We start from the raw sequence: 56,410 nt of genomic DNA, 5'->3' as shown, positions 1-56,410 counted from the left end.
TGACGTACAACAAACATTGTACGACACGAACTTTTACCTATTTTTTCACAATATCAAATGGAACAAGAAGAGCCAACCGCTCCTTTTGTTCCATTTTTCATATCTCGCTTTTCAATTATTGGCGGTAAGCGCGCAAATTATTCTGCCGGCATCGTCTGTTCATATCGGGAGCCGGGCGCCAGTTTTCTCTCTTTCACCAACAGGGTAACCCCGAGAGCCGCAAACAGGACGACCGCTACCGCCAACAAGCTGTCCTGCAGGGCGTGTATAGAGGCGTATTTTTTCACCAGCTGACCGACCATTTGTACAGCCAAAATAGCGGCATCCTGTGCCGACAAGCCCTGGCTCACAAACAGCTGCTCCCATTGATGGATGACTTCCGTATGGATCGGCCCTGTGGCTGTGACACTCTCCGCCAAATGGGCCGCATGCTGGACGCTGCGATGGGCAAACAGGCTGATCAGGGCTGCGATTCCCACCGAGGTAGCCACCTGCCGGCAGACATTGGTTATGACCGAGGCGGCGGGAACCCGATTCTGATCGGGAATGCATATCAGCGGTATTTGCATTGACGTCATCAGGCAAAGCCCCAGGCCGATCCCCCGCAATGCGAGCAGCCACTGCAAATGTGTATAGCCGGTATCAAGATCGACAGCGGCAATCCACAGACCGGAGATGGCGCAGAGGAGAATCCCTGTGAATACGAACGGCTTCAGTCCGGTTTTGAACGCGAGGAAGCCGCACAAAGGCGTGATCACTCCGGAAGCAATCGCCTGCGGGAGAAGCAAAAGACCTGTATCCATCGCGGAGTGGCCCAGCATGTTCTCTGAGTAGATCGGCAGCAGGTAGATCAAGCCAAAGTTCCCTGCCATCAGCAGGCTGTTGACCAGCAGGCCCAAAGAAAAGTCGCGAATGAGAAATAAACGGACGTCGACCAGCGGATGCTCTGTGGAAAGCTCCCGCACGACAAACAGGACCAAGGCCGCAAGCGCCGTCAAAAACAGCGAGACGATGCAGAACGAATCCCAGCCCCATTCTTCTCCTTTGGTGCAAGCCAGCAGCAGGGCTACCAGCATGACTGCGGAAAAGAGAAAGCCGGGCAGATCAAACGGATGGTTCTTTTTCGGCTCGCTCTCCTGCAAAAAGCGCCAAACCAGCAGCATCGCCAGCAGCCCAAACGGAATATTCACCGTGAAAATCAACCGCCAATCCAGATACTGTACGAAATAGCCGCTTAGGACAGGGCCGATCGCCGGGGCGACAAAAACGGAGATGCCGAACACGCCCATGGCTGGACCGATTTTTTCCCGCGGTACGACATACTGAATCATCGACTGGCCGATCGTCATCATCAACCCGCCGCCGACGGCTTGAATGATCCGGGACGCCACCATGGTGCCGCTGCTCCAGGCGAATCCGCAGAAGCACGATCCCAGCGTGAACAGGAAGAGGCTGGCGAGGTAGCTCTTTTTTAGCCCGAAACGCGTGCTGGCGTACCCGGAGAGCGGAATAATCGCTGCCATCGCCAGGGTATACGCAGTGATCACCCACTGAATCTCGTCGGCAGAAACCCCGAATACGCTCATCATCTCCGGAATCGCCACATTGACGATGCTCGTATCGAGGACGGCCATGAACGTGCCGAGGACAATCGCAAAGACGCCGGGCCAAAAATTTTTCTGCGGGTTCATCTGCTCACCCCCTCATCTCACGTGAATGGCAACGGCGGCATTGATTCCGGGACGAAGATCAACCGTTTCGTCAAAAAAACCGATCTTCACCGGAATTCGCTGTGTCACCTTGGTAAAGTTGCCTCCGGCATTGACGGGCGGCAAGAGCGAAAAAGCAGATTGGGCGGCCTCCCCGAGCTTGATTACCTTGCCTTGAAACCTCCTGCCCGGATACATGTCGAGGGTGATATCGACCAGCTGCCCCTCCTTGACCAGCCGGGCCTCTGTCTCTTCCACATTTGCCTGCACGTACAATTGGGTTTTGTCAACGACCAGCGCCACCGTGCTGCCGGCGCCGACCACTTCTCCCGCTTTTGCTGTCCGCTGCAGGATGACGCCGCTGATCGGAGAACGGATCAGCAGATGCTCCAGCACTCCCCCGGCAGCCGGCGTCGACTCTTCTTGTTCGGCGACGACCTGGTTTGCTTGCACCTGGCTGCCTTCGTCAAACAATAGCCGTTTGATCTTGCCGGCGACTTTCGGGGCAATCTTGTAAATATCCCCTGTAACAATGGCGTCTTCCGTCTTTACGTAATAGTAATTCTGGTAGCCGTAATAACCAGCTGTACCGGCAAACACCAGTATGATGACCATAACGAGAAGGAGAAGCTTCCCCCGGTTTTTATCCATCCTGCAATACCATCCTTTCTTTTTCCAAACCGACCGTCGGTATAGATATGGATAATAAGTAAGGAGCGACCCGGTCTTGCTACGCTCCCGTTTTGCTGCCTTTTTGTTTGAGGTAGTATTGACGGCCGAGGAAACGAACCAAAAAAGTAACGGCAAAGCCGAGAATGTTCCAGGTATGAACCAGCATAATCCCGATTTCTCCCGGGATGACATTCAGCGTATACAGCACGGCGAAGGCAAATGACAGGCCAAACGAAAGCGCCCATGCCGCCGTAAGCCAATAGTTGGTGGAAACGAATAGCGGTTGATCATGAAACTGTGGGGCGACCGTCTTTTTGGCGTACTGCAAGGTAAACGGCTTTTTGACAAGCAAGGAAAGGATCGTCGTCAAGGTTAAGATGCCGTAAACGAACAATTGGGTAAAGTCAAACAAACGGACGTCCGGAAAGAGGATGGCGATGGCCAGGCTGCAGAAAAAATACCAGGTCTTCACTTTAATGATCGTATTTACCTCGCCAAATCGCCTTTTTTGGAACAAGCGGATCGCTAAAGTAAGCAGCAGTCCGACGGAAAAGCCGACAACCGGCGGGTGTAGTTGAAAGGCGACAAAAAACGGAATCAAATCAAGGACAATCCAAAACAACATGTTCATAGACGGCCCACTCCTTGGTAAGATATAAGATACAAATCAAAAAAATCGATTAATCGCGCAGAATGCGCATCAAGATTTGCAGGATGTCTTCCTCGTCGAGAGGTCTTTCGCCCTGCTGGATGATTCCGAGGATTCCCGAGCCAAACATGTGGGCTACCAGATACTGCGCGGTTTTTCGTGCGTCTAACGCCTTGGAGATCGCACCGCCCTCCTGTCCGGTCTCAATCCACTTCGTCTGCAATGTCACGCTAAACTCGTAAAAGCGGCGAAGAATCTCGGCAATCTCCGGTTTTTCTTTCTGGCTGAGCAGGTAGACAAAAATCTGCAGTGCTACGTTGCCCTCCGCTCTCATCATCTGAGAAAAACCCTTGATGATCGCTCGCAGCGGAGTTTGCAGATCTCCTCTCGCGCTCTTGCTAACTTGCAGGGCAAAATTTTCGTTCACCTGTTCCAGCTTGGATTGCAAGACCAGGGCAAACAGTTCATCCTTGCTCTGCACGTAGTGGTAAATCGCGCCCTTGGAGAGCCCGGTCCGCTTGATAATCTCCTGCAGTGTAGTCTGACTGCAGCCCCGTTCGCGAATAATTTCTTCTGTCGTCGCCAGCAGCAGTTGAAAACTGGGATTGGTATGGAAAGATTGAGTCATATCGCTTCTCCTTTGCTTGTTGACTTGTCATGAAAATAGTTTACAAACCGGCGGTCGGTTTGTAAAGAAAAAAATAAAAGAATCGCCGCTGCGGGCAAGCCTAGCGACGATTCTTTTTCCTTCACTGCACCTTATGTCTTTCCGCCGGAATCAGCAAATTGAGCAGCACCGCGCCCAAGGCGCCAACGGTAATGCCCGAGGACAAAATGTAGCTGGCGAAGTCAGGCAGACCCTGCAGCACGTCTTTCGGAAGCACCGTTACCGCGATGGTAAGCAGCACCGGGATACCGATCACCATCATGTTTCGCTCGTCAATCGCGATCGGTTGGATCACCTTCATGCCGTTCGTAATGATCGCTACGCAGACGATTCCAAAGATCCCGTTGATCACCGGTTCGGGGATGCACGTAATCGCGGCAGACAGTTTGGGAACCAGTCCGAGTGCGACCAGAATGCCGCCCGCTGTCATAATCGCCATGCGGCTCCCGACACCGGTCACGGCAATCAGTCCGGCGTTTGAGGAATAGCCTGTCATCGGTGTCCCGCCGAAGAGAGCGGCGAAAAAGCAGCCGATGCCCTCGCCCGCTGCAGCGCGGTTCAGACGTTGTTCAGACAATTCGCTGCCCGTGACACTGGAGACGACGAACCAGGTCCCAGTCGTCTCGATCAAGATGATCAGGTAGACAAACGCCATCGTCAGCACCGCACTCCAATCGAACACTGGTGCACCGTACGGCAACAGCTTTGGCAGAGACAGCCACGCCGCCTCCTGCACCCGCGAAAAATCCACCGTGCCGAAAAACGATGCGGTAACCGTTCCGGCAACGATGGCGATGATCACGGAGATGAGCCGGAAAAAGGTGCCGGCACCCTGCGCTTTTTTTCCGAGCAAGATGCAGATGACGAGTACGGCCGCCGAAACCGCCGCAACCAGGCAGTTCACGCCGATGCTGCCGGGAGCGTTGTAGATGTTGCCCATGCCAATCGGCATTAAGGCGATGCCGACGATGATGATCACCGTACCGCCGACCAGTGGAGGAATGATCTTTCGCACCGCCTTGGCAAACAGCCTGAGCGGATAGCCGAGCAGGGCGATGAGCAGTGCGCCGGGAATCAACGCCCCGGTGACCGCGCCCAGCCCCAGTTTTCCGCCAATCGCGGCGATCGCCCCGATCGGCACGTAGGATGGACCCTGCACCACCGGCAGCCGCATGCCGAAACCCGATTGGATCAGGGTAGCGATGCCGGTGCCCAGGAAGCACATTTGGATGAAGAATGACGTATTCCCCTTGTCGAGGGCTAAAAGTCCCGCAATAATGATAGGCGCGATGTACAAATCCATCGCCAGTACATGTTGAAGGCCAAGCAAGAACGCCTTCCCGAATCCGATTTTGTCGTCGACGCCGACGACCAGACGAACGCCCTGACGCGTCTGTTCCACTGGTTTCTTCCTCCCCTGTTTTGTTTTCACGGATAGTTGATAGGAACCTATTTTTCCGTTAATGATTTGGATAGGCATCATTATAGTCGATAAATGTCGAATTGCCTAGTGAATTCACGTACATTTTTTATATAAAAAAAGAAAATGTTCGTATTTTATTGACTCCCCTCCGCAGTCTTGCTTACAATAGTAGCGACATCACTAAGAGAAGAAGGGAATGCCCGATATGAACACGCTCGATGCCGTGCTTAGCCGCGATTGGATCGTCGCCTGCCGCTCCATTGACGTAGCGGACAAACCGCTGCAGGTAACCATCATGGGAGAGAGGATTGTCTTGTACAGAAGCACTGACGGAATCCGTGCATTCAAGGACCTGTGCATCCACCGCGGTGCCGCGCTGTCGCTCGGGTGCGTTCGCGACGGCCACCTCGTCTGCCCGTATCACGGCTGGGAATACGACGCTTCCGGCAGCTGCGTAAAAATCCCGCAGCTCCCGGCTGATCAAGCCATTCCGGCCAAAGCGCGGGCCATCTCCTACAGCTGCATGGAACAGTACGGTTTTATCTGGGTAAACCTCGCCAGCAACGAGCCCGAGCTGCTGCCATACCCGGAATTCTTCCAGCCCGGTTACCGCAATGTCGTCTGGGGCCCGCAGGAGGTCAACGCCAATCCGCCGCGCATTGTGGAGAACTTCCTCGACGTCGGTCACCTCGCCGTTGTCCACGAAGGCTACCTCGGGACTTCCACGCATCAGGAAATCGGCGATTACCGCGTCCACCTGGACGAATCAGGCATCCGTTCCGATGAAATCGCCATTTTCCAACCTGACCCCGACGGTTCGGGCCAGGCCAAGTACGTCTACTACACCTATGAAATCTTGCGGCCGCTGACGGTCCGCTTTACCAAGCGGGATCGGGAAACCGACCAGCGGATGTCGATTCTGCTGACCGTCCGCCCGGTGGAAGAGGGGCATTCTGTCGCCTACGGCATCCTCTCATTCAACTACGACACGGGAACGACCGACGAGGAAATCATTCAATTCCAGGACATGATCTTCGCGCAGGACAAGCCGATCGTGGAAAACCAGAAGCCGGAACACCTGCCGCTCGATCTGCAAGCAGAACTGTCGCTGAAAATCGACCGCGTCAGCATCGCCTACCGCAAGTACCTGGCTGAACTGGGTGTCAAGCTGGGCACCGCATGACGCCAAAAAACCCTCGAACCGCGGCATTTCGCCTGATTCGAGGGTTTTTCAAGTCGTCCAGTCAATATCCGGATGAATCGGCTGTCTTGGCTCCAGTCACGATCGCCACGCTGGCACTGGCTCCGATCCGGTTGGCCCCGGCGCCAATCATGGCGGCGCAATCTTCGTAGCTGCGAATGCCGCCCGACGCCTTTACGCCGACGTCCGTGCCTACCGTCTCGCGCATGATCCGGACGTGCTCTGCCGTGGCACCAGCCGTGCCGAAACCGGTCGATGTCTTTACAAAATCGAGACCAGTCTCCTTCGCCAGTTTGCAAACCTCCACAATCTGCGTCTCGTTCAGATAGCATGTCTCCAAAATGATCTTGATCACCAGCGGCTTCCCGACCTCTGAGCGCAACTGAACGAGTCGTTCCATCTCTCGTCTCACCAGATCGTATCTGCCGCAGAGCACGTCACTCAGGTTGACCACGTAATCGAGCTCATCTGCTCCATTGGCGACGGCGTCTTTTGCTTCAAAAAGCTTTGCCTCCGTCGTGGACGCTCCCAGCGGGAAGCCGATTACGGTACAAACCTTGACATCTGTGCCCTGCAAGGCCCGGGCTGCCAGCGGAACGAAGCAGGGATTGATGCAGACGGATGCAAAGCGGTATTCCTTTGCCTCGGTACAAAGCTGCAGGATTTGTGGATCGGTTGCGTTTGGTTTGAGCAGGGTGTGGTCGATGATATTTGCAAATGATGTTTGCACAGGTTTTTCTCTCCTCTCGAAAGCATTAGCGCTGCTGGAGAAAACGGGTTACTTCCGCTTTGGTCGGCATCGACGGGGCTGTTCCCGGTTTGGTGACGGACAGTGCTGCCACCGCATTGGCGCAGCGTATCGCCTCGCTGATGCTCTGGCCTTCTGCCAACGCATGGGCCAGCCCGCCGTTAAATGCGTCGCCGGCGCCGGTCGTATCGACCGCGTCCACTTGGAAACCGGGGTAGAGCGTTCCTGTGTTTCTGCCATTGTAGTAGTAACAGCCTTTTTTCCCGAGCGTGATGATGACTTGCGGCACTCCCCACTGATACAGTACTTTGGCTGCCAGGCAGGCGGATTCCTCATCCGTTACTTCGATTCCCGTCAAGAGAGAGGCTTCCGTCTCGTTGGGCGTAAGATAGGTCACTTTTTGCAGCAGCTCCTTGGAGATCTTCTGGTAAGGGGCCGGATTCAGAATAACGGGCACGCCGTGTTTCTGGGCGAGCTCCAGCGTCTTCTTTACCGCCTCAAGGCTGGTCTCCAGCTGGACGAGCACCACGGCAGAGTTGCGAATCGTCTCTTCCGCCTGTTCCACATCTGCGGATGTCAGTCTGCCGCATGCGCCCAAGGCGACGACAATCATGTTCTCGCTCTGATCGTCCACGGCGATCAGCGCAACCCCGGTCGCCTCCTCGCGATCAATAAACACGTAAGAAGTATCGATCCGTTCACGGGTAAAATTCTGCAGCGCATCCTTGCCGAATTGATCTTCGCCTACTTTTGTGACCATAAAGACCTGTGAGCCTTGTCTGGATGCAGCGACCGCCTGGTTCCCGCCCTTTCCTCCGGGACCCATGCGGAATGGGCCGCCCAGGACGGTTTCACCCGGCTTCGGCATATGCGGGGTGCGGCTCATCAGATCCACGACGTAACTCCCCACGACGGTAATGTGTCCCTGACTCACTTTACTTCCCTCCAAGCTATCTCGTTTTGACCTGGTCGATGTTTTCCTTGGTTACCAATGTGGAGTCCAGAATGACCGACTTCTCTACTGTCTCTCCTTTGGAAATTTTTTCTGCCGTTTTGATCGCTTCTTTTCCCAGGAAGTACGGAGGCTCTGCGATCGTCGCCTCCATTTTGCCGGAACGGATGGCATCGAGCGCAGGGTCGACGGCGTCGCAGCCGATCAGCGTGATCTTATCCAGCCGTCCGGCCGCTTCGATCGCAGCCAGTGCGCCAAGGGCCATCTCATCGTTGGCAGCGTAGACAGCGTCGATTTCCGGATTGGCCTGCAGGATGTTCTCCATCACGCTCATCGCTTTTCCGCGGTCAAAATCGGCTGCCTGCTGGGCGACGATTTTGATGTCGGGGTGCTTGGCGATCGCTTCATTAAATCCTTTGCTGCGGTCACGGGCTACGTTGGTCCCCATGATGCCTTGAATCTCCACCACTTTTCCCTTGCCGTTCAGCGCCTCGGCGATGAAATCACCAGCGATGTTGCCCGACTTGATCGCGTCAAACCCGATATGGGTGATGACTTCTCCGCCGTTCGATTGGCGATCGATCGTAAACACCGGGATGTTCTCGTCATTCGCTTTCTTCACCGCTTCCGCGATGGCGTCGCTGTCCGCCGGGTCGACGATTAAGATGTCCAGCTTTTGCTGCAGCAGGTTTTCCACATCGGCCAACTGCTGGCCGGGGTTGTTCTGCGCATCCGTCACGACCAGTTCGTAGCCCAAGTCCTTCGCCTGGGCTTCCGCCCCCTCTTTTACCGCCACGAAGAACGGATTATTCAGCGTGTTCATCGACAAGCCCACTTTCAGCTTCTTCTCAACTGGCGGCTGAGCAGACTCTCCCCCCTTCTGCTGGGCATCGCCGCTGCCATTGCCGCTGCCTCCGCACCCGGCCAGGAAAAGCGTTGCCGACAAAACGATGGTGATTGCCGAAAACAAACCTTTTTTCATGATGAATCCTCCTCCTTATCTTTCTATCTTGTTTTTATTTTGGAAAACTTGCTGTCGACCAGTACGGCCAGCAAGATGACCAAACCCTTGGCGATGCTCTGGTAAAACGGCGAAACGTTCATGAGATTCAGAACATTGTCGAGAATCCCCATGATTAACGCCCCGAACAGCGTGCCGACAATTCCGCCTCTGCCGCCGGCCAGGCTTGTCCCTCCGATGATCACGGCAGCGATTGCATCTAGTTCGATGCCCGTTCCGGCCGTTGGCTGTGCCGACATTAACCTGGATGTGTAGATAATCGCCGACAGGGCAGAGAGCAGACCGCCGATCCCGAAGACAGCCAGCTTGATCGTATTGACCGGAATCCCCGACAGCCGTGCCGCTTCTTCATTGCCCCCGATCGCGTAGATATAGCGGCCGAAGCTCGTGTAGCGGAGTACCCAGTACATTAGCGCAAAGACCGCCAGCATGATGATGATCGGCAGCGGCACGCCGGCAATTTTGCCGTTCCCGATATAGCGAAAGGCGTCATTGCTCACCACCACCGGGTACCCTTTGGTATAGACCAGCGTCATACCCCTGGCGATGACCATCACTGCCAGCGTGGTGATGAAGGAAGGAATTCCCCACCTGGTCACAAACAGTCCGTTGACGAGGCCAAACAGCAGCCCGACGAGCAAGGTCGCCGGAAGCACGACGACGAGCGGCAGCTTTGCTGCGATCATTCCGGCAGCGGCCGCCCCGGTGAAGGCGAGAACGGAACCGACTGACAGATCGATCCCGGCGATCAGGATGATCAGTGTCATTCCCGCCGCAATAATCGCCGTGATTGAGACCTGGCGTACCACATTCAACAGATTGTTTACCGTCAAAAATGAGTCGGACACAATGCCGGCTGCCAGGCACAAGGCTGCGAATATGATCAAAACACGGTATTTATTGACGAGTGCCAGTCCTTTTGTCACCTTATTTTCCCCCTGTTGCGTAAAGGAATATTTTTTCTTGTGTCGCTTCCCGGATCGGCATTTCGCCTGTGATCCTGCCCTCGTGCATCACGGCGATCCGATGGCTCATTCCCAGCAATTCCGGCATTTCGGAAGAGATCATAATGATGGCCAAACCTTGTTCTGTAAGGTTTTTCATTAACTGGTATATCTCGGCCTTGGCGCCGACGTCGATCCCCCTGGTCGGCTCATTGAGGATCAGCACCTTGGGGTTCATCTGCAGCCATTTGCCCAGCACCACTTTTTGCTGGTTGCCGCCGCTTAACGTCCCCGCTTCAACTGCGGGATCGTGCACCTTGATTTTCAGCAGGTCGACCCATTTCTCGACGATGGAGGTCTGTTTGTTCCTCTGCATCAAGGTCCCACCTGCGGAAATCCGTCGATAACTCGGCAAGAGAAGGTTCTCGAAAACCGACATGATCAGCACAAGCCCTTCCCCTTTGCGGTCGTCCGATACCAGCGCGATACCGGCATCGATCGCCTCGCGCGGAGATGTAATACGGTTTTTCCCATTTACGGTAATCGTCCCTTGCATGTGCGGGTAGAGTCCGAACAGCGCTTTCGATAGCTGAGTGCTGCCTGAACCCATCAACCCTCCGATACCGAGAATCTCGCCTTCGTGAACCTTCAGATTGATGTCGTGCAATTCCCCTTTGACCGAAAGATGTTCCACCGTTAGCACGGGCTTGCCCATCTTTTCGTTTCTTTCTGGATACAAGTCGGTAATATCCCGTCCCACCATCATCTTGACGATGTCATCCCTGGTGACTTCCCCGGTGTTGGCGCTGCCGATGTACTTGCCGTCGCGGAGCACGGAGATGCGGTCAGCGATTTGCTCCACCTCTTCCAGCCTGTGAGTAATGAAGATGATTGCCATGCCCTGCTTTTTTAGCTCCAACATGATCTGCAAGAGCTGCTTGGCATCCTCTCCATTCAACACGGCAGTCGGCTCGTCCATGATGATGATTTCAGAAGCGCAAGAAATCGCTTTGGCAATCTCGACCAGCTGCTGCTCCGCGATGCCGAGTTCGCTCACCAGTGTTTTGGGTGAAACATGCTTTAAGCCGACCCGATCCATCACCGCTTGCGCCTGCTGATGAAGCTGCTTCCAATCGATAACGCCCCTCACCCTGCGCGGCTCCCGCCCAAGGAAGATGTTCTCCGCAACGCTGAGGTAGGGCACCAGGTTAAATTCCTGATAGATAATGCTGATGCCCAGTGCTTGTGATGAACGGGGCCCTTGAATCACCGCCTTGCTGCCATTGATGTAGATGCTGCCTGCGTCAGGCTGATGGACGCCTGCCAACACTTTCATCAACGTTGATTTTCCTGCCCCGTTTTCTCCCAGGAGCGCGAGAATCTCGCCTTTTCTCACTTCGATGTCGACTTGATCCAGCGCCTTGACCCCTGGGAAGTGCTTGCAGATTCCCTCCATCTTTAAAGCGATCGTATCCAAGATGGTTCCCCCTTCCCCGTCTGCCCTCGCCCAAGCGGCTTAGTAAGCGACGCCGGCGACCAAAATTACGTTGGCATAAGGAGTAAATTCTCCGCTGCGGATAAACCCGCGTGCCTGTTTGGTCGTTTGCTTAAATTCCACATGCGGCAGGTACTCTACAGGAATGCCGGGAAACCTCCGCAATATTTCCTCATTCATCTGGGGACTGACCGTTTTGATTTCCTCTGCCAAAATGATCTTCTCAACGATCAATTCCTCCAAAACCGTGTCCAGCGTCTCTAAAAACCCCGGAGTGCCTTCCTTCAAAGCCAAATCAATCCGTGTGCGGACGTTTTCCGGCAGTGGCAGTCCAGCATCGGTGACAACGATGCAATCCGTGTGTCCGGTTTCCGCAATGAGTTTGTTAACTGCTGGATTGAGAATACCGCCCTTTTTCATGATGATTTCACCCTCCAAAATGTAAGCGTTTAGATTTTTGAATATGCAGATTTTATTTCAATCTGCACGATTGGCGTATGTTGAGTTCGGGAGAAAGCACGTAGTGGCGCTTTGCCCCATCTAGTCCTTCCTTCATTCGTTCGTGAAGGATCTCAAAAGCAACCTCCCCCAGCTTTCGCATCGGCCTGGATACCACAGTAAGCGGCGGGTTGATAAACGTGGCGATGTCGACGTCGTCAAACCCGATAAAAGCAACTTCCTCCCCGATCTTCCAGCAAAGCTCCATCAGCGCCTTGACACAGCCGATCGTCATCAGGTTGTTGGACGAAAGAATGGCTGTCGGCCTCTCGGCAAGGCTGTGCAGCGCTTTCGTCAAACGTGTCCCGCTCTCTTCCTTAAAATCTCCCTCCAGGATGTACTCTGGAACGAGCGGCAGACCGTATTCTTCAAGAGCCCGTCTGTACCCGACATACCGCTCGTAACCCGGCGTTGTATTTTGCGGACCGCAGATGATCGCAATTTTTTGATGCCCTTGCAGGATCAAATGCCGCGTCGCCTGGTAGGCCCCGTCAATATTGCCGACTAACACTGTATCGACTTCAAACTGTTTGATCGACCGGTCGACGGCCACGATCGGAATCTTGGCGTCAATCACTGCCTGCAGATGATCACCCTCCTCGTCGGCTGTTGTGATAATCAACCCGTCAACGCTCCGCTCCATCAAGATCTTCAGAAGCTCTGTTTCGGTCTCAGCCGACTCGTTCGTATTGCACAAGATGGTGAAATACCCTTTCTCTCTCGCCTTCTGTTCGATTCCCGAGACGACCAGGGGAAAAAACGGGTTGTTTATGTCCGGGATGATGATGCCGATCGTGTTCGTCGTTTTTTTCACCATGCTTCTCGCGACGGCATTGGGAATGTAGTTCAGTTCTTCGATAGCTGCCAGGATGCGGGCTTTCGTTTTTTCCCTAACGCCTCCCTGCCGGTTGATCACCCGGGAGACAGTGGCTGTCGAGACATTGGCCCGCTTTGCTACATCTTCAATCGTCGGTTTAGACAACAGTATCAGCTCCAAAAATGTAAACGTTTAGATTAAATTCAGTAAAAAAAGCCTATCACCCTGCAATTCACCAATAAAACCCGCTGTAAAAGCGCTTTCTTTTGCTTGTATTTTAAATTATCACAAACTTTTATCAAAATCAATCTAAACGTTTACATTTTTTCTTCCCCGTCACCAGCGAGCTGCTCAAAGGGACGACTTTCACGGTATATCTGAAAGAGGCGTAAACGGCCTCTTTTTTTGCATACATCGGATTCATCAGGGACATACAATGGAAAACACCTTTTGATGGGAAGATGGCTATGAAAAGAGTATGGACGTCCCTGATCGCGCTGTTTTTTATTTTCGCTGCAGCTGCGAATGCCGCCCCTGAACACGCCAAATGGGGTACCATTGCCGTCAAGGAAGCACAAAAGCGATTCGAGGCTGACATCATAGACTATAAGTATCTGGGACGTTCCGAGATAACGTCAACGCGCTCGGAAGCGAAATTCAGGCTGTGGCTGAGAGACCGGGTGGGAAATGAGTTTGGCGTGTATGTTTTCATTTTATTTGACCCGGCTGCCGAAAAAGCCGTAGCGATTCGGTTTGTGAAAGACTGAAAGAAAATGCAAACACAAAACCGGGTGCCGCAGACCTCACCTGCGGCACCCGGTTTCGACTCTTACAGCAAATCTCTGCGCAGCTCTTCGGCAGACCTGCGCGATACATAGACGGGCGCGATATCCAGCACCGTCTTGGCCCCGGTCTGTCCCTCTTTGTTCAACCGGTAGGCCGCACGCACATAGGCGACCAGTACACTTGCGGTAAATTCGGGATTGCTCTCCAGTTTTAGCGAGAACTCGATGATTTGCTTGCTGCCCGCCCCGGTCTTGCCGCCGCGAATGACAAATCCGCCGTGCGGAAGCTGGGAGTGATCCCGCTGCAAGTCCTCCTGAGTGACAAAATGCACTTCTGTCTCGTAATCGGCAAAGTAGTTGGGCATGGTTTTGATCGCCTTTTCGATTTGCGCCTGGTCGTACCCTTCTTCCGCAACGATGTAACAGACGCGCCGGTGTTTTTCAGCGGTTGTCAGTACGGGGTTCTCTCCGTTTCTGACCCTTTCTACTGCCTGCTCGATCGGGATCGTGTACTGGACGCCCGCCTTCACTCCTTCGACCCGGCGAACCGCGTCTGAGTGTCCCTGGCTGACGCCATTTCCCCAGAACGTGTAGTTTTCTCCCTCGGCCAGAATCGCTTCTGCCATCAGGCGATTGATCGAGAATAGGCCCGGATCCCACCCCACTGAGATGATGCTGGTTTTTCCATTTGCCTGCGCCGCTTTGTCCACGCTTTTATAATATTCCGGTATTTTTGCATGCGTATCATAGCTGTCCACCGTGTTAAACATGCGGGCAAAATAAGGTCCTTGCTCAGGCAGGTCTGTAGCCGATCCTCCGCATAGTACCATGACGTCTATCTCATTCTGGTATTCCTCGGCTGAAGCGATATCCAGCACTTTGACACCCGGTTTGTCGATTCCGAGGCTGTCGGGCGATCTTCGCGAGAATACGGCCACCAGCTGCATATCTGCATTTTGCTCGATAGCGGCTGCGACTCCTTTGCCCAGATTGCCGTAACCGACGATGCCCACGCGAATTTGGTTTTCCAATCTTTCTCCCCCCATGGCTTTTGTTTGAATGATTTTTTATGCATTCCTACTAAAATACCATGGAGGGGGAAGATATTTCTAGTTTTTTATTACAAAAACCAATTAATTTTGCTGTTCGTAGGCGTATCCAAATTGGTACAGCTTGGCTTCCTCGCCGTGCCTTGCGATCATCTGAAACCCGATCGGCAGGCCGCTGGCCGAAAACCCGCAGGGCACAGACAAACCGGGATTCCCCGTAAAATTGGTCGGCGAGGTCAATCGCAGCAGTGCCTGCCGAACCCCATCCTGATAGTCGCCGATCATCACTTCCCGCTGGTCGATATCCGTCGGCAGGATCGGGAGCGTCGGCGTCAACAGGACGTCGACTTCCTTAAAAATCTCGTTGTATTGTCCGGTAAGCCGCTTTCGCTGCTGCTGCACCTGCACATACTGGTAGCCGCGAACCTCCTTGCTGGCTGCCAGGCGCTCGTACACTTCCCGGTCCAGGTCGCTCCCGTGATCCTGCATCGTTTTCTCGTGTACCGCATACGCTTCGGACTGTATCGTGATCAGCTGCCCTCGCATTATTTCTTCTATTCCGGCGACCTCTACCTCACGCACCTCCGCTCCCAGACTTTTGAAAACCTCGCTGGCTTTAAGGACAGCCCGCAGGACTTCATCCTCCACATGCCGGTAGTAATACGAGGGAAGACCGATTACCTTGCCGCGTACACTTTCGCCGAGGAGCCGGGTGTAATCTTCTCTCTCCTGGAGGATAGAATAAGGGTCCAGCTCATCGTACCCCGCCAGTATGTTTAATACGGCGGCATTGTCGCGGACGCTTTTCGTCATCGGTCCTACGTGGTCGAGCGTATAAGCCAGATCAAACACACCGTATTTGCTGACCAGCCCAAACGTCGGCTTCATCCCGACAATTCCGCATGCCGCTGCAGGGATTCGGATCGAGCCGCCTGTATCGGTTCCCAGGGCGGCGCAGGCGAGGCTGGCAGCCACGGCCGCCCCGGAGCCGCCGCTGGAGCCGCCGGTTATTTTCTCGGGGTTATGGGGATTGCGGGAGGGGCCGAAGTAGGACCTGTCACCGATCGGTCCGTAGGCGAATTCATGCGTGTTGGTTTTCCCGAGGATGACCGCCCCCGCTTCCTTCAGCTTGCGGACAACCGTCGCATCAAAATCAGGGATATGCTGGGCGTATACTTTGGAGCCCATGGTTGTGCGAATTCCTTTGGTAAAAATGAGGTCTTTCACTGCCACCGGGACTCCGTGCAGGGGGCCCCTGACGTCTCCTCTGGCGATCTCCTCCTCCGCTTGGGCGGCTGCGGCAAGCGCCTCCTCTTCACACACGGTGACATACGCGTTGTACAGCGGATTTTGCTTTTTGACGTCCGCCAGCATCTGCCGGACGACTTCCACAGGAGAGAGCTTTTTTTCCCGAAACGATTGCGATAAAGTCAAAACATCCATGGTTACCTCCTAGACATTCGTGAGAGAATTGGTACGCTGCTGAACCCGCCGCCCGGGTTTGACAAAAGCCATGGCTACCATCCCGATACATGCAGCGACCGCCGCCGCTGTAAACATGGCTGAATAGCCGTATCCTTTTACCAGTACCCCTGTCAGCGTGGGGGCCACAATGGTCGCGATGTTGGTGAAAAAATGGGTCACTCCGCCAAATGTTCCCGCCTTGGAAGGCTCCGTATCGATGATCACCGTCCAGTATACGGTATTTGGCACGAAGTTGAAGGCGTTGCCAAGCGCCATCAACAGCAGGACACCCGTTACACTGCTCACCGTGGGGATGAACATGAAGCAGACGGCCGTAAAGAACAGCGAGACAACCGCGAGCCCTGACCGGGCAATCCGCAGACTTCCTGTTTTTCTTCTCAAAGCGTCGGAGATGCGCCCGCCAAGCAGCACGGTTACGCAGGCTCCGACCCAGGGGATCATCCCCAGATACCACAGGGAAGACAATTTGAAGTCGAAAGTGTCCTGCAAATACTTGGGCGTCCACGTCAGCAACAGAAAATTCACATATTGAAACGCAAAATAGCCAAGCGCGTTCAGCACCAGGGTTGGATTTTTAAAGAAGTGATACCAGGGGATTTTTTCATCGGCAGAAGCAGTTACAGTGCCTTCCCCCGACAGCAGGCCCTTCGTCGAACGAATTTCCGCCAGCTCTTCCGGACTCACCTTGGGATGGTGTTCCGGCAGATCGGTAAACATTTTTCTCCAGATAATCACCCAGACAAGTCCAACCAGACCAAGGATGATAAACATCATTTTCCAGTCTGTAAAAGATAGCAATGCAACTGCTACCGGCGCCGTCAACAGCGCCCCCAGCGGAGTACCCAAGAGTCCGAGGGCTGCGGCAAAGCCCCGCTCCTTCGGCGACGCCCAGTTGGCCATCGTGCGGTTGATTGTCGAAAAGGTCGGCCCTTCTGCCAGGCCGAATAACACCCGGAACACGGCAAAACCAGCGATGGCTGATCCGCCAAAGACGGCAATCCCGATCTGGCCGGCGAAGGCGGTTGCTATTTCCGCGACCGACCAGGCGGTTCCTGCCAGAATCCACACGTACTTGGGCCCTTTTTTATCGGCCAGGAATCCGCCAAACAAAGCGCCAAACATGTAACCGTACCCAAAGTAGCCGAGGATTTCTCCCCAGGTCTTGGGATCGAGCCCGAATTCTTTAATGATCGCTTCCTGGGCATAGGAGATCGCCCCGCGGTCGACGTAATTGACCACGGTCATAAAGACGATCATTCCCATGATGACGTAACGATAATTTCGACTCATCTTGATCTTCTCCTCCACTACCTGTTCAGAATAATCTGCTTCACCCGCTCCAGGTGCTCGATGACGGCTGCTTCCGCATCTCCGTTTTGAAGCCCGTCCAAAATCCTCCTGTGCTCGCGAATCACCTCCTCCCTGCGCTGAATCGGCCTTTGCAGAACACGCATGCCGATTCGCCGCATCACGTCGTAAACCTGTTCGGTCATCGTTAGCAGGCGCTTGTTATCGGCCAGCCTGTTCAATGCCCGATGAAACTCAAAGTCCAGCGAGGTAAACGCGTAATCATTCTGTACCTTCGCATCCGTCGTCATCTGGCAGATGATTTCCTCCAATGCCGCATACGCCTGTTGATCCAGGCGCCCTGCTGCTTTCCTCGCGACCGCGGTTTCAAGCACCGCGCGAAGTTCAAACACCTCTTCGATATCCCTTTCGTCAAATGAGCTGACATATGTCCCCTTGTAAGGCAGGGAGTAGACCCATCCCTCTGCTTCCAGCGCTTGAATGGCCTCGCGAAAAGGAGTGCGGCTGATGCCGAACAGTTCCATCGCCTTTTTTTCCGTGATCATTTCATTGTCCTTCAGTTCCCCGCTGATGATAGCCTCCTTTAAAACATGGTAGGTTTGCAGCTTCAGAGACTTTGGCGATACCTGAGGTTTCACATAGAGGCACCTCCTTTTGCGGTAAATTCCATATATTATATATGATACCGAAAATTCAATCAACACTTCTGCTTGTAGGCAAAAAAAACAACCACTTCCTTGTGGTTGCTTTGCCGGCTGCCCCTGTCCGGTTTCATTTGAGCAGCAGAATCATATTGATGGCGCCTGCTTCGTGAATGTCGATCGGAACTCTGAGCGTTTCATTATAGCCTTCCAGGCTCGTTTCCCTATTCATGACAACCGGTGGGGTAATGTCGACGAAAAGATTTCGCTGGGACAAGAACGTAGACATATTCCCTGCGATCATGTTGCCGAATTCGCCGACAAAAGAATGCAGCATTTCGCTTTCCAGGTCAAAGCCAAACATCGTTTTTCCAAGCATGCCAAACGTGCTCGTCTTTCCCTCCAGAATCAGGCTGCCCTGGACGGCTCCCGAAACCCCGATCAACACGCCCATCTCTGGCTGCAGAATCGGGACCGTCACTCGTACAGGTATACCTAACGTATTGGAAAGGGGGATAATGGTCGTTGCCGCTTGAATTGATCCGTTTAAAAAATCGGTGATGACGACCGAACCGGTCATGAATACCACTCCTTCTCTTTAGCTAATCTACGAATTCATGTGATGCAAGGACCCAGGTTTGCCCAAAACATAGCCCTGTCCGATATCGACACCCAGCACCTTGGCTGCAGCCAGATCTTCGGGTGTTTCTATGCCTTCCAAAATCAGAAATGTATGGTTACGGCAATACGTCACAAGCAGTTGAATCATTCGCTGTTTTTTCTCTGAACTGGACAAATCGGTTGCAAAATATCGATCCAATTTGATATAGTCCGGTTCCACTTCCACAATTCTTTGCAAGGAGGCGACTCCTTTTCCGACGTCATCGAGAGCAATCCGGAATCCGTCCTGGCGCAGACGGCGAACAGCCTCGCCAAAAGCCCTGTAATCGGTTATTTGTTCCGCTTCATTGATTTCAAAGATGATGTATCTGTTGGGAACGGAGTTTGTGGCTTGCAGCTTTTCCAAGAAGGACGGCAGCGATGGATGGAGTAGTGTTGAGGGCAGTATATTCACAAACAGGTTTTTGGGCGCAGAAGTCATCGATTGGGCGTAAGACGTAATGGCTTCGTATATAGATGTCGTATCTAATTCGTACATCAAGTCTTGTTCCAACAGGGTTGTGAAAAGAACTTCTGGGGTGAAAGATTCACAGCGGAAGAATGCTTCATAGCCAACCAGTTCCCAGTCGCTAAACCTGAAAAGCGGCTGATAGGAATGATAGTATTGTTTTTTTTCGATCAATTCGTTGACTTTCTCATTTGTTTCACACTGACACATGTTTCTCCCTCCTTTGACTGCAGGTTTGTCTAAGACCCCCGGCGCNAAAAGCGGCTGATAGGAATGATAGTATTGTTTTTTTTCGATCAATTCGTTGACTTTCTCATTTGTTTCACACTGACACATGTTTCTCCCTCCTTTGACTGCAGGTTTGTCTAAGACCCCCGGCGCATTAGAAAAACTTGGCTTATCGCCAAGTCAAATAGCGAAAGCCTTCGTTTTTCTTATACTTTCATCATTTAACGCGTTAGTGAAATTAAACTTTCCCAAAGTATAAAAAATGGCTATTCAAATAAGAATAGCCATTATGAAAAGCCATTCTTCGGCAACCTGGCGATCATAGTTCAGTCAGAACCACAGACCCATGGCTTTGCGTCCCCACCTTTCGATGAGTTTGCCCTTATCGGAATATGCTGTGACTTTTGAATTATCATCTAAGATTTTGCTCAATGCAAAATGTAGCATAAATTTTGACACCATTCAACAAGAAGTTACATATTTCCTGGTTCTTAGTACCCATTATGCGTGATTTACTAAAAAATGGACAAAAAAATGATGGCGAGCGTTCAAAAACTCGCCATAACCGGACTATACATCAATGTTTAATGAATAAGTTCATGAAAGTGTAGTGTCATTTTTCTTTTTGAAGGTCAGGTATTCTACTAATGCCTGTTGCAGCGTGCCTTTGGTCATTGCCTTATTTTCAAATGACAAGCCCTGACTGACCATCAGTTTCACCGTTTCCGGGCGCAGTCCCGTGATAACCGCTTGGCATCCCATCATGGCTATGCCATCCAAGAGATTCATCAGATGTTTGATGACTTGGCTGTCCATTTCACCGGCACCGGAAAAATCAATGATCAACACTTCGATTTGATGTGCGCCTACCTGGGTGATCACCTTATCCCCGATTTCAGAAGCTCGCTGCATATCGATCGTCCCAATCAACGGAAGAATGCACATCGTGGCAGTCAACGGGATGATCGGCACAGACAAATTCCGCACGGTCTCCCTTTGTTTTTGGATTAATTCATCCTTGTACTGCGAATAGCTGAAAAAGAAATAATGAAGGAATTGATCGACCAGTTCATTAATGCTTTTTTCCAGTGAGTAAAAATCTTCGCGGGTATTCTGCTTACCACATAGACGATCGTAATTGTACAGGAATTCCCACAGGACCCTTCGGATCGTTTGGATCCACTCCAGTTTAAACGCGAGGGTTAACGAGTACTTGGCCCATGAGATCCCTTCCTCTTGCGCAAAGGAAATCACTTCGTGTTCTTGGGCATCAACGATGTAAAGCACAAGCTTGTGGGCGTTGGCCAGCAGGTTGATGTTTCCGGTACGCTGAATCTCGTCTATTTTTCCCTTTACATTGACCGCTTCTGCAAGCAGGCGCTCCTCAAATTTCTCCTGGTTTTTGATAAAAAATCCTCTCAAGTTGAGCCCCTTCTCAAAGTACAAATCCAAATCCATCACTCCACGTGTTATCTTTTGGGATTCCTTGGGTATCTTGATGACAAACTTCGTTCCTTCCCCCTCTTTGCTGTAGACCTGGATCTCCCCTCTATGCTGATAGACAACCGAGAACACCTGGGTTAGTCCCATGCCTGTTCCGTCCACCTTCGTCGAGAAGAACGGGGTCCCAAGCATGGCCAGCTTTTCTTCGGGAATGCCAACTCCAGAGTCTTGAATCGTGACAGTTACATTCCCCCCATTGACAAAATGTTCAATCGTTATCGATCCTTGTTCTGGTATCGCCTCAAATGAATTCTTTAAGAGATTGAAAAATGCCTTTTTCAGTTGATTCCTTTTTCCATACACCAAGGCGTCCGTATCGGAGAAGTTCTTTGAAATCTCTACCCGGTAGATCTGATCTTGAAAGAGGTTGATGAGGGCCTCCAATTCGACGGACAAATTTACGGTTTGATCGGGTTCCGTTTCCAAGTCCGGCTTGGCGACATGCAGTAAATTTTCCAGCGTCAGAAGCGCATTCTGCAATTCAGCCTGGGCGATTTCCAAATACGAATCATTGTGGTCCTCTTTTAGTAATTGTAAAAATCCTTTGACGGCTGTTAAGGGATTTTTTACCTCATGCGCAATTCCTGCAGCGATTTGACCTACGGAAGCAAGCTGCCCTAAATGGGCGTCCTTCTTGACGGCAGAGTCAGAGTCTTTATGATCCTTGAAGTGCAATTGGCTTTCCCCCTTCGCGCTTTTCAGAATAAATCTAGATAATTCCCTCTATAATTTTAACATCATTTAACAGCAAAAAAAGGCACCTAAGGTGCCTTTTTTGACATTCTCTACCTAATGCTGTCTGCTACTTCCTTTACCATGTCTGCTACGGAAGCAAGTCCTCCGCCGGAAAGGTACCAGTAATTCGGGTCAAGGTAGACGATGTGGTTGTTTTTATACGCTTTCGTATTTTTTACCAGTTCGTTTTCCACCACATTTTTTGCCGACGATGTGCCCCCTGCTACTGTGCCCCGGTCGACGACAAACAGATAATCCGGGTCTTTTTCGACGATGTATTCAAAAGAAATGCTCTGCCCGTGCGTCGACACCTCTATCTTGTCGTCTACCGGCGTGAAGCCGAATACGTCGTGGATAATCCCGAAGCGGGAACCCGCCCCATAGGCGCTGACTTTTCCGTCATTGGCCAGGATGACCAGAGCGTTCTGTTTGCTTGCCGATACCTTTTCGTGCAGTTGCTTGATCGATTCATTTACTTTTGCCAGTTCTTCCTCGACAGCAGCTTCCTTATCGAAAATCTTTCCTAGGGTTTTTGCATTCTCGGTAAATGACTCCATGTAGCGCGATGTGTCTACTCCCAGATAAATCGTAGGGGCAATCTTTTTGAACTCATCGTACATGTCGGACTGTCTTCCCGAGATAATGATCAGATCCGGCTGCAGCTCATGAATCTTTTCAAAATCCGGCTCCTTCAAGCTGCCCACGTTTGCGTATTTATCATCTTTGTACTTCTCCAGATAAGGGGGAATGCTGCTCTTTGGCAACGCCGCCACTTCAATCCCCAGCTTATCCAGGGAATCGAGCGTGCCGAAGTCAAACACAACCACTTTGGACGGATTTTTCTTAACCGGCGTCTCACCCAGCTGATGCTTGATCGTCAGCTCTTCGCCAGCCTGGTTTGCCTCCGTGCCCTGCACCGCAGCGGTATTGGAACTGTTGGATCCGCACGCAGCCGCAAAGACAGCCGCCAAAGCGATCGTGAAAAATAGAAGTACTTTCTTCATTGTATCCACCTCATATCCGTTTTTTTGATTGAACCCTCGAAACTGTGATTCAGGAAAAATAAATGCAAATTTTATTGTTGTCCACGGTCTCGATTTTCATCTCCATCTCGTAAATTTCCCGCAGCACCGCAGGGTCCATCATCTCGTCGGGAGTGCCTTCCCGGACGATTTTCCCTGCTTTTAGCGCCACGATCGTATCCGAGTAGCAGGAGGCAAAATTGATGTCGTGGATGACGATCACGATGGTTTTGCCCAGCTCATCTACCAGCCGCCGCAAGATCTTCATGATTTGCACAGAATGCTTCATGTCCAGGTTGTTCAACGGCTCATCGAGCAGGATATACTCCGTATTTTGGGCGATGACCATGGCGATGTAGGCCCTCTGCCTTTGACCGCCGCTCAGCTGGTCGAGGTACTTGTGCTGCATATCTGACAGCTCCATGTACTGTATCGCTTCCTCTACATACCTCCAATCTTCTTCTGAAAGTTTGCCTTGCGAATAGGGAAAGCGCCCAAAGGAAACCAGTTCTCTGACCGTCAACCGCAGGCTGATGTGATTGGCTTGCTTCAGGATGGAGATTTTTTTGGCGAGGTCACCGCTTTTCCACTGGCCAAGTTCCTTTCCTTCTATATAGATGTGCCCCGCATCCCTTTGAATCAGACGGCTGATCATTGACAGCAGGGTGCTTTTGCCTGCTCCGTTCGGCCCGATAAACGAGGTGATCTTGCCTTTTCCGATGGTCACGGTCACATCGTCGATCACCTTTTTGCCTGCGTACAGTTTGGAAACGTGTTTTACTTCTACCACGATTTGTTCTCCTTTAACAAAAGGTATAGAAAGTAGCCCCCGCCGCAGAAATTGATGATCACGCTTAAGGTTGTGGCGAAGGTAAAGACCCTTTCAACAATCAACTGGCCTCCGACCAATGCGACGATGCTGACCAGAATGGAACCCAGAAGCAAATACTGGTGCCGGTAGGTTTTTAAAAATTCATAGGTGACATTGACGACCAGCAGCCCGAGAAACGTAATCGGCCCAACCAGCGCGGTCGAAACGGAGATCAGGATCGCGACGACGATCAACAGCCGTTTTACGACGTAATCGTAATCGACCCCGAGGTTGACCGCTTGCTCCCTACCCAGGGAAAGCACATCCAGGTACTTGATAAACTTGCGAAAGTAGACGGAGACGAGCAGGACGGAGATGACGGCAATCCCGAGCAGGTCTGTCTTGATGTTGTTAAAGCTGGCAAACATCTTATCCTGGACGATCTGAAACTCGTTTGGATCGATCAGCACCTGCATAAACGTTGCCAGGCTTTGAAAGAGCGTGCCAAAAATCAAGCCGATCAACAGCAGAAAGTAGATGTTTTGCTGCTCCCGCTTAAAGATGACTTTGTACAACACCCCTGAAAACAGGATCATCAAACCAACCGTGACTGCAAAGTTGAGATTGCTGCTGCCCATCGTCAAGGTCTTCGAGCCAAACAGAAACACGACGACCGTCTGAATCATCAAGTACAGGGAATCCAGGCCCAGAATGCTGGGGGTGAGGATGCGATTGTTCGTAATCGTCTGGAAGACGGTCGTCGCAAATGCGATCGATCCCCCGGTCAAGATGATCGCAAGCACCTTCGCAATCCTTTTTGGCAGTATGTAATCCCAACTGCTTCCAATGTTTATGAACAAAAAGACGGCGATCAATATCACGGCGACGACAGCGAGGAACCACGTCTTTGCCTTATACCCCATGTGCCCTTCTCCTCATCAGTAAGTAAACAAAGATCCCACTTCCGATAACGCCGACGGTAAGGCTGATCGATATCTCGTACGGATAGATAATGATCCGGCCGAGGATGTCGCAAAACAGGATGAAGACCGCCCCCAGCAGCGCCGTGTGAGACAAGCTTTTTTTCAAGTGGTCTCCCTGGTAGATGGAGACGATGTTCGGAATAATCAGACCCAAAAATGGAATGGTCCCAACGGTCAGTACGACCGAGGAAGTGACGAGCGCCACGATGATCAAGCCGATCCGGACGACCTGCTTGTAGTTCAGGCCCAGATTCTTGGAAAACTCCTCGCCCATCCCCGCGACGGTAAATTTATTGGCGAACAGATACGCCAGGACCAGGAAAGGGATGCTCACATACAGCAGTTCGTACCTGCCTTTCATGATCAGGGAAAAATCACCCTGCAGCCAAGCCGACATGTTTTGAATCAAATCGTACTTGTAGGCGAAAAACGTGGATATCGAACTGATGATGTTGCCGAACATCAACCCTACCAGCGGGATGAAGATCGTATCCCTGAACTTGATCCGCTCGAGAATTTTCATAAACAGAAACGTGCCGAGCAGAGCGAAGACAAAGGCGACAAGCATCTTCAGGAAGGGGCTGGCCGCGGTAAATGCCATCAGGGAAACCAGAACGCCAAACCGGGCGGAATCCAGCGTGCCGGCGGTAGTCGGAGACACGAACTTGTTCCTGCTCAGCTGCTGCATGATCAACCCGCATACACTCATGCTGACCCCGGCAATGATGATGCTGATCAGCCGCGGCAGCCTGCTGATCAACAGGATTTGGGCTTTGTCATCGGATAGATGGAACAGATCCAGGGGCGTAATATCCTTTACTCCAATGAAAATGGAAGTGATAGACAAGACGATGAGTGCAAGCAACAAATACCTTCTTTTCATGGCTCTCCTCTGGTTAATAATGATATTCATTATCAATTGACTTCGGTGACTAGTTTACAATACCCCCTATGCATTGTCAATCATATCTAGATAAGAAATGTGCAAAAAAAGTGAGACAGCCATGCCAGCAGAATCGCTGGTATGACTGTCTCACCCGTTCAAAGCCAAAAGAAAACTGCCCTCACGTCTGTTGTAAGGGCAGTTTTCTTCTTGTTACAGTTTTACGACGTTTTCAGCTTGCGGACCGCGATTGCCTTGCACCACGTTGAATTCAACGCGTTGGCCTTCATCCAAGGATTTGAAGCCTTCGCCCTGGATTGCGCTGAAGTGAACAAATACGTCGCTGCCGCCTTCCACTTCGATAAAACCGAAGCCCTTCTCAGCATTGAACCATTTGACAGTTCCTGTTTGCATGTGTAATACCTCCATTTTTTCATTTAACATGTTCTTTTTATTTTTAAAATAAAAATTCACATATTGTAAAAGGCACAAACTGTTAAGATGTAGCCCTTTACAATATGTGAATTCCCTCTCAATCGTTATTGGACTGATAACACAATACCATACTCGATTCAAAAAAGCAAGGGAACAGCGGTTGCCTCTGTTAAAATCCCGTATGTTCTGCCTTCGCATGAGAGCGTCTCCCCTTTTCCGGCGGGACGGTGCCTCCGGCAAAAAAGTCAGTATTGACATCTGCGACAACTTGTCGTATTTTGGATCTACGACAAGTTGTCGCATAAAAAATCAGAGGTGCACACTGATGAAAAAATTAGGAAGGTTATCTGAAACGGAATTGGAAGTCATGGAGGTGATATGGGAATTGGCTGCTCCCGTCACGGTTGCACAGCTTTTGGATATCTTCGCCGGCAAAGGCTGGAAGACTTCAACCGTATCGACCATCCTGAAGCGGCTGATCGAAAAAGGCTTTTTGACAAAATCAATAGCCGGCAAGGCGAATGTTTACGATCCTGCATTGACGCTGGAAGAGTACAAGAAGTACGAAACAAAAACCTTTTTAAACCGCTTGTACAATGGGAATGTCAAAAATTTCATCGCTGCTCTGGTTGATGATGAAGAACTTAGTCAAAAGGACATAGCGGAGCTAAAAGAGTGGTTTGCGCGCAAGGAGGGTGAGAAATGATGGGTTTCCTCCTATCTCTCATCATTGCGTCATTCGTTGGGACCATCATTTGGATCGTGCAAACCGGTGTAAGGCCAATCACGCAAAAAGTGTTTTCGCAGACTTGGCACTATTACACCGGTTTCATTCCAGTGTTTTTTCTGCTTGGCGGTTCAGCGATCATCAATAGGCTTGTACCGTTTATCCGCTCTATTTTGCCCGATACCGGCACGAGCCCGCTGGCGGGAGAGATGAGGGAACCATTTGTACACATCCTGCCAAGCGAACAAGCGGCAAGTCACCTCACGTTCTTCAATCAACAGTTTGCCAATCTGTCCCGCCTGGAGAACATTCAGGGAATAGCAGCAACCGCAATTCTGGTATGGGCAGTGGGAACATTTGTCTTTCTTGCGGTAAACGTAAAAAACTATCGGGCATTTAAGCGTTCGATCTTGCAAAACAGCCGCGTGTGTGAGATGGTGAACGGCCCCGTCAAGGTAATCGTCAGTGCCCGTGCAACAACCCCCATGCTCATGGGGCTGTGGAAACCCGCTGTTGTTCTTCCGGATACCCCATTTGGCGAAAAAGAGCTCGCCATGATTCTCTCCCATGAGCTCGTTCATTTAAAGCGGGGCGACCTGCTGATGAAACTGATCGTACTCGCTGCAAACGCGGTTCACTGGTTTAATCCGGCGGCCTATTCGCTCAACAAACAGTTGGATATGCTTTGCGAACTCTCCTGTGATGAAAAAGTCGTTCAGGACATGGATAGGGAAAGCCGCAGGTTATACGGCGAAACGCTGTTAGCCATGCTGGAATATGGCGTTACGCAGAGAAACGTGGTTTGCACCAGTAATTTTTGCAATTCCAAAAAGAATATGAAAAGGAGACTTCTAAACCTGATGAATGTGAAGAAAACAAACAAGTCTATGATTATGCTGTCTCTTGTTGCAACTATCTCAATGGCGGGAATTGGCGGACTTGTCGCGTCTGCTGCCGAATCGGCGGTGCCGGACAGGGCTGTGCCGTCCAAGGCAGTGCCGCCCAAAATTCCGACTGGCAAAGACCCTCAAGGCCGTAATGTTTACGTTCAATTGGAGGACGGCACGGTCCTTTACTACGATAAGAATGGGAATGTATCAGAGGTACCCGAAATGAGAAAAAGTGTATCGCCGCCGGAATATACCACTGAGGAGCTCATAGATCGTATTCACCTATTCATTAAAGATGGTGTTCCCGTACCTCCAGATTATCTTGATCAACTACCGCAAAAAGATTTGGATGGGATCAATGAGACTTATGGCTTGCAGCTTAAACGCACAGAAAGTTTAACCACCGAGGAGCTTGTAGAGCTTATGAAAAAAGGAATTGAGGAAGGTACAGGCGTACCTCAAGCCTATGTCAATGCACTCCCGCAAAACGAATTGGATGAGATCAATAAGATTTATGGCTGGGAACTGCAAAAGTCAAATTGAAGAATGAGAGGTATCTGGGAGATCATGATGATGGTAAAAACAAAACGAAACTTTATTGCTATTCTCGGCTTGCTCGCCATTCTGTTGACCGGAAAGATAACGTATGCCGCTGAAGATTTCTTTTGGTCGGATGTTAAACCTAAGCCTTCCTGTTCTGAGAGCCGAGATGGGAAACCCAAGGAAATGGGCTTCGTCATTGATGGCAAGAAGGTGATAGAAGAACTTCCTCTTTGTGAAGAAGCGAGAAAAAGTTTTGTCATTGTACAAGTGAACGGGAACTATTTGCATACCAATGCCGGAACCGGGGCGGAGCCCTTTGTCGAGAACGGAAGAACCATGATTCCGCTTCGGGCAATTGCCGATGCATTCAAGTTCGACGTGGACTGGAAAGAAAGCGAACAAAAAATTACACTTGCGAAAGACGGTAAGAGTATTATCTTGCACATTGGAAAGCCGGAGATCCTGGTTGACGGCAAAACGTTGTATTTTGACGGGGCAGTACCCATGCTCAAAAACGGCCGGACCTTCTTACCCGCAGGCAAGCTTGCCGAACTGCTTGACATTCAAGTTGAGTGGGATGGAGACACACGTACTGCGACGTTTACCAGCAAATAGCTTCCATTTTCTATAAAAAAATCCTGAATTCACCAAATGGCGCGGCACGTTTCTTGAATATTGAAACTACGGTAAAGCCCGGCTTGTGCGCCGGGCTTTTTATAGCTGCCGTATTTTAACAAAATCGGTTCACCCTTGACTTCAAGCCGTTTTCACGCTATTCGCTCCTCGCCTTGTGCAGATAAAATCCGGACCGCTTTTCCACCCATTTCAGCAAAAAGTCGACGCCGACGGCAAGACAGGCGGCCGGAATGGAACCGGCCAGAATTTTCACGTCATCCGTGGATAGGATCCCCCGGAAAATCAGCTGCCCGAGCCCGCCTGCGCCGACAAACGTGGCGATGGTGGCGACGCCGATGCAGATGACCGTCGCTACCCGAAAACCCGCCATCATGACAGGCAGAGCCAGGGGAATTTTTACTTTAACCAGCAGCTGCATGGGCGTCATGCCCATGCCTTTTCCCGCTTCGATCAGATGAGGGTCTACGTTCTGCAGCCCCGTATAGGTATTCTGGATAATCGGCAGCAGGGAATAACAGATCAGGGCGATGATGGCCGTCGTGTAGCCCAGCCCGAAGAAGATCATGACGATCAGGAGCAGCGCCAGGTTCGGGATGGTTTGAATCATGTTGATCACGGCTTGTACGGACACGGCCAGCTTTTGGTTCCTCGTCATCAAAACAGCTGTCGGTACGCCGGCAATCGCGGCCAGCACAACCCCGCTCAAGCTCATGTACAGGTGTTCACCGGTGATCGTCAGGATATTTTCCCAGTCGTTGATCATGTATTGCAACACATCCAGAAAGGTGTTCAAGCTGCCTCCCTCCTTCACCGTTTTCGATGCTTTTCGCTATTTCAGCAGCCCCTTTTCCTTCAGGAAGTTTTTCGCGATCTCGGCAGGCTGCACTTTCTTGATATCTGCTTGATAATTCAATTCTGTCATTGTCTCTGTGTCGATCTGGCCAACCAGTTTATTGATCACGTCCTCCAATTCGGGATGTTTTTTCAGCAAGTCGTTGCGGACAACGGGTGCCGCCTGATACGGCGGGAAGAATTTCTTGTCGTCCTCCAGCGTCTTGAGCTGGTATTCCTTCAGACGCGAATCCGTCGAATACGCCAGCACGATGTCCACGTCTTTGTTGCTGACGGCCTTGTACACCAAGCCGATCTCCATCGGCGAGGTTTTGCCGAACTCGATTCCGTACGCCTTTTTGAACGCCGGATAGCCGTCATTGGGGCGTTCCAGCCAGGCATTGTCCGTCCCCAGGTGCAGGTCCTTGGCATGGGGAGCTACGTCTGATACCTTTTGCAGGTTGAGTTTGTCGGCCAAGTCCTGACGCACGGTAAATACGTAGGTATTTTCAAAGCCGTAGGAAGGAAAGAACTTCTGATCGTACTTTTCCTGCATTCCTTCTTGCACCAGCTTCAATGCTTCAGCCGGATCGCGCGGGGGATCTTCGATTTTCAGACTGCTGGACAAATCCGTTCCCACATACCGCACGGCGGAAATCTGGATTTCGTTGTTCTCCATCGCTTTGAGCACGACCGGCGTGGAGGTCAGCCCCTCTACGATCTCCGGCTTCAGCTTGGTGTCTTGTTCGATCAGGAGCTTGATCATATGCGCGAGAATCAAGTGTTCGGAGGTGGACCAGGAGCCGATTTTGACGACATCCCCCGATCCGGAAGCGCTCTTGGAGCAGCCTGTGATCACGCTAAACAGCAGCAAGCCGGCAATGATAATAGACCCAATTCTCTTCATGAAATTCCCCCCTGTTATTTTCGCAGTCCCCTCGGAGTGCAAATGCTCTGGATCTTCCTGGTCAGGATATCTGCCAAAGCCGCCAACAGCGCGGCAGAGATAGCCCCGATGATCAGCATGCTCTCGTTGTTGATCGTCAGCCCGGTAAAGACCAAATACCCCAGCCCTCCTCCGCCAATCAAGGAAGCGAGCGTAGCCCAGCTGATCGTGTAGATCGTCGCTGTGCGAAAGCCTCCCATAATGACGGAAATCGCCAGCGGAACCTCGACCTTCAGCAGGATCTGCAAATCCGTCATGCCCATCCCCCTGGCCGCTTCCTTCATCGCAGGGTCCACTTCCCTGATCCCGGTGTAGGTGTTTTGCAGCATCGGCAGGATGGAGTATAAAAACAGCGCGACGATCGCAGGAAATGTACCGATTCCGATCAGGGGTATCATGAACCCAAGCAGCGCCAAACTGGGGATGGTCTGGATTACGTTCACAATTCCGATGACGAAGTGACTCACTTTTTTCGTTCTGGTCAGAACGATCCCTAAGGGTACCGACACGATGAACCCTGCGATGACCGCAATGGCGGAAATGTACAGATGCTGCCAGATGACGGTGAAAATATCGCTGTACCTCTCCTGGACAAAGGCTATCAACTCGCTCATCGCACTCCCCCGCTTTTGGAGGTTCCCGTTTGGAGGGGACCGGTTTCGCCGAGGTGCTGGGACGTATTGTATTCCCGCAGATGCTTCTGCAGGCGTTTCGGCCCGATAAACTCGATCACAAACTCGCCCGCGGGATTCTGCAAGAGCTGGGCCGGCTGATCGATTTGCACGATGCTGCCATCCTTCATCAGGCAGATCCGGTCGGCTATTTTCAAAGCCTCATCCATATCATGGGTGACAAAGACGATCGTTTTTTTGATCGCTTTTTGCAGGCGGACGAACTCATCCTGCAGCTGTTCCCGCGTGATGGGGTCCAGGGCGCTGAACGGTTCATCCATCAGGATGATCGGCGGGTCGGCAGCCATGGCCCGGATGACGCCCACCCGCTGCTGCTGTCCGCCGCTCAGTTCGGACGGGTAGCGGTTCTTGAATTTCTTCGGATCCAACCCCACCAGGTCCAGCAGCTCATCCACTCTTTTCTCGCACTCCTGAGGCGGGACATTCTTTAGCTTGGGAACAATCGAAACATTCTGACCGATCGTCATGTGCGGAAACAGGGCAATTTGCTGGATGACGTACCCGATGTTGCGCCTAAGCTGCACGGGGTCTTTTTTCGAAATGTCCTCTCCGTTGATTTCAATCGTTCCGGATGAAGGCTCAACCAGGCGGTTGATCATTTTCATCGTGGTCGTCTTGCCGCATCCGCTCGGACCGATCAGGACAAACAGTTCCCCTTCATGGATCTGGAGATCAAGCCCCTTGATGATCTGAACCTGATTGATCGTCTTGCTGACATTGTGAAACCGTATCATTGGCATCCCCCTTCTTTTTTTCGTTTTGCAACAGCAGCGGCATTTGCCCTACTATAACCTAAATGGGCAGGGAAAGAGAACGCTTTCAAGTCATTTGGCCATGCATTTTTTCCAGGGAGCTTCCTCGTGGGAAGCCCCGTCTATTTTTGCTCCAGCGCGCTCAGCACCATCTCGTGAAACTGCAGTACCGCGTGCTCGGTAGGAGAAAATTGGCCTTTGGAAAAGGCGCGGGAACGAAACCCGATCTGTTCCAGCTCGACCAGTTCGACGTCCTCGTCCCGAACCTGTTCGGCAAAGGCGATCAGGTCCCGCTCCTCCTGGGTCAGCTGCTCGTCACGGAAAAGGTAGGTGTAGACGCCCAATGTCGTCTCATGGTCGATGGGCACCATCTGGATGATCGACATATTGCCCGGTCCTGGGTAGATCGTCACCATCAGATTGGGCCACAGCCAGTAGAACCGGCCCCCCTGCATTTCCGCCTTATCCAGCTCGACCGACCCGTACTGTTTATCCGGCTTTACGACGGTTCCCTGCACGGAGTAGTTTTCACATTGAATGATTTTGTACTGGCTGAGATCCAATGCCGCCGAGAATCCCGGATGGGCAATCGGACAGTGGTCGCATTCCAGATAGTTGTCGATAAAGGCCTTCCAGTTGGCCTTGATGACCCGTGTCTTGCTGTTGATTTTTTTCAACTCACCCAGGAAGGGAAAGGCCTCCAGTTCGGCAAAGAAATTGCCGTATGAGGCTGCCAGCGGCTGGGCATGGTCATCCAGATTGACGAAAATCAAGGAGGCCAGCACTTCTATTCTGACGCCCCTCAGGCAGGACCTTTCTGCGCAAAGGCCTTCCGCTCCCTTAAAATTCGGCGCCCTGTTCAGCGAGCCGTCGAGGTTGAAGGTCCAGCCGTGATACCCGCACTGCAGGATTTTTTTATTTCCTTCCGCGTTTTTTTCCAGTTTGGTCGCGCGATGCGGACACACATTGTAGAACGCCCGCAGCGCCCCCTCTTTTCCCCGGACGACGAGGATCGGCTCTCCCGCCACCTCGCAGGTAAAATAGTCCCCCGGCTGCTCTACCTGGCTGACATGACCGACGAACTGCCAGGAGCGGGCAAAGATCTTCTCTTGCTCTTCCTTCAAAACCTGGGGATCGGTATACAAACCGTACGGGAGTGTTCTCACCTCATCGTTATGGATGTTGGCTTTCGCTTCTTGAACTGACATGCAGGTTCGTCCCCTTCCATTCACAGTGATGATTTCGATTTCACAAAGACAGATTTGCATATATCATGCCAGACTGTTTTTTCTGATATTTCATCATTTTCTGTTGATGGGCCGCTTCACTTTGAGTTAATATCAACTCAACTGAAGTGTTGTCAACTCAATCTGTTTCGCTTTTTTCGCTCCAAGGAGGGCTGTCCATGTATAAAGAACCCGGAAACCAGATGATTGAAATGAGCACGGAAATCTTTGAAAAAATCCTGGACCATTCATCAGACGAGATATACGTCCTCGACGGCGATACCCGCATCGTCTTTATCAACCGGGTTTGCGAGCAGCACTACGGGCTGAAGCGCTCCGAGGTGATCGGCGTCAAAAATGAAAAGCTGTTTAAACAGGGGTATTGGACACCCACTGTGGTACCGCGGGTCATGGCGGAAAAAAAGCCGGTCACCATCAAGCAAACCACTTATTACGGCGCTGAATTAATCACGACTGCCGTCCCCATCCTCAACAGGAACCAAGAGATTGAACTGGTCGTCATCACCGCCCATGAACCAAACTTCAAGGAATTGACGCTTTCAAGAGAGGAAAATGCAAGCGAACACCCTATATCTATCGGCCATATCATCACCAATAACCCGAAGATGAAGGAGCTGCTTGGCTTCTGTGAACGGGTCGCCGCTGTTGATTCGACGATCCTGATCCAGGGAGAGTCGGGGACCGGGAAGGGTGCCTTGGCCAAGTTCATCCATCAGGTCAGCCAGCGAAAGAGAGGCCCGATGCTTACGATCAACTGTGCGGCGATCCCGGAAGAATTGCTGGAATCGGAGTTGTTTGGCTATTTTCAAGGGGCCTTTACAGGGGCGAACAAAGCGGGCAAGATGGGGCTGATTGAAGCGGCGAACAACGGCACCCTGTTTTTGGATGAGATCGGCGAGGTGCCGCTGAAGATTCAGGCAAAGCTGCTCCAGGTGATCCAGGACCGCCAATTTCTGCCCGTGGGCGGCACGGAGGTAAAACAGGTTGACATCCGGATCATCGCAGCCACGAACCGGGATTTGCTCAAAATGGTTGAGAATAAGCAGTTTCGGGAGGACCTGTACTACCGGCTGAACGTCATCGACGTCAAAATCCCGCCCCTTCGCGAACGGCCGGAAGACATCATCCCGCTCACCTACTACTTCATCAACCGATTTAACAAAAAATACCAGGTGGATCGCCTGATCTCCCAGGAGACGCTTGAGATTCTCTCCAACTATTCCTGGCCGGGCAATGTGCGCCAGCTGGAAAATGTCATGGAGCGCTCGGTCATCACCACCGAGTCGATCATCAACCCTGGCGATCTGCCGGAGATCATTCACCAGCATGCCAAGACCGGGTCGCCCGAAGCCCCTTGGTCTTCACTGGATGCCGCCATCGAAGAGGTAGAAAGAAAGCTGGTGACCAAATCCTACCGAAAGTGGAAAAGCTCTCGTAAAGTAGCAGCCGATTTGCAAATCAGCCAGACGAGAGCGTCAAAATTGATCCGCAAGTACTGCGGCACTCAATGGGACTGAGGATGGCAGCAGCAGGTCACCAGGTGGTCGTTCACCATCCCGACTGCCTGCATGTAGGCGTAGCAGATCGTCGTACCTACGAACTTGAAGCCGCGCTTTTTGAGATCCTTGCTTAACCGGTCGCTGATCTCGGTGGAAACAGGGACTTCACTTGGCTCTTTAAAGTGGTTTTGAATCGGTTTTCCGTCTACGAACGACCAGATGTATTGGCTGAAGGAGCCAAACTCCCGGGCAACAGCCAAATACGCTTTTGCATTTGCGATGACGGCTGCTATTTTCAGCTTGTTTCGCACGATACCCGCGTCACCCAGCAGTTCTTCTACTTTTTTGTCGTCGTACTTGCTGATCTTCTCCGGATCGAACTGATCGAAGGCCCGGCGGTAATTTTCTCTTTTTTTCAGGATGGTATACCAACTGAGGCCGGCTTGCGCCCCTTCGAGATTCAAATACTCAAACAGCAGGCGGTCGTCGTAGACGGGAACGCCCCATTCCTTGTCGTGGTAGTCGATGTATAAAGGATCTTGGTTGACCCAGGCGCATCTGTTCATGTTAGTCTCCTCCAGGTGGACGTTATGGCATGTATCAGGACTCTGGTTTAGGCCCCATTATAGTTGTGGAAAATTTTGGTCCCTCTTTCATTTAACTTGTCCGCAATGCGGAAAGATTCATCTGTCATTCGGATGTTATCTCTGATCTGTTAGACGGTATCTCGGCATTTTTCGCTTCCGTACGATTTAGCTGCCAGGCCCGACTCACTCTTCTGCTCCCCCGTCAACGGCACAGAGACTGTACGTGATGAATCACAACGGAACGGATCCATTCAGGAGTCAACCGCTCCGGCTGCATCACGCCGTGTATCGCCAAGCCGTCGATGAGCGCGTACAACCGCTCCGCTTCCAGCTCCGGATTCAGGCCGCTGCAGGCCGGTTCATGCCGGATCAGGGACTGGATAAGCTTCAGGATGCCTCTCCGCATATCCTCCGAAACTTCACGGCTCAGCGACTGCAGTGCCGGGTCGGCGAGCGCTTTTGCCGTAAAAGCTACCCATACCTCCATTTCTGCGCTGCGCTCTTCGTCCAACGGGAGCAGTTCATACAAAAGACTCAGGATGTCCTCCACCAATCTGCCGGTTAAGGAAATGTTCCTGACGCGCTCTTTCACTTTATCCGACACCAATTTCATGGAAAAGGCGAGCAGCTCTGATTGCGTGGAAAAATAGTGGCGCATCGAACCGACCGACAAGCCAGCTTCCGCCGCAATGTTGCGGACAGAGGCGCGTTCCATGCCATCCCGGCGAATGACCCGCCAAGCGGCTTGGGCAAGCTTTTCCCTTTGTTTTTCGTGGTCTACGATTTTTGGCATGTCTTCATTTTATCACGAATTTGTTTTTTTCATACGGTTGTGTTATTTTATTTAATACATATGTGTTAAAAAAGAGAGAGGAGAACCATACATGATTGGCTGGCTGATTTTAGCTTGTGAAATCGGCTTTTGGGTCTTCGTTTGCGCCGGACTTTTCACCAGATACGTGCTGCATCTGAAGAAACTGAGTGGTATTTTGCTGCTCTGCACGCCGCTTCTCGACCTGATTCTGATCGTCATGACGGTTGCCGATATGAAAAATGGAGCCGCAGCCGACTTCTTCCACGGATTGGCAGCTATCTATGTCGGGGTGACAGTCGCGTTTGGTCACCAGATGATTCAGTGGATGGATAAGTACTTTGCCTATTGGTTCGCCAAAGGAGCGAAGCCCGAGCGGACAGCCAAATACGGACCGGAGCATGCTAAGCGGGAGCGAATGGGCTGGTACCGGCATCTGCTCGCGTGGGCGATCGGGGTTGCCTTGCTGTTCGGTATCATTGCCATAGTCGGCAATCCTGAGCAAACAGACAAGCTGCAGAAGATGGCGGGCGGATGGTCAATCGTACTGCTGATCGATTTTGTGATCAGCTTCAGCTACACCATCATGCCGCGGAAAAGACCGGGGTAGGGGCAGGAGAAGACAAGGGCCTATCCCCTTACAGGATAGGCCTGGATATTCCATCTATTATTGATGACTAAACAGTTCACTCTTCATGATCTGCATCAGTTTTTCGCCGCTTGCCCGCACATGTTCTCTCATCATCCGTTCCGCCAATTGATCATCCTGAGATTTTATGGCTTGCACAATCTGCCTATGCTCCTCCACGGATTTTTCCAGGCGGTTTGGCTGGTCCAATGTGAGGTAGACAAATCGCCGGTAAGGCAACTGATTGATTAACAAATTGAAATGATACTGCAGCTTGCCGTTTCCCGACCCTTTTATAATGGCGGCATGAAAGCGGTCATTGGCATCCACGTAAGCATCGACATTTCCGCTCTTCACCGATACTTCCATGTCGTTCATCGCACCGATTAGTTCACCAAGCTCCGCAATGCCGCCTCTTTTCGCCATCTGTCCGGCAGCAAGCCCTTCCAGCACTTCTTTTAGGGTGAAAAGCTCCGATATTTCCTGTTCTGTCGGTTTAGCGACACAGGTGCCTACCCGTGGAATGATTTCCACTAACCCCTCCTGCTGCAATTGTTTCAGCGCCTCGCGGACAGGAGTCCTGCTGACTCCAAGCCGTTGTGACAGAGCTGTTTCCGAGAGCTTCTCGCCTAAAGCGAATTCTCCGGAAACAATTGCCTTGCGCAAGAGATTGGTAACCTGCGCGTGAATGCTTTCAGTAGTGACGGAAAGTTCCAATTCCTTCCCCCCCTGCCCGATTTTTGTTACCCTTTATTTTACATGTATACCATGTACCATACAACTTTTTGCGTTAAGAAAAACCGTTAATTGAAACATAGCAATCCATAAGAAAACTTTTCACGCGACTTTTTGCTACAATGGGATGTAGGCATACGTTTTGAGAAACACTATTATAATCATGTTGAACAAGGAGCTGATTGTGATGACACTGCGCTTGATCCCCTATCTGGTGATGGACGGAAATGCCAGGGAAGCGATCCAATTTTACGAGAAAGCACTGGGTGCCCAAGTTCTCTTCAGCCAAACGTTCGGAGAGATGCCGGAAGATGCAGGAAGCCTGCCGTCGGAAGACGTAAAAGAACGAATCTCACACGCGATGGTAAAGGTTGGGGAAACCGACCTGATGTTTTCTGACACCTTCCCGGGTCAGCCCCATCAATCGGGAAACCAGGTCACCATCTGCATCTCAACGGACGATAAGGAAAAATCGAAGCAATTCTTTGAAGCCTTGCAGGACGGCGGCCAAGTGGGCATGCCGCTCCAGGAAACGTTTTTCAGCCCTGCTTACGGCATCGTCACTGACAAGTTCGGAGTCACTTTCCAAATTTTCACCGAGGGAACAGAAAAAGGATGTTGAGCCTAAAGGACCGACAGTTTCGTCGGTCCTTTTTAGCGCCTCTGCATGCAATGCTCTCATTCACCTCAGCCAGGGCTTCTTTCCCTTGTATTCTGCTATCTACGCAGGCCCAGTGATTTCCTCCTCGGCAAAACGTCGTCGTCCCACTACCATTCGATACAGACTGTGGAATACCTTTTCACAACAGGAAGAGCAGGTCGCCAAGGCACCTGCTCTTCCTTCTTATGATGATCGTTCTCAGCCTTGCTCGATTACGCTTTGATCCATGTACATAATCTCCCAAATATGACCGTCTACATCCTGAAAACTCCTGGAATACATGAACCCGTGATCCACCGGCTCACTTGCAAACGATCCGCCTGCCGCAAGCGCCCTGTCTGCAATCTGATCAACTTCTTCTCTGCTTTTGGCGGATAGCGCTACGATTACCTCCGTGCTTCTGGTCGCATCGGCAATCTCCTTTTTGATAAAGGTTTGAAAAAATTCTTCGACCAGCAGCATCGCATAAATATTCTCATTGATCACCATACACGCTGCTTTTTCATCGGTAAATTGGGCATTGAATGCAAAACCTACCTGGGAGAAAAAATCCATCGTCTTCTTCAGATCTTTGACCGGCAAGTTCACAAAAATATTGTCCGCCGTGGTTGCCATAACCTCTCACCTCAACTATTCGTATTTCGTAATTTGATTATAGCAAACTGCGGGGAACGTGATTTCTTACCGATTGCTATTTTTGCTGACGTAAGCTCCTCCTGTGTCGACAATACTTACCCTCTTGCCAAATCAGGCTCCAAACCAAATAACCCCTCATCGAGCGGACCATTGTATCCGATATCTTCTTTGGAGACCTGTCGCCAAACGTCTCCTTGGTCGGTATTGCATGAATCTTAAAAATGGGTTGGGATGGAGAGGAACCATTGAAAAAGTCAAATGAACTTGGAAAATTTATCGCAGTCGTTGGATGTGTACTCGGGTTAGGCGCAGCCGCTGTCTTCCTGTTTGACCGATACGGCCTGGCGGGCCTGGCTAAAAAACCGCCCCAGTCACACAGTCAAATGGCAGTTGAAGCAAACCCTCCATCTGCTCCCCTGCCTGAGCAAAGCAGAGACGAACAAGCAGTGCAGGACCCTCAAGGTTTCTACGCTGTTTTAAAAGAGGGAGAATACGCGGCCCGGTATCGTATGAACGGGACAGTAAAAGAGATTTCTTTTGGCTTGCGAGCAGACGAGGTGAAGGCTCTTTTGGGCAATCCCGATCTGGAAGGTTACGAAGATGGGGAGGCAAGATATCTGGTTTACCAATACGGAAATCTTTCCATCTACTTCGCGGAGGACACGAATGCCATCGACTTTATCGCCTACCGCGGCAAGGATGAAATCCTGACTGAAGACTGGCTGCTGGATTTGCCGAAAACGGTTGATTCGGGAGATGTGGTCTTTTACAACTCCCCGACGGGATATACGAATGTAAAAGTGGATCATAACCCTGAGGATAAAGAAGTGTATATCTATCTGCAGCAAAATTACCCTTCGCACGAAGCGGTGGCAGAAACCAACCCTGCACATACAGCAGACACGACGCACGCAGCTCAGCAATCGAGTCCGCCCGCCCAAGCCCCCCGTCAGGAACAGGAAACTGCCCAACAAGGGAACGGAGGATACGTTGTTCAAGCCGGCGAGGAACTTGAGATCGGCACCCTTCCGGTCAAAAACAACAGCCGCAGCTTCACCAAAAAGTACCGTATCAATATTAACTACCACTTTGCTTACAACAACGACAATTGGGTGAAGGTGATCACAGATCCCAAGGATACACTGGAACTGATGCCGGGCGAAGAGGGAGCCGTTTCGATCAAAGTAAAAGCCAGTTCGCATGCGCCAAAAGGGAAGTACCGTTACATCGTCAGAATTGACGACGGCCCTGCCCCGGCAGCGTTAAAAGACTTCGAGGTGGAAGTCCGGTAGGCTTGAGGATAACAAAAGGCTGCAGTTTCAGCCAATGAAACGAGGGCTTTGCGCTTTTAGATAGCGCGGGCAAGGCAATGGAACGTCCTGCTTGCTAGGCGAATACCCTACAGATGTAACTTACAATCTGGAGGGTTGATCATGATTCCGATGTATCCGTACTACAGTTACGAAACCAGGTGCGAGCAGACGCCGATTACCTTTCCCCCGCAGCATCAGGACGTCCAACCTGGCCTCGAGTACTTGATGTTTCCGCCACCTATCTCAAACAATCCCGATTACAAGGGAAGCGGCAAATTGCCGGGAAAAGTGGCCATCATTACAGGCGGCGACAGCGGAATTGGCCGCGCCGTCGCGATTGGCTTCGCAAAAGAAGGCGCAGATGTGGCGATTGTGTATTTGTACGAACAGCCAGATGCAGAGGCGACCAGGCAGATGGTCGAACGATACGGAGGGCGCTGTCTGTTGTTAATGGGAGACCTGCGGGATGAAGCATTTTCCTATGAAGTGGTCCGGCAAACATTGGACTATTTCGGCAAGCTGAATATCCTCGTCCTGAATCAAGGCGTGCAATTTCCGCAGGAGAGCATTTTAAACATTTCGGCGGCGCAATTGGACGATACATTCCGCACCAATATCTACCCGCACTTTTTTATGACCAACGCTGCTCTTCCCTATCTGCGGCCAGGCAGTTCCATCATCAGTACGGCATCCGTGACGGCTTACGCCGGAGCTCCCCTCTTGGTCGATTATTCGGCGACAAAAGGTGCCATCGTATCCTTTACCCGCTCCCTGTCCCTCCAACTGGTGAATCAGGGCATACGCGTCAATGCGGTAGCGCCCGGACCGATCTGGACCCCTTTGATTGTATCCAGCTTCTCGGCCGATTACGTAAGGACATTCGGCACCGATACGCCGATGAAGCGGGCGGGACAGCCGTTTGAACTGGCGCCGACCTATATTTACCTGGCGTCGGATGATTCTTCTTACGTGACAGGACAGGTGCTGCATGTAAACGGCGGTACGATCACCGGGACATAATTCCCGAACCGCCACAAGCTTGCCCCCTCCAGGCAGGGATCCGAGCAAACAGCCGAGAAAAAAGCAGGTCACGTATTTCATGACGCGTCTTGAAATACGTGGTCTTCTCTACAATCTCATCTTTGAACGGCAAGCTGCTCCTGTGCTGCCGTTACGTTATGTTATCTCCACGCTTTGGATGCACGGAATCAAGATAATGGATGGTTTTGTCTCTTCCGTAAAGCATGAAAGATTGAGTGATTTGCCGGGCGCCGGCCCCCTGCCTGACGCCCCGCAGAAGCAGACTGTCTGTCACGCCAGTAGCGGCAAATATACACTCATCCGAGCCAACCAATCGATTCATCGTCAATGTCTCTTCCGGCTTTGCCAGTCCCATCTGCAGACACCGGGAATACTCCTGTTCGTTTTGCGGCTGCAGCCGGGCCTGCATCTCGCCGCCCAGGCACTTGACGGCGACAGCGGAGACCACACCCTCAGGCGCCCCGCCAATTCCTACAAACATATCAACCCCTGATCCTTCCAGTGAAGCAGCGATCGCAAAGGTAACGTCGCCATCAGAAAACAGATGCACTCTGCCGCCTGCGGCCTGCACCGTGTCGATTATTTTTTGATGGCGCGGCCGGTCTTGAACCATTACTGTCAGATCCTGAAGTGCCTTTCCGTTAGCCTTTGCGACGGCTTGCATGTTTTCGATCAGCGGCGCCTCTATATCGATCTTCCCGGCAGCCCTCGGGCCGACGGCGATCTTCTCCATATACATGTCGGGAGCGTGAAGCAGCGATCCCGCTTCCGCAACCGCAAGTACGGCAATCGAGTTGCTTTGGCCTTTCGCGATCAAGCTGGTTCCTTCCAGTGGATCTACAGCAATATCACATGGAATGCCGGTGCCCGTGCCCACCCTTTCACCGATGTACAGCATCGGAGCCTGATCCAACTCACCCTCGCCGATCACGATCTTCCCCGCAAACGCAATCTGGTTCAGCTTGTTCCGCATGGCAGACGTAGCGGCATGATCTGCCTCATGCTTGTTGCCGCGCCCTATCCAGTAAAAGGAAGCCAGTGCCGCAGCCTCTGTAACTGCGACGAATTCCATCAGCAGACTCTTCATCCCGGTTCACCTAGCATTTGGGGGAATGGATGGTTTCATTGGTGTGTCCGGCTTTTAAAAACTCCTGCTCCTGGTCCATGATCTGCTGGATTTTTCTGCCGGAACCGCCCCCTTCAAACCGGGAGTTGACCCATGTCTCCACCACTTTTAGTGCCGTCTCAATGCCGATGACTTTTGCTCCCATCGTTAACACCTGGGCATTATTGCTCTTTTGCGACCTCTCGGCTGAATACGTGTCGTGGCATAGCGCCGCGCGAATCCCAGGAACTTTACCGGCAGCGATGGCAACGCCGATCCCCGTTCCACAGATCAGGATCCCCCGCTCTGCCTTCCCGGCTGCAATCTCTTTGCCTACCTCGAATGCCACCCCCGGATAGTCGATATCTTCGCAGGAATGGCAGCCGTAATCGATTACTTCGTGATGACGGTCTTGCAGAAACTGTTTGATCACTTCCTTGTAGGCAAATCCATGGTGGTCAGAACCGATCGCAATTTTCACAGAAGATTCCCCCATTTCCTTTCGGATGTATTTCATATTTTATTACATTGATTCGAATTGTCAACTTTATATTTTCGTTTATTTTCGTTTTCTATCAAATAATCAATTCCATCGTTTGTTTTTTGAGACTTCCGTCGTTCATTTTCTTAATTTTTCCGCTCCCACAAGAACATCCACGTTATTTTAATTAGCGAATCCGCTTGTGCTTTTTTGTTTTGTGTTGCTTGTTTTGCGAATGTTGAGTATCATAAAGGACATAATTGCGGTTTATTCCCTTTTGAGGTGAGTTGTTTGCCAAAAATGTTTTCAACGGAACGAAAAAACAAGATTATCGATATTCTGCTAAAACAGCAACGCGCAACCGTAAAGGAGCTTTCGCAACTCCTGAGCGTTTCTGAAGCTACCTTGCGGGCCGATCTCAATAGACTGGAAGAAGACGGGCTTGTCATCCGCACCCACGGCGGGGCGATGATCGATGACAGCTTGCGGGCTGAGCACAACTTTTCTGTGCGGGAGCAAAAAAACCGGGAAGAAAAAAGGCTCATCGGCAATCGGGCGGCTGAACTGATCCACGACGGACAATGCATTCTGCTTGATGCCAGCTCGACTGCTCTGGAGTTGGCGAGGACGCTTAAGCAGAAACAAATTCGCCTTACCGTGGTAACGAACGGACTGTATACCGCCATGGAGCTGAAGGATAATCCCGGGATTACTGTGATTCTTATCGGGGGTGTGCTTCGGATTGGCTGTTCTGCTTTGGAAGGGCTGCTCGGGGCCAACATCCTGGATCAGATTAACGTCGATACCATGTTTACCTCGGCAAGCGGGTTTACCCTAGAGGATGGGCTGACGGATTTTAACGTGTATGAAGTAGAGTTGAAAAAGGCGATGATCCGTTCTGCCTCGCGTGTTGTGGCATTGCTGGACCATACCAAAATCGGAAAAAGCTCGATTGCTTCCTTTGCGAAGGTGGAACAGATCGAGACGATTATCACCGATGGCAATACGTCAGAAGATATTTTAGAGCAATTGAGAAAGAAGCAAATGAACGTGATCATTGTGGATGAAGAGTGAAAAATATCAGCGGGGCTAACTTTTAGCGAAAGGTAAGACGCGGGGGGGTTTTCCCGCGTCCTTTTTTGCTTTGGTGAACATTGGTGATGGAAACAGAAAAAAATGGGCTCGCTCAGTTCGTGGCGCGCCAACGGGGAAGCGGAGATGTCCGTCTCCACTACAAAAAACGGCACGTCGACCAAAAAGAACTGGGGATATTTCAACGTAGAATTTGGTCGACAAGCGTGTGCCGTTTTTTTCCGTTCCGACTGGGCGGGCGCTGCCAAGGCCTTCGTTCGCTCCATTTTTTTCTGTTTCTCGTACTTTATGCTAGTTTTTCTTGAACCCTTGTTGCTGGTTCCATCTCGGGTAATACGATACGATCAGTTATCGCTTCGGTATGCTTAATTCTTTGATGACTATTTTCAGTCCCTCTACCGTACTTTCAGATGGGCTGACGAGTGGGACCGCGACGTCTCCTACCGGCAGGTTGATCAGGTTTAAGGCTGCTTTCAGCGGGCCGGGATTGCCTTCTTTGTAGAGGGCTTTCATCGCGGGGAAGAACTTTTTGTGAAGACTGACGGCCTCGTCGTATTGTTTCTGTTGAACCAGATCGTAGATTTTCACCCAAACATCCGGGAGGAAATTGGAGCTTGCCGTGATGGCTCCCGGCGCGCCGAGGATGAAGGATGATACGGCCCGGTAGTCTTCACCGCAAAGGACCGAGATTTTATCGCCAACGGTGTTCATGAGCTCGATGACATCACCTATGTCGTGGGAACAAACCTTCATGCTGACGATGTTCGGGATTTCGGCGACCAGTGCCTGAACAACGTCGTTGCCCATGTCGATTCCGGTTTTATACGGTATGTTGTACAGCATGATCGGCATGTCCAAAGCCTGGTCCAGCTTTTTGAAATACTGTATGAATCCTTCCTTGGTCGGTCTCACGTAATAAGGTGTCACGACCATGACGGAATCCGCACCGGCCTGTTTCGCGTACAGCCCCAACTCGACGCAGTCGCCCAGACCCGGGGAAAGCAGGCCGACGACGACAGGCACCTTGCCGTCTACTTCTTTCATCGCGATATCGATTACTTGTTTTCTCTGTGCCATGCTGAGCGCGCAATACTCTCCGGTTCCTCCCAGTACCAGCAGGGAGTGAATTCCGTTTTGCAGCTGATCCTGAATGATCCGCTTAAGGCCTTGCTCATCAACCGAACCATTTTTATCCAAGGGTGTTACCAAAGCCGTCATAATTCCTTTATATCTCATCTCAAACGACTCCTTTTTTGTTTATTTATAAATGAATGGCTGCATCTATTTGAATGCCCGGGCATTCGCCAATACTTTTGGGTTGACCAGGCTGGACGGCATGTTTCCGCGCAGCGCCTTGCCCACCTCAAGCGTGATCGATTCGGAGCATCTGTCCTTTGCTTCAAGCGTATCCCCGCCAAAGTGCGGGGTGAAGATCACATTGTCCAGCGCTAAAAACGGATCGTCCTGATTGGGCGGCTCTTGCTCAAGAACATCCAAACCGGCCCCTGCAATCTTGTTGTTCTTCAAAGCTTCATAGAGAGCAGCTTGATCAATCAGCGGCCCCCTGCCCAGATTGACGATATAGGCGGTCGGTTTCATCAGGCCGAACTGCTTGGCCGAAAACAAGTGGTGCGTACCTTTTGTCAAAGGAGCGTGCAGGGAAATGAAGTCACACGCCGGGATCGCGGCGTCCAGATCGTCCACCTTTGTCACTCCGTACAGCTTCATATCCGAAGCGGAAACAAACGGGTCAAACCCGAGAACCTGCATGTTGAATGCCTTTGCCTTTTTAGCGAGCTCCTGCCCGATTTTTCCCATCCCGACAATCATCAGTGTCTTGAAGTTGACTTCCATCGGATAATAAACTTCCCGGTAGTGCCATTCGCCGCTTCGCACTTTCAAGTCGCTGGTCCGCAGGCTGCGGCTAAGCGCCAGGATCGACATGATGGCGTGCTCTGCCACAGAAACATAGTTGGAGAATGGCGCATTCAGGACCATGACCCCGTTTTCCGTGGCGGCCTGCACGTCAATCGTGTCCAACCCTACCCCGTGCATGCCGATCACTTCCAAGCTCGGGCACTGTTCGATGATCTTTCGCGTGATGTGTTCCACCCGAACGATGACTGCGCTTGCCTGATTCGCCTGAATGGCGTCAATCAGCGTCTCTTCTGACCCATTGGACGCCAAGACGACATTGAAGTTGTTTTGCAAATACTCGACCCCTACCGGACGAATGGTTGGTTCGATTAAGACCACTGTCTTTTTCATGGTGTTTTCCTCACTTTTCTCGAAAACCAATGAATCATCCATAATAGATAATACTTGGTATACTAAGTTTGCGTAAAAAAAGGGAGTTATTTTGTCTTTCTTGCGATAATTTTCGGCTGGGTAAACAGGTGTAAATAGTCGGTCCCGCCTGCTTTTGAATCGGTTCCCGACATGTTGAATCCGCCAAACGGATGGACACCGACCAGGGCTCCGGTGCATTTACGGTTGATGTACAGGTTGCCGCAGTGCATCTCCTCTTCCGCATAAGCGATCCGTTTTTCATCCCGGGAGAAGAACGATCCGGTCAGGCCGAACTCGGTATCATTAAACAGCGCAATCGCATCCTGATAGTCCTTTGCTTTGGCCATCGCCAATACCGGTCCAAAAATTTCTTCCTGCATAATCCGCGCTTTGCCAGGCACATCGACAAACACAGTCGGCTGGATATAGTACCCGTTACCGGCCGCTTTGCCGCCTCCTGTCAAAAGCTTGCCTTCCTGCTTGCCTACCTCAATATAGGAAAGAATTCTTTCATAGGATTTCTCGTCGCAAACAGGTCCGACAGCGAAATTCTCTTCCGGCAGCCCGATCGCGAGCTTTTCCGTCCGTTCTTTTACGGCTTGTACGACCTGATCGTATACTTCTTCCACGATGATTGCCCGGGAGCCAGCAGAGCATTTTTGCCCTTGAAATCCAAAAGCTGACGTCACGATGGCGGCAGCCGCTTCTTCGATGTCGGCCGTCTCATCGACCACGATCCCGTCTTTGCCTCCCATCTCGGCGATGACGCGCTTGATCCAGATTTGGCCCTCTGCCGTTTCGGAGGCCAAGCGGTTAATTCTCAACCCCACCTCTTTGGAGCCGGTAAAGCTGATAAATCTCGTTTTCGGATGCGTGGTCAGGTAGTCGCCCACCTCTGATCCGCTGCCGGGGATGAAGTTGATCACACCTTGAGGCAGCCCCGCCTCTTCCATGAGCGCGACAAATTTGTAGGCGATGACCGGTGTGAGGGAAGATGGCTTGAGCAGTACTGTATTCCCCGAAACGACAGCGGCTGTCGTCATCCCCACGGTAATAGCCAGCGGGAAATTCCACGGCGGGATCACGACACCCACGCCAAGCGGAATGTACTCCTGCCTGTTGGTTTCTCCGGCAATCCGAACGAGTGGACGCTCTCTGTCAATCTGGCTCAGGCGTATCATCTCGCGCGCGTAAAATTCCATAAAATCAATCGCTTCACATGTATCAGCGTCGGCTTCCGCCCAGTTTTTCCCCGATTCCAGCACCATGACAGCCGAAAATTCATGTTTCCGCTCTCGCATCAGCGCCGCTGCCTTGAACAGATATGCGGCACGCTCGCGAGGCGGCACTTTTTTCCACGTCTCAAACGACGACAGTGCCGTTTGCATCGCTTTTTCCGCCAGTTCTTTTGACGCCTTGCTCACGCGCCCCACCACTTTATCCGTATTGCCCGGGTTGATCGACAAGATCTTGTCTTCAGTCATGATCTTGTCTGCGCCAATCACTAACGGATAATCTTGCCCAAGCTCTGCTTTTGCCTTTTTTAGAGCTGTTTCCATGGCACTGCGATTCTCAGGAAGGCTAAAATCGGCAAACGCTTCGTTGGTAAACGCAGGTATGATTTCTTCTTTTGACATTGCTCTTCTCCTCCCTCTCTATCCTCACATCACAAAACCTTCGACAGAAACGCTTTTGTTCTCTCGTGCTGCGGGTTTGTAAAAACGTCTTCCGGCTTTCCCTCTTCGACGATTTTGCCGCCGTCTACGTATATGACCCGGTCTGATACTTCTCTGGCAAAGCCCATCTCATGGGTTACGATCACCATCGTCATGCCTTCCTTTGCCAGCTGCTTCATCACCAGCAGCACTTCGCCCACCATCTCCGGATCAAGCGCCGAAGTCGGCTCGTCAAACAGCATCACATGCGGTTCCATCGCCAGTGCCCTGGCGATCGCTACCCGCTGCTGCTGTCCGCCGGAAAGCATCCGCGGGTATGCATCCGCTTTTTCCGACAGGCCGACTTTGCGAAGCAGATCCCTTGCCTGGATCTCCGCTTCGGCTTTCGAGGTCTTTTTTAACCTCGTCGGAGCCAATAGAATGTTCTGCAAAACCGTCATATGAGGAAACAGATTGAACTGCTGAAACACCATCCCCATTTTTTGCCGGAGTTTGTCTATATTCGTCGTTTTGCTGACGACGTTTTCCCCTTCTATAAAGATCTCCCCAGAGGTGGGAACTTCCAGCAGGTTCAGACATCTCAGGAACGTGCTTTTTCCAGAACCGGACGAACCGATTACGCAAACGACTTCTTGACGCTCGATGTGCGTGCTGATGCCTTTTAATACTTCCAGGTTTCCAAAAGACTTGTGGAGGTTTTTGACTGTAATCACGAGATCGAAAACCTCCTTTCCAGCCTGGCAGAAATATAGGAAACCGCGTAAATGGTGACAAAGTAGAACAGCCCTACCACGGACAAGATTTCAAACGCTCTGAAATTCATCGCGTAGATGGATTGCCCTTCCATCGTCAACTCGGCAATTCCAATGACGGAAAGCATGGAGGTATCTTTAATGGCATGGGTAAACTGGTTGACAAAAGCGGGGATCATCCGCCGCACCGCCTGCGGAAGAATGATCAGAGCCATTGTTTGGCCGTGTGAAAAGCCGAGCGACCTGCCGGCCTCCATCTGGCCTTTTTCAATCGATTGAATCCCCCCGCGGAAGATCTCCGTCATGTACGCGCCGATGTTTAAGCTGACTGCGATAATGCCGGCGGTCAAAGCCGACAGCTTGATGCCCAGTACGGAAGGCAGGCCAAAGTAGATGAACAGGATTTGAATCAACAGCGGCGTGCCCCGAATCACGTTGACGTAACTGGAAGCGACGAACCGGAGCACACGGTTGCTGGACATGCGCATGAACCCGGCGACAAGCCCGATAAACAGTGCGATGACATTCGAAACGATCGAAATGATAACAGTCATATACAATCCATGCAGTAAATACGGCAATGCTTCACGGATGACATTCCATGTATCCAACCCCGGGAACCTCCCTTTTTCCTGTAGATAAGGGCGTATCTTCATACACGCCCTTCCATGCGCTGTCGAAATCAATTAGAGGTTTTCTCGCCAAACCAGGTTTTGTAGATTTTGTCGTACTCGCCATTCTCCCTCAGCTTCTTCAAGCCGTCGTTTAGCTTGTCCACTAGTTCCTGATTCCCTTTGGTCACCGCGAAAGCGCTTTTATCAATGGTCAGATAATCACCGATGACGCGAAATTTTGGATGATCCCCGTCCAGATTCATCCGGTAATCGTTCGTCGGAGAGTTCATGACAAGAGCATCGGCATTCCCCGTTTCCACGTCGAGGTAGACAGCATCCGTCTCTTTTAACGGCCTGGTGGTTGCACCGTATTTTGCCGCCAATTCTTTGGCCGTTTCATACGTGGTGGAACCCTGAGTCGCGACGATCGTCCGCCCCTTCAAATCTTCAAAACTGTTGATCGGGCTGTCGCTTCTGACGACCAGCACGAGACCGGAAGACAGGTATTGATCGGTAAAATCAACGACTTGTTTGCGATCTTCCCGGATCAGCACCGATATCGCCAAATCGACCTGCTTTGCTTGCAAGGCGGGCAGAAAACCGTCAAATTTCATTTCCTTGTATTCAGGCTCCAAATTTTCAACTTTTGCGATCGCATCAAGCAAATCTTTTTCAAATCCAGTCAGTTGTCCATCTTTTTTAAAGCTGAGCGGCGGATAGTTATTTAACGCGGCTACAGATACCTTCGTGACTTCGGATGAACCTGCTTGTTTCCCGCTGGAACCACATCCGGCAAGAGCAAGAGTGAGAAGCGCAACAACAGATAGAATCGTGAAATTTTTGATTCTTTTCATTATAATTCCCCCTTTTTTGATAATTTGTAAAATCAAACCATGTTTAGCCATTCATGTGTATCGCTTTGTTCTTCCCCCCCATTCCCAAGATAAAGAGAGTTTAAAGTTTTTAATCCTTACTTAATAGTTAGATAATAAACCATGGTATCAATACTTGTCAACGAGATATAATACTAAGTATTCATTGTTATCGTTCCACATCTACGTCCGGCCAATTTTTTTCGCGGAACGCAAAAAAACCCTTACCTTTGGACTGTCGGGAAAGATCCTCCCTGTCCACTGAAAGGGCATCACTCGGGTCTTTTGCTTGTAACGGGTTATTCGTATTTATAATAAGCAAAGTATTTCCAAGTATCTGTATTAATATAAAACACGTTTACTTCGATCGGCGTCTTGTTTTCCATGTAAGAAATCCTCGTTCCCTTCAACAGGGCGGAGGTGCTGGGAAGCTGCAGGGCTCCTGCGATATACGGGTCGGCTATGACGGCTTCAATCTCGTCCTCAACCTCAGTATAATCGATGTTTGCCTTTTCTTTCAACAACTGCTGCACCGAAGAAAACGTGTCATTCTCTTCAAAAACCTCCAGGGGAACGATCGGCCGGATGTAGTGTTCCATGTAAATAATCGGTTTGCCGTTCAAGTAACGAATCCGGGAAAGATAGATAAGCTCTTCGTGTTCTCCCACACCCAGACGGCTGGAAAAGAGAGGATTCACCACTTTCTTCTGTTCGATCGTGCGGGCGGAGATTTTTTCCCACTCGGTCATGTACTGGTTGCGGAAACCGGACATAAGGGTCCAGCTCTCTTTCGGCTTCCGATTGGCCACGAACGAGCCTTTTCCTTGCACCCGATATATATAGCCGTCGTTTTCCAGCTGCTTTAACGCTTGTCTGACGGGGGTCCGGCTCACTTTAAACATTTTTTCCAATTCCATTTCGGATGGCAGAAGACTGCCGACGGGATAGGTCGCTGCAACAATTTTCTCTTGAATCGCATCATAAATCACTTGATAGGCTGGCTTCGTATGGTTCATCGTTCTCCCCTCCTTTTTGTGGTTATCCTATAATATCCGGTCATTCCTTACTTTTACACAATACTTAGTATTATAATTTCGTTTGTACTATGTGTCAAATCAATTGTGACCCGTAAGCCGACAGCAGAAACTTCCAGTCCTCCAAAAAATACGGCCAGAGATTGGGACGTCTGCGCACAGCCAAGGGATGGTAGGAGACGGCCGTCTTTACCCCCCTGGGTGTGTGCCACGCTTGCCGATAGGTTTTCACTTCTGCCTCTTTATTGGCAAAAAAGGCCTGCAGAGCTACATTTCCCAAACAAAAGACGAGCCGGGGCCGCTTACTCTCAAGCTGGGCAAGCAAATGCTGCATGCACGCCGCTCTCGCCCGCTCCTTATCGTAAGCCCTGGTCGGACGGCGTTTCAAAATATATAGGTGACGTAGATGTCCTCTTCGCCCAGCCCGGCCGCATGTACCGCCTTTTGCAGCGTTTCCCTGGTTCCGCAGACAAAGGGATTTCCCTGACGATCTTCTCTTGCTCCCGGGTTGTCCAGCACGACCATAACCGCGGCCTGCGGATTCCCTTCGCCCAAGATCATGCGGGAGCCGTGCTGAAAGAGCCCGCAATCCATGCAGTTTTCGACACCTGCCGGCGGCTTATCCTCCGGCCAGATAGATGGGCAAAACGGATTCATGGCTGCACCCCCTCACATCACTCGTGTACTCTTAAATAGCATGGGATGAAAAAGAGAGTTTCAAACCAATAAAAAAGCACCGCTCTCATGCGGTGCAAAAGCGAAGCTCCCTATGCCTTTCTCTTCCGGCGCAGCTGGTAGTAGGTAACAGCCAAGGCCAGCGCCAAAACGACCCCTTTGATAATATCGTAAGCGTAATAAGGCAGGTTCAGCATGGTCATCCCGTTCAGCAATACCCCGATCAGGATGGCTCCGACGAAGGTTCCGAATACGTTTGGCTTCCCTGCGCCAAACACGGAGAAGCCGACGAAGGCGGCCGCGACCGCGTCCATCAACATGGAACCGCCGCTGCTCACCTGCCCGGTCCCGATGCGCGCCGCCAGAAGCATGCCGCCCAGTCCGGCAAACAGTCCGGAGAGCACATAAGCCAGCGTGCGGTACCGGTCCACGGGAATGCCGGATAAGCGGGCTGCCTCCAGATTGCCGCCCGTCATGTACAGCATCCGTCCCTGTCTGGTGTAGGTCAAATAGATATGCGTGATGACGACGAGCAAAAAGGTTAAAATCACCGGAACCGGAATCGAGAAGATCTCACCCTGTCCCAGCCAGAGATACCACTGCTGGAATTTTCCCGGTGCCGTCGTCCCGTCGCTCATCGGCATATTGGCGTAGATGGAGTAGCCTTTGGAATAGGTCATATGAATGCCATTGACAATATACAGCATCGCCAAAGTAGCCAACAAGTCGGGAATCCGGATTTTCACCACGAGCAGTGCATTGATGAGTCCCACCAGCAGACTGACCGCAATCGGCACCACCAGTGTGACAACCGGCCCTTGCTGATACCAGACCATCATCGAAGCGGTGACCACCGTAGTCAGGGAGACGGTCGATCCGACCGACAGGTCAAATCCGCCGACGATCAACGAAAAGGTAACTCCGATCGCAACGAACGTGACAATCGAGATGGAGCGCAAGATATCCGCAATATTGTCATAGGTAAAGAAATAGGGGTTTGTAAGACTAAAGATCAGCATGACAATCACGATCACGGCGACTGTTCCGTATTTATAGACAAGATCAAACAAACTGATTTTCTTTGCCTCCACCTTATTCACCTCCGCTTGCGTAGTACATGATCAATTCTTGCGTAGCTTGCTGGCGGCTCAGCTCTTTGACGATCTTCCCTTCGAACATCACCAGAATCCGGTCCGCGATCCCGGTCACTTCCGGAAATTCGCAGGAAAAATAGAGAACTCCCTTTTTTTGTTCGACGAGCTTGCCGATCAGCCGATAGATGTCGCTCTTCGCCCCGATATCGACTCCTTTGGTCGGTTCGTCGAACATAAAGATGTCACATTCCGTGCCAAGCCACTTGCCGATCGCCACTTTTTGCTGGTTGCCTCCGCTGAGAAACCCGACCAGTTGGCCGATATCTGCGGTCTTCACGCCCAGTTTGCTCACCAGGTCCCTGGCATGACCGGACTCCATTCCCCGGCGGATAAATCCCAGCGGCGACCACTTCGCCAGGGCTGCTACGGACAGGTTGTTTTTGACGGATTCCTCGACAAAAATTCCTTCCTTGCGCCGCTCCTCCGGTACGAGCACGATCCCCGCTTCGACGGCGTCTTTTGGCGTGCGAAGCTGCAGCTGCCTTCCTTTGAGGGTGATACTGCCCGCTTCCAGCCCATCCGCGCCAAACAGCAGCCGGGCCAGTTCGGTCTTCCCGGCGCCGACCAGTCCGACGACCCCGACGATCTCTCCCTCCCGCACGGTCAGATCAGCGCCGCGCACTTTGCCGCCTGCTGCACCCGTTACCTCCAGCAGGGGCTCTCCGATCGGCACCTGCACTTTGGGGAACTCTTCGGAAAAGGACTTTCCTAACATGTGGGAGATGACTTCGTCGAGATTGGTCTCGCTGGTCTTCGTGGCGGCCACATCCTTGCCGTCCCGCATGACCGTAATCCGGTCGCAAATCTGGAAAATCTCCGGCAGCCGGTGAGAGATATAGATAATCCCTACCCCTGTCTGTTTCAGTCGGGCAATGATCTGGAACAGCCGCTCGCTCTCCTTGTTGCTCAGCGGGGCCGTCGGTTCGTCAAAGATCACCAGTTTTGCTTTCTGCACGGTGGCCCGGGCTATCAGGATAAGCTGCTTTTCCGACAGGCTGCACGCTTCCACATGCTTTTTCACCGGGATGGAAAAGCCCAAGTTTCGCAGGATTTCTTCCGCTTCTGCATAGAGGCGCTGCCAGTTGATCAGTCCCTTTGCTTTCGTCTGTACCAGTTGGTCCAACAGGATATTTTCCGCTACGCTCAAATACGGGATGAGCGCCGTATCCACCTCCTGGTAGACGCATTGAATCCCGAGGGCCTTGGCATCCTGCGGCGAGTGGATGGCCACTTCAGCGCCATCCAGCGAAATCGTCCCCGCGTCCGCCTGGTACGCCCCCGTGAGAATTTTCATCAGGGTGCTTTTCCCCGCTCCGTTAGCGCCGAGCAGTGCGTGCACCTCGCCGCCACGTACCTCGAAATCGACCGAGCGAAGCGCCGGGACGCCCGAAAATTGCTTGTTGATCCCGTTCATCTGCAAATGTGCCATCATCTATCCCCCCTTCATGAGGAAGCCCGTTGATCCTAGCAATCAACGGGCATTGTCAAACAGATCAAACCTGTCTTACTTGCCCCAATCTTTGATGTACCCAGGCAGATCCTCCATCGTCACCTTTTTGTCTTTCGGCAAATCCGCAAAGTCGACAAGCACGGGGTTTAGCTTCACGCTTTCCGGGACCTCTTCCCCATTGATCTTCTTAAAGACCGTTTGCGCATGAATCAAGCCGATATTAGACGGATCGACCGCCGCCGTCGCCACCCAGGGAGAATTCTCCTCCTGAACCATTTGCAGGTCCTCATCGCTCAGATCAATCGAGTACACCTTGATCTCTGTCCGTCCAGCCTGTTGAATTGCCCGTGTCGCTCCCTTGGCAAATTCATCCCAGGAGGCCCACACGGCTGTGATGTCGCCTTTATTCGGATACTTTTTCAAAATCGCTTCCATCTGTGTCTGCGTATCCAAAGCGGTATTGTTGGATGCCGTACCAAACGCGGCAATCTCTTTTATATCCGGATACTTTTTCAAAAACGCCTCATACGTCACTTGCCGCTTCTCCATCGGAGCAAAACCGGCCACCCAGATTTTTACGATGGAGCCTTTGCCGCCTGTATCGGCAGCCAGCTTCTCCAGGCTCAGTTCGGCCAGCTTGTTGTCATCCTGTTCCACCACCGGTACGCCCGGAAGCTTGATCTCGGTATCAAACAAGACAACCGGAATATTTCTGCTTACCGCTTTTTCAGCCCCCTGCTGCAGGGCCTCTGCGGTACCATGGTCGATCAAAATACCGTCAAAATGCTGGTTGACCGCGGCATCCAGGTTGGAAGCCATTTTTGCCAGATCGCCATCGGCATTAAAGACGGTCAGCTCGCCGCCATTTTTCTCCACTTCCTTTTTGACGCCATTGATGTACTGGGCCGAGAAAGTCCCCACGTTTTGCCGCATCACGAGCGCAATCCGCTTCGCTTTCTCGCCTGAGGCCTGACTGCCCCCCGCACCGCTGCTGCTGCCGCCTGCTCCGCATCCCGCCAGGACAACGGACAATGCCAATGTCATCGCTAACGCAATCCCAAACCGCTTTTTCACTGTGTTTCCCCCTTTTTCTTGTTGCCCAAAGAAGCAGCCGCAGAAGCGCACCAAAAAAGCCTCTTTCATACAGAAAGAGGCTTCAATCAACGATTCCCGCCTCTCATCTGTCAGGTATATTCACACCTGTAGGAGTTAGCACCTTGGCGCGGGAGAGCACCGCTCTCTCTTGCTAGGTTGCCGGGCTTCATAGGGCCTGTCCCTCAGCCTTCTCTGGATAAGAGTAATGATAATTCGCAACTGTATTTCGTATTGTGAATACAGAATATAATACGCATTGCAGATTTGTCAACTTGGTTTTTCACCTGACCCGTGCAAACTTATTCTGCCGCTTCCCGGCGGGATCGCAAACGGGCCAGCCCGAAAGTCGCAACAAAGGACCAGAGTAAAAGCAAAGGAAATACCGCCATTGCGTAATCCTTCAACTCAATTCTTTGCAATGCTTTACCCGTTTGCAAACGATATAATTTTTGAATTTCGCACCATATTTTATTAGAATATTGCCATTTATCGTTCCATTCTTCTTGTTGATTTTTCATGACTGTAATTTATTATTAATTTGTTTTATTGCCTCATTTTTGCCATGAAGAATCATAAGTCTAAAACTCATCGGCTTAATCCGCTTTATCATGTCGAAATGATACCAAAATGGCTCTTCAAACAACTCAAAGAAACTTTATATACTTTCCTACCTTTCACCATAATATTGATCCCCGCCGCTTTCTTAAGCTTGAGTTGGGTGCAAGTCAAAAAACAGTCATCACGAAGGACATTTAAATATACTATTCCTATAGACAAGATAGAATTTACAATCGAGGTATCTTGGATAATTTCGATATTCCTACTGGTGTTTGGTGGGCTATGTATTTATTAGCAGTAGCTCTAGATAGGTAACGAACCATGAATGTCTTAGGAAAGAAGTGCTGATTTGCAGTTAATTTCTCTACACCGAGATGAAGTAAAGCACTGTCGTAAGTATCATAAAACATAAAATCACAAGTAATTTTACTGCCACAAATCGGTACATAGGAAACTAAGTTTAAGTTTGAAGCTTCCATCATTCTGTGTAGAAAATGGAAGAAGCGGAATTTTTCCATTTGCTTGGCAAGTTCGTATTGATGAAGCGCTCGTGAATGCTCCCACCGCCTGAAGAGGCGGGGGCTTCTTGTTTCGA

Annotated in this window: 58 protein-coding genes, 2 pseudogenes and 2 riboswitches; of the genes and pseudogenes, 11 read left to right on the top strand and 49 right to left on the bottom strand. The window is 51.3% G+C overall.

Translation table 11 applies throughout. The features are described from left to right. Window positions 1-137 precede the first annotated feature (137 nt). The 5 genes from ACI7RC_RS22525 to ACI7RC_RS22505 all read right to left on the bottom strand — a co-directional run bounded on the left by ACI7RC_RS22525 (window position 138) and on the right by ACI7RC_RS22505 (window position 5,099). Complete coding sequence (locus tag ACI7RC_RS22525) at window positions 138-1,691, bottom strand: DHA2 family efflux MFS transporter permease subunit (RefSeq protein ID WP_408110440.1); 1,554 nt, start codon at window positions 1,689-1,691, stop codon at window positions 138-140. Window positions 1,692-1,703: 12 nt separating this feature from the next. After that, complete coding sequence (locus tag ACI7RC_RS22520; protein ID WP_408110439.1) at window positions 1,704-2,360, bottom strand: HlyD family secretion protein; 657 nt, start codon at window positions 2,358-2,360, stop codon at window positions 1,704-1,706. A 79-nt stretch (window positions 2,361-2,439) separates the two neighbouring features. Further along, a complete protein-coding gene (locus tag ACI7RC_RS22515) occupies window positions 2,440-3,012 on the bottom strand; it encodes a hypothetical protein (protein ID WP_019121249.1) in 573 nt (190 codons plus the stop codon). A gap of 49 nt (window positions 3,013-3,061) precedes the next feature. Further along, entirely contained in the window at window positions 3,062-3,658 is a 597-nt protein-coding gene (locus tag ACI7RC_RS22510; RefSeq protein WP_408110438.1) for a TetR/AcrR family transcriptional regulator, read from the bottom strand. A 121-nt stretch (window positions 3,659-3,779) separates the two neighbouring features. Next, complete coding sequence (locus ACI7RC_RS22505) at window positions 3,780-5,099, bottom strand: uracil-xanthine permease family protein (RefSeq protein WP_408110437.1); 1,320 nt, start codon at window positions 5,097-5,099, stop codon at window positions 3,780-3,782. Window positions 5,100-5,325: 226 nt separating this feature from the next. Between ACI7RC_RS22505 and ACI7RC_RS22500 the strand changes: the two genes are divergently transcribed. Then, the gene (locus ACI7RC_RS22500) at window positions 5,326-6,303 is read left to right on the top strand and encodes an aromatic ring-hydroxylating dioxygenase subunit alpha (RefSeq protein ID WP_408110444.1); all 978 of its coding nucleotides are present in this window, start codon (window positions 5,326-5,328) and stop codon (window positions 6,301-6,303) included. 61 nt (window positions 6,304-6,364) lie between these two features. Here the strand turns inward: ACI7RC_RS22500 and deoC are convergent, their stop codons facing one another. From deoC to ACI7RC_RS22460, 7 genes are read right to left on the bottom strand one after another with little or no spacing between them, the layout of a single operon-like run. Continuing rightward, a complete protein-coding gene (gene deoC / locus ACI7RC_RS22495) occupies window positions 6,365-7,051 on the bottom strand; it encodes a deoxyribose-phosphate aldolase (RefSeq protein WP_019121245.1) in 687 nt (228 codons plus the stop codon). 25 nt (window positions 7,052-7,076) lie between these two features. After that, the gene (rbsK, locus tag ACI7RC_RS22490; RefSeq protein ID WP_408110436.1) at window positions 7,077-8,003 is read right to left on the bottom strand and encodes a ribokinase; all 927 of its coding nucleotides are present in this window, start codon (window positions 8,001-8,003) and stop codon (window positions 7,077-7,079) included. A 16-nt stretch (window positions 8,004-8,019) separates the two neighbouring features. After that, window positions 8,020-9,003, bottom strand: a complete 984-nt coding sequence (locus ACI7RC_RS22485; RefSeq protein WP_408110435.1) for a substrate-binding domain-containing protein — start codon at window positions 9,001-9,003, stop codon at window positions 8,020-8,022. Between the two features lie 23 nt (window positions 9,004-9,026). Then, complete coding sequence (locus ACI7RC_RS22480; protein WP_408110434.1) at window positions 9,027-9,968, bottom strand: ABC transporter permease; 942 nt, start codon at window positions 9,966-9,968, stop codon at window positions 9,027-9,029. A 1-nt stretch (window position 9,969) separates the two neighbouring features. Next, entirely contained in the window at window positions 9,970-11,463 is a 1,494-nt protein-coding gene (locus ACI7RC_RS22475; protein WP_486303984.1) for a sugar ABC transporter ATP-binding protein, read from the bottom strand. Between the two features lie 39 nt (window positions 11,464-11,502). Beyond that, window positions 11,503-11,901 carry a D-ribose pyranase gene (rbsD, locus tag ACI7RC_RS22465; RefSeq protein WP_408110433.1) on the bottom strand — a complete coding sequence of 133 codons (399 nt, stop codon included), beginning with the start codon at window positions 11,899-11,901 and terminating at the stop codon, window positions 11,503-11,505. Window positions 11,902-11,953: 52 nt separating this feature from the next. Further along, window positions 11,954-12,961: a LacI family DNA-binding transcriptional regulator gene (locus ACI7RC_RS22460; RefSeq protein WP_408110432.1), complete on the bottom strand. Its 1,008-nt coding sequence runs from the start codon at window positions 12,959-12,961 to the stop codon at window positions 11,954-11,956. Between the two features lie 302 nt (window positions 12,962-13,263). Between ACI7RC_RS22460 and ACI7RC_RS22455 the strand changes: the two genes are divergently transcribed. After that, complete coding sequence (locus ACI7RC_RS22455) at window positions 13,264-13,563, top strand: DUF3889 domain-containing protein (RefSeq protein ID WP_408110431.1); 300 nt, start codon at window positions 13,264-13,266, stop codon at window positions 13,561-13,563. Between the two features lie 62 nt (window positions 13,564-13,625). Here the strand turns inward: ACI7RC_RS22455 and ACI7RC_RS22450 are convergent, their stop codons facing one another. The 12 genes from ACI7RC_RS22450 to ACI7RC_RS22395 all read right to left on the bottom strand — a co-directional run bounded on the left by ACI7RC_RS22450 (window position 13,626) and on the right by ACI7RC_RS22395 (window position 25,772). Further along, window positions 13,626-14,612, bottom strand: coding sequence for a diaminopimelate dehydrogenase (locus ACI7RC_RS22450; RefSeq protein WP_408110430.1), 987 nt, complete (start codon window positions 14,610-14,612; stop codon window positions 13,626-13,628). Window positions 14,613-14,714: 102 nt separating this feature from the next. Continuing rightward, a complete protein-coding gene (locus ACI7RC_RS22445; protein ID WP_408110429.1) occupies window positions 14,715-16,073 on the bottom strand; it encodes an amidase in 1,359 nt (452 codons plus the stop codon). Window positions 16,074-16,082: 9 nt separating this feature from the next. Next, window positions 16,083-17,405 carry an MFS transporter gene (locus ACI7RC_RS22440; protein WP_408110428.1) on the bottom strand — a complete coding sequence of 441 codons (1,323 nt, stop codon included), beginning with the start codon at window positions 17,403-17,405 and terminating at the stop codon, window positions 16,083-16,085. 17 nt (window positions 17,406-17,422) lie between these two features. Next, window positions 17,423-18,061: a GntR family transcriptional regulator gene (locus ACI7RC_RS22435; protein ID WP_408110427.1), complete on the bottom strand. Its 639-nt coding sequence runs from the start codon at window positions 18,059-18,061 to the stop codon at window positions 17,423-17,425. Window positions 18,062-18,194: 133 nt separating this feature from the next. Next, entirely contained in the window at window positions 18,195-18,644 is a 450-nt protein-coding gene (locus ACI7RC_RS22430) for a chemotaxis protein CheX (protein WP_408110426.1), read from the bottom strand. Between the two features lie 27 nt (window positions 18,645-18,671). After that, window positions 18,672-19,403 (bottom strand): EAL domain-containing protein, encoded by a 732-nt coding sequence (locus tag ACI7RC_RS22425; RefSeq protein WP_408110425.1) that lies wholly within the window; start codon window positions 19,401-19,403, stop codon window positions 18,672-18,674. Between the two features lie 321 nt (window positions 19,404-19,724). Then, a riboswitch (cyclic di-GMP riboswitch) is annotated at window positions 19,725-19,812 on the bottom strand. Between the two features lie 206 nt (window positions 19,813-20,018). Beyond that, on the bottom strand, window positions 20,019-21,599 hold the full coding sequence (locus ACI7RC_RS22420) for an ATP-binding protein (RefSeq protein WP_408110424.1): 1,581 nt from the start codon (window positions 21,597-21,599) through the stop codon (window positions 20,019-20,021). Between the two features lie 110 nt (window positions 21,600-21,709). Then, complete coding sequence (locus tag ACI7RC_RS22415; protein WP_408110423.1) at window positions 21,710-22,663, bottom strand: siderophore ABC transporter substrate-binding protein; 954 nt, start codon at window positions 22,661-22,663, stop codon at window positions 21,710-21,712. 49 nt (window positions 22,664-22,712) lie between these two features. Then, the gene (locus ACI7RC_RS22410) at window positions 22,713-23,471 is read right to left on the bottom strand and encodes an iron ABC transporter ATP-binding protein (RefSeq protein WP_408110422.1); all 759 of its coding nucleotides are present in this window, start codon (window positions 23,469-23,471) and stop codon (window positions 22,713-22,715) included. Next, a complete protein-coding gene (locus ACI7RC_RS22405) occupies window positions 23,465-24,415 on the bottom strand; it encodes an iron chelate uptake ABC transporter family permease subunit (protein ID WP_408110421.1) in 951 nt (316 codons plus the stop codon). The genes ACI7RC_RS22410 and ACI7RC_RS22405 overlap by 7 nt, the downstream gene beginning before the upstream one ends. Continuing rightward, complete coding sequence (locus tag ACI7RC_RS22400; protein ID WP_408110420.1) at window positions 24,405-25,358, bottom strand: ABC transporter permease; 954 nt, start codon at window positions 25,356-25,358, stop codon at window positions 24,405-24,407. The genes ACI7RC_RS22405 and ACI7RC_RS22400 overlap by 11 nt, the downstream gene beginning before the upstream one ends. A gap of 213 nt (window positions 25,359-25,571) precedes the next feature. Continuing rightward, window positions 25,572-25,772 (bottom strand): cold-shock protein, encoded by a 201-nt coding sequence (locus ACI7RC_RS22395; RefSeq protein ID WP_408110419.1) that lies wholly within the window; start codon window positions 25,770-25,772, stop codon window positions 25,572-25,574. 346 nt (window positions 25,773-26,118) lie between these two features. On the opposite strand from ACI7RC_RS22395, the gene ACI7RC_RS22390 reads away from it, so the two are divergent. Genes ACI7RC_RS22390 through ACI7RC_RS22380 form a run of 3 tightly spaced genes read left to right on the top strand, consistent with a single transcriptional unit; the run spans window position 26,119 to window position 28,568 of the window. Further along, window positions 26,119-26,499 carry a BlaI/MecI/CopY family transcriptional regulator gene (locus ACI7RC_RS22390; RefSeq protein ID WP_408110418.1) on the top strand — a complete coding sequence of 127 codons (381 nt, stop codon included), beginning with the start codon at window positions 26,119-26,121 and terminating at the stop codon, window positions 26,497-26,499. Next, window positions 26,496-27,953 carry a M56 family metallopeptidase gene (locus tag ACI7RC_RS22385; protein WP_408110417.1) on the top strand — a complete coding sequence of 486 codons (1,458 nt, stop codon included), beginning with the start codon at window positions 26,496-26,498 and terminating at the stop codon, window positions 27,951-27,953. The genes ACI7RC_RS22390 and ACI7RC_RS22385 overlap by 4 nt, the downstream gene beginning before the upstream one ends. A gap of 30 nt (window positions 27,954-27,983) precedes the next feature. Then, the gene (locus tag ACI7RC_RS22380) at window positions 27,984-28,568 is read left to right on the top strand and encodes a copper amine oxidase N-terminal domain-containing protein (protein WP_408110416.1); all 585 of its coding nucleotides are present in this window, start codon (window positions 27,984-27,986) and stop codon (window positions 28,566-28,568) included. Window positions 28,569-28,725: 157 nt separating this feature from the next. Here ACI7RC_RS22380 and ACI7RC_RS22375 read toward each other — a convergent pair whose 3' ends face one another. The 5 genes and pseudogenes from ACI7RC_RS22375 to ACI7RC_RS22355 form a co-directional block, all read right to left on the bottom strand. Further along, window positions 28,726-29,382 carry an ABC transporter permease gene (locus ACI7RC_RS22375; protein WP_408110415.1) on the bottom strand — a complete coding sequence of 219 codons (657 nt, stop codon included), beginning with the start codon at window positions 29,380-29,382 and terminating at the stop codon, window positions 28,726-28,728. Window positions 29,383-29,418: 36 nt separating this feature from the next. Continuing rightward, window positions 29,419-30,327 carry an osmoprotectant ABC transporter substrate-binding protein gene (locus ACI7RC_RS22370; protein WP_408110414.1) on the bottom strand — a complete coding sequence of 303 codons (909 nt, stop codon included), beginning with the start codon at window positions 30,325-30,327 and terminating at the stop codon, window positions 29,419-29,421. 14 nt (window positions 30,328-30,341) lie between these two features. Next, on the bottom strand, window positions 30,342-30,980 hold the full coding sequence (locus tag ACI7RC_RS22365; protein WP_408110413.1) for an ABC transporter permease: 639 nt from the start codon (window positions 30,978-30,980) through the stop codon (window positions 30,342-30,344). An 11-nt stretch (window positions 30,981-30,991) separates the two neighbouring features. After that, window positions 30,992-31,792: pseudogene (locus tag ACI7RC_RS22360) on the bottom strand (ABC transporter ATP-binding protein); the annotation flags it as partial. A 140-nt stretch (window positions 31,793-31,932) separates the two neighbouring features. Further along, a complete protein-coding gene (locus tag ACI7RC_RS22355; protein ID WP_408110412.1) occupies window positions 31,933-33,018 on the bottom strand; it encodes an aromatic ring-hydroxylating oxygenase subunit alpha in 1,086 nt (361 codons plus the stop codon). 197 nt (window positions 33,019-33,215) lie between these two features. Here ACI7RC_RS22355 and ACI7RC_RS22350 point away from each other — a divergent pair, with 197 nt between their 5' ends. Next, window positions 33,216-34,574, top strand: a complete 1,359-nt coding sequence (locus ACI7RC_RS22350) for a sigma-54 interaction domain-containing protein (protein ID WP_408110411.1) — start codon at window positions 33,216-33,218, stop codon at window positions 34,572-34,574. Here ACI7RC_RS22350 and ACI7RC_RS22345 read toward each other — a convergent pair. Together ACI7RC_RS22345 and ACI7RC_RS22340 are read right to left on the bottom strand one after the other, a co-directional pair. Further along, window positions 34,562-35,122: a DNA-3-methyladenine glycosylase I gene (locus ACI7RC_RS22345; protein ID WP_408110410.1), complete on the bottom strand. Its 561-nt coding sequence runs from the start codon at window positions 35,120-35,122 to the stop codon at window positions 34,562-34,564. The two genes, ACI7RC_RS22350 and ACI7RC_RS22345, sit on opposite strands and share 13 nt — an antisense overlap. Before the next feature lie 223 nt (window positions 35,123-35,345). After that, window positions 35,346-35,936 (bottom strand): TetR/AcrR family transcriptional regulator, encoded by a 591-nt coding sequence (locus ACI7RC_RS22340; RefSeq protein WP_408110409.1) that lies wholly within the window; start codon window positions 35,934-35,936, stop codon window positions 35,346-35,348. Window positions 35,937-36,027: 91 nt separating this feature from the next. On the opposite strand from ACI7RC_RS22340, the gene ACI7RC_RS22335 reads away from it, so the two are divergent. After that, complete coding sequence (locus ACI7RC_RS22335) at window positions 36,028-36,564, top strand: hypothetical protein (RefSeq protein ID WP_408110408.1); 537 nt, start codon at window positions 36,028-36,030, stop codon at window positions 36,562-36,564. Between the two features lie 57 nt (window positions 36,565-36,621). On the opposite strand, the gene ACI7RC_RS22330 is transcribed toward ACI7RC_RS22335, so the two are convergent. Beyond that, the gene (locus ACI7RC_RS22330) at window positions 36,622-37,299 is read right to left on the bottom strand and encodes a GntR family transcriptional regulator (RefSeq protein ID WP_408110407.1); all 678 of its coding nucleotides are present in this window, start codon (window positions 37,297-37,299) and stop codon (window positions 36,622-36,624) included. Window positions 37,300-37,504: 205 nt separating this feature from the next. On the opposite strand from ACI7RC_RS22330, the gene ACI7RC_RS22325 reads away from it, so the two are divergent. Continuing rightward, complete coding sequence (locus ACI7RC_RS22325; protein ID WP_408110406.1) at window positions 37,505-37,939, top strand: VOC family protein; 435 nt, start codon at window positions 37,505-37,507, stop codon at window positions 37,937-37,939. Between the two features lie 237 nt (window positions 37,940-38,176). Here the strand turns inward: ACI7RC_RS22325 and ACI7RC_RS22320 are convergent, their stop codons facing one another. Beyond that, window positions 38,177-38,593: a VOC family protein gene (locus ACI7RC_RS22320; protein ID WP_408110405.1), complete on the bottom strand. Its 417-nt coding sequence runs from the start codon at window positions 38,591-38,593 to the stop codon at window positions 38,177-38,179. A 266-nt stretch (window positions 38,594-38,859) separates the two neighbouring features. Here ACI7RC_RS22320 and ACI7RC_RS22315 point away from each other — a divergent pair, with 266 nt between their 5' ends. Continuing rightward, window positions 38,860-39,906, top strand: coding sequence for a hypothetical protein (locus ACI7RC_RS22315; RefSeq protein ID WP_408110404.1), 1,047 nt, complete (start codon window positions 38,860-38,862; stop codon window positions 39,904-39,906). 141 nt (window positions 39,907-40,047) lie between these two features. After that, window positions 40,048-40,947: an SDR family oxidoreductase gene (locus ACI7RC_RS22310; RefSeq protein WP_408110403.1), complete on the top strand. Its 900-nt coding sequence runs from the start codon at window positions 40,048-40,050 to the stop codon at window positions 40,945-40,947. 151 nt (window positions 40,948-41,098) lie between these two features. Here the strand turns inward: ACI7RC_RS22310 and glpX are convergent, their stop codons facing one another. Together glpX and rpiB are read right to left on the bottom strand one after the other, a co-directional pair. Then, a complete protein-coding gene (glpX, locus tag ACI7RC_RS22305; protein WP_408110402.1) occupies window positions 41,099-42,055 on the bottom strand; it encodes a class II fructose-bisphosphatase in 957 nt (318 codons plus the stop codon). A 10-nt stretch (window positions 42,056-42,065) separates the two neighbouring features. Continuing rightward, window positions 42,066-42,554, bottom strand: coding sequence for a ribose 5-phosphate isomerase B (gene rpiB, locus ACI7RC_RS22300; RefSeq protein ID WP_408110401.1), 489 nt, complete (start codon window positions 42,552-42,554; stop codon window positions 42,066-42,068). Between the two features lie 300 nt (window positions 42,555-42,854). Here rpiB and ACI7RC_RS22295 point away from each other — a divergent pair, with 300 nt between their 5' ends. After that, window positions 42,855-43,628 carry a DeoR/GlpR family DNA-binding transcription regulator gene (locus ACI7RC_RS22295; protein WP_408110442.1) on the top strand — a complete coding sequence of 258 codons (774 nt, stop codon included), beginning with the start codon at window positions 42,855-42,857 and terminating at the stop codon, window positions 43,626-43,628. Between the two features lie 366 nt (window positions 43,629-43,994). Here ACI7RC_RS22295 and dapA read toward each other — a convergent pair whose 3' ends face one another. The 14 genes and pseudogenes from dapA to ACI7RC_RS22225 form a co-directional block, all read right to left on the bottom strand. Further along, window positions 43,995-44,882 carry a 4-hydroxy-tetrahydrodipicolinate synthase gene (gene dapA, locus ACI7RC_RS22290; RefSeq protein ID WP_408110400.1) on the bottom strand — a complete coding sequence of 296 codons (888 nt, stop codon included), beginning with the start codon at window positions 44,880-44,882 and terminating at the stop codon, window positions 43,995-43,997. Between the two features lie 45 nt (window positions 44,883-44,927). Further along, window positions 44,928-45,914, bottom strand: coding sequence for a hydroxyacid dehydrogenase (locus tag ACI7RC_RS22285; protein WP_408110399.1), 987 nt, complete (start codon window positions 45,912-45,914; stop codon window positions 44,928-44,930). Window positions 45,915-46,000: 86 nt separating this feature from the next. After that, entirely contained in the window at window positions 46,001-47,572 is a 1,572-nt protein-coding gene (gene pruA, locus ACI7RC_RS22280; RefSeq protein WP_408110398.1) for an L-glutamate gamma-semialdehyde dehydrogenase, read from the bottom strand. 29 nt (window positions 47,573-47,601) lie between these two features. Beyond that, window positions 47,602-48,324, bottom strand: a complete 723-nt coding sequence (locus ACI7RC_RS22275) for an amino acid ABC transporter ATP-binding protein (RefSeq protein ID WP_408110397.1) — start codon at window positions 48,322-48,324, stop codon at window positions 47,602-47,604. Beyond that, a complete protein-coding gene (locus ACI7RC_RS22270; RefSeq protein WP_408110396.1) occupies window positions 48,321-48,974 on the bottom strand; it encodes an amino acid ABC transporter permease in 654 nt (217 codons plus the stop codon). The genes ACI7RC_RS22275 and ACI7RC_RS22270 overlap by 4 nt, the downstream gene beginning before the upstream one ends. Before the next feature lie 71 nt (window positions 48,975-49,045). Then, window positions 49,046-49,831 carry a transporter substrate-binding domain-containing protein gene (locus tag ACI7RC_RS22265; RefSeq protein WP_408110395.1) on the bottom strand — a complete coding sequence of 262 codons (786 nt, stop codon included), beginning with the start codon at window positions 49,829-49,831 and terminating at the stop codon, window positions 49,046-49,048. 317 nt (window positions 49,832-50,148) lie between these two features. After that, complete coding sequence (locus ACI7RC_RS22260) at window positions 50,149-50,865, bottom strand: GntR family transcriptional regulator (protein ID WP_408110394.1); 717 nt, start codon at window positions 50,863-50,865, stop codon at window positions 50,149-50,151. A 94-nt stretch (window positions 50,866-50,959) separates the two neighbouring features. Next, window positions 50,960-51,271 (bottom strand): uracil-DNA glycosylase family protein, encoded by a 312-nt coding sequence (locus tag ACI7RC_RS22255; RefSeq protein ID WP_408110393.1) that lies wholly within the window; start codon window positions 51,269-51,271, stop codon window positions 50,960-50,962. Beyond that, window positions 51,268-51,540 (bottom strand): uracil-DNA glycosylase family protein, encoded by a 273-nt coding sequence (locus ACI7RC_RS22250; RefSeq protein WP_408110392.1) that lies wholly within the window; start codon window positions 51,538-51,540, stop codon window positions 51,268-51,270. The genes ACI7RC_RS22255 and ACI7RC_RS22250 overlap by 4 nt, the downstream gene beginning before the upstream one ends. A 110-nt stretch (window positions 51,541-51,650) precedes the next feature. Continuing rightward, complete coding sequence (locus tag ACI7RC_RS22245) at window positions 51,651-52,649, bottom strand: ABC transporter permease (RefSeq protein WP_408110391.1); 999 nt, start codon at window positions 52,647-52,649, stop codon at window positions 51,651-51,653. Between the two features lies 1 nt (window position 52,650). Further along, a complete protein-coding gene (locus ACI7RC_RS22240; protein WP_408110390.1) occupies window positions 52,651-54,141 on the bottom strand; it encodes a sugar ABC transporter ATP-binding protein in 1,491 nt (496 codons plus the stop codon). A gap of 75 nt (window positions 54,142-54,216) precedes the next feature. After that, entirely contained in the window at window positions 54,217-55,206 is a 990-nt protein-coding gene (locus tag ACI7RC_RS22235) for a sugar ABC transporter substrate-binding protein (RefSeq protein WP_408110441.1), read from the bottom strand. A 130-nt stretch (window positions 55,207-55,336) separates the two neighbouring features. Beyond that, window positions 55,337-55,460, bottom strand: a riboswitch (SAM riboswitch). Window positions 55,461-55,556: 96 nt separating this feature from the next. Further along, entirely contained in the window at window positions 55,557-55,775 is a 219-nt protein-coding gene (locus ACI7RC_RS22230) for a hypothetical protein (RefSeq protein ID WP_408110389.1), read from the bottom strand. 267 nt (window positions 55,776-56,042) lie between these two features. Next, window positions 56,043-56,410: pseudogene (locus ACI7RC_RS22225) on the bottom strand (PBECR4 domain-containing protein); the annotation flags it as partial.

It is taken from the genome of Brevibacillus sp. B_LB10_24 (assembly GCF_046036945.1).
Lineage (GTDB): Bacteria > Bacillota > Bacilli > Brevibacillales > Brevibacillaceae > Brevibacillus_C.
This window is presented reverse-complemented; position numbering and strand designations above follow the sequence as displayed.

What these genes read in the sequence shown, in the direction of transcription:
- ACI7RC_RS22525 (WP_408110440.1), bottom strand. Translation starts at nt 1,691, where the DNA reads ATGAACCCGCAGAAAAATTTTTGGCCCGGCGTCTTTGCGATTGTCCTC.
- ACI7RC_RS22520 (WP_408110439.1), bottom strand. Translation starts at nt 2,360, where the DNA reads ATGGATAAAAACCGGGGGAAGCTTCTCCTTCTCGTTATGGTCATCATA.
- ACI7RC_RS22515 (WP_019121249.1), bottom strand. Translation starts at nt 3,012, where the DNA reads ATGAACATGTTGTTTTGGATTGTCCTTGATTTGATTCCGTTTTTTGTC.
- ACI7RC_RS22510 (WP_408110438.1), bottom strand. Translation starts at nt 3,658, where the DNA reads ATGACTCAATCTTTCCATACCAATCCCAGTTTTCAACTGCTGCTGGCG.
- ACI7RC_RS22500 (WP_408110444.1), top strand. Translation starts at nt 5,326, where the DNA reads ATGAACACGCTCGATGCCGTGCTTAGCCGCGATTGGATCGTCGCCTGC.
- ACI7RC_RS22485 (WP_408110435.1), bottom strand. Translation starts at nt 9,003, where the DNA reads ATGAAAAAAGGTTTGTTTTCGGCAATCACCATCGTTTTGTCGGCAACG.
- rbsD (WP_408110433.1), bottom strand. Translation starts at nt 11,901, where the DNA reads ATGAAAAAGGGCGGTATTCTCAATCCAGCAGTTAACAAACTCATTGCG.
- ACI7RC_RS22455 (WP_408110431.1), top strand. Translation starts at nt 13,264, where the DNA reads ATGAAAAGAGTATGGACGTCCCTGATCGCGCTGTTTTTTATTTTCGCT.
- ACI7RC_RS22445 (WP_408110429.1), bottom strand. Translation starts at nt 16,073, where the DNA reads ATGGATGTTTTGACTTTATCGCAATCGTTTCGGGAAAAAAAGCTCTCT.
- ACI7RC_RS22440 (WP_408110428.1), bottom strand. Translation starts at nt 17,405, where the DNA reads ATGAGTCGAAATTATCGTTACGTCATCATGGGAATGATCGTCTTTATG.
- ACI7RC_RS22430 (WP_408110426.1), bottom strand. Translation starts at nt 18,644, where the DNA reads ATGACCGGTTCGGTCGTCATCACCGATTTTTTAAACGGATCAATTCAA.
- ACI7RC_RS22425 (WP_408110425.1), bottom strand. Translation starts at nt 19,403, where the DNA reads ATGTGTCAGTGTGAAACAAATGAGAAAGTCAACGAATTGATCGAAAAA.
- ACI7RC_RS22415 (WP_408110423.1), bottom strand. Translation starts at nt 22,663, where the DNA reads ATGAAGAAAGTACTTCTATTTTTCACGATCGCTTTGGCGGCTGTCTTT.
- ACI7RC_RS22405 (WP_408110421.1), bottom strand. Translation starts at nt 24,415, where the DNA reads ATGGGGTATAAGGCAAAGACGTGGTTCCTCGCTGTCGTCGCCGTGATA.
- ACI7RC_RS22400 (WP_408110420.1), bottom strand. Translation starts at nt 25,358, where the DNA reads ATGAAAAGAAGGTATTTGTTGCTTGCACTCATCGTCTTGTCTATCACT.
- ACI7RC_RS22395 (WP_408110419.1), bottom strand. Translation starts at nt 25,772, where the DNA reads ATGCAAACAGGAACTGTCAAATGGTTCAATGCTGAGAAGGGCTTCGGT.
- ACI7RC_RS22390 (WP_408110418.1), top strand. Translation starts at nt 26,119, where the DNA reads ATGAAAAAATTAGGAAGGTTATCTGAAACGGAATTGGAAGTCATGGAG.
- ACI7RC_RS22385 (WP_408110417.1), top strand. Translation starts at nt 26,496, where the DNA reads ATGATGGGTTTCCTCCTATCTCTCATCATTGCGTCATTCGTTGGGACC.
- ACI7RC_RS22380 (WP_408110416.1), top strand. Translation starts at nt 27,984, where the DNA reads ATGGTAAAAACAAAACGAAACTTTATTGCTATTCTCGGCTTGCTCGCC.
- ACI7RC_RS22370 (WP_408110414.1), bottom strand. Translation starts at nt 30,327, where the DNA reads ATGAAGAGAATTGGGTCTATTATCATTGCCGGCTTGCTGCTGTTTAGC.
- ACI7RC_RS22365 (WP_408110413.1), bottom strand. Translation starts at nt 30,980, where the DNA reads ATGAGCGAGTTGATAGCCTTTGTCCAGGAGAGGTACAGCGATATTTTC.
- ACI7RC_RS22355 (WP_408110412.1), bottom strand. Translation starts at nt 33,018, where the DNA reads ATGTCAGTTCAAGAAGCGAAAGCCAACATCCATAACGATGAGGTGAGA.
- ACI7RC_RS22350 (WP_408110411.1), top strand. Translation starts at nt 33,216, where the DNA reads ATGTATAAAGAACCCGGAAACCAGATGATTGAAATGAGCACGGAAATC.
- ACI7RC_RS22345 (WP_408110410.1), bottom strand. Translation starts at nt 35,122, where the DNA reads ATGAACAGATGCGCCTGGGTCAACCAAGATCCTTTATACATCGACTAC.
- ACI7RC_RS22340 (WP_408110409.1), bottom strand. Translation starts at nt 35,936, where the DNA reads ATGCCAAAAATCGTAGACCACGAAAAACAAAGGGAAAAGCTTGCCCAA.
- ACI7RC_RS22335 (WP_408110408.1), top strand. Translation starts at nt 36,028, where the DNA reads ATGATTGGCTGGCTGATTTTAGCTTGTGAAATCGGCTTTTGGGTCTTC.
- ACI7RC_RS22325 (WP_408110406.1), top strand. Translation starts at nt 37,505, where the DNA reads ATGACACTGCGCTTGATCCCCTATCTGGTGATGGACGGAAATGCCAGG.
- ACI7RC_RS22320 (WP_408110405.1), bottom strand. Translation starts at nt 38,593, where the DNA reads ATGGCAACCACGGCGGACAATATTTTTGTGAACTTGCCGGTCAAAGAT.
- ACI7RC_RS22310 (WP_408110403.1), top strand. Translation starts at nt 40,048, where the DNA reads ATGATTCCGATGTATCCGTACTACAGTTACGAAACCAGGTGCGAGCAG.
- glpX (WP_408110402.1), bottom strand. Translation starts at nt 42,055, where the DNA reads ATGAAGAGTCTGCTGATGGAATTCGTCGCAGTTACAGAGGCTGCGGCA.
- ACI7RC_RS22295 (WP_408110442.1), top strand. Translation starts at nt 42,855, where the DNA reads ATGTTTTCAACGGAACGAAAAAACAAGATTATCGATATTCTGCTAAAA.
- dapA (WP_408110400.1), bottom strand. Translation starts at nt 44,882, where the DNA reads ATGAGATATAAAGGAATTATGACGGCTTTGGTAACACCCTTGGATAAA.
- ACI7RC_RS22285 (WP_408110399.1), bottom strand. Translation starts at nt 45,914, where the DNA reads ATGAAAAAGACAGTGGTCTTAATCGAACCAACCATTCGTCCGGTAGGG.
- pruA (WP_408110398.1), bottom strand. Translation starts at nt 47,572, where the DNA reads ATGTCAAAAGAAGAAATCATACCTGCGTTTACCAACGAAGCGTTTGCC.
- ACI7RC_RS22265 (WP_408110395.1), bottom strand. Translation starts at nt 49,831, where the DNA reads ATGAAAAGAATCAAAAATTTCACGATTCTATCTGTTGTTGCGCTTCTC.
- ACI7RC_RS22260 (WP_408110394.1), bottom strand. Translation starts at nt 50,865, where the DNA reads ATGAACCATACGAAGCCAGCCTATCAAGTGATTTATGATGCGATTCAA.
- ACI7RC_RS22250 (WP_408110392.1), bottom strand. Translation starts at nt 51,540, where the DNA reads ATGAATCCGTTTTGCCCATCTATCTGGCCGGAGGATAAGCCGCCGGCA.
- ACI7RC_RS22240 (WP_408110390.1), bottom strand. Translation starts at nt 54,141, where the DNA reads ATGGCACATTTGCAGATGAACGGGATCAACAAGCAATTTTCGGGCGTC.
- ACI7RC_RS22235 (WP_408110441.1), bottom strand. Translation starts at nt 55,206, where the DNA reads ATGACATTGGCATTGTCCGTTGTCCTGGCGGGATGCGGAGCAGGCGGC.
- ACI7RC_RS22230 (WP_408110389.1), bottom strand. Translation starts at nt 55,775, where the DNA reads ATGAAAAATCAACAAGAAGAATGGAACGATAAATGGCAATATTCTAAT.